This window comes from Pseudomonas sp. RGB, from assembly GCF_007713445.1.
Taxonomy (GTDB): Bacteria; Pseudomonadota; Gammaproteobacteria; order Pseudomonadales; family Pseudomonadaceae; genus Aquipseudomonas.
The window spans coordinates 57672-114935 of record NZ_VMSH01000003.1 but is presented as its reverse complement, the minus strand read 5'-3'; the positions used below and the strand labels follow the sequence as shown (position 1 = coordinate 114935).

The 57264-nt window shown below is 59.8% G+C and carries 48 protein-coding genes, 1 tRNA gene and 1 pseudogene (2 of these 50 running past the window's edge); 18 read left to right on the top strand and 32 right to left on the bottom strand.

What is annotated here, in order from left to right; genetic code table 11:
* A protein-coding gene (locus FPT15_RS29985) for a hypothetical protein (RefSeq protein ID WP_256676391.1) crosses the window boundary here: on the top strand, window positions 1–35 show its end. It extends 94 nt beyond the left edge of the window; only the last 35 of its 129 coding nucleotides appear in the window; its start codon lies off the left edge, out of view; it ends in the stop codon at window positions 33–35.
* Window positions 36–186: 151 nt separating this feature from the next.
* On the opposite strand, the gene FPT15_RS07600 is transcribed toward FPT15_RS29985, so the two are convergent.
* From FPT15_RS07600 to FPT15_RS07570, 7 genes are all read right to left on the bottom strand, one after another.
* Window positions 187–969, bottom strand: a complete 783-nt coding sequence (locus FPT15_RS07600) for a MetQ/NlpA family ABC transporter substrate-binding protein (RefSeq protein WP_145159742.1) — start codon at window positions 967–969, stop codon at window positions 187–189.
* 124 nt (window positions 970–1093) lie between these two features.
* A complete protein-coding gene (locus FPT15_RS07595) occupies window positions 1094–2032 on the bottom strand; it encodes a sigma 54-interacting transcriptional regulator (protein WP_145159740.1) in 939 nt (312 codons plus the stop codon).
* Between the two features lie 49 nt (window positions 2033–2081).
* A complete protein-coding gene (locus FPT15_RS07590; RefSeq protein ID WP_119738240.1) occupies window positions 2082–2663 on the bottom strand; it encodes an alpha/beta hydrolase in 582 nt (193 codons plus the stop codon).
* A 308-nt stretch (window positions 2664–2971) separates the two neighbouring features.
* On the bottom strand, window positions 2972–3373 hold the full coding sequence (locus FPT15_RS07585) for a biopolymer transporter ExbD (RefSeq protein WP_145159738.1): 402 nt from the start codon (window positions 3371–3373) through the stop codon (window positions 2972–2974).
* 1 nt (window position 3374) lies between these two features.
* Complete coding sequence (locus FPT15_RS07580; RefSeq protein WP_145160395.1) at window positions 3375–4097, bottom strand: MotA/TolQ/ExbB proton channel family protein; 723 nt, start codon at window positions 4095–4097, stop codon at window positions 3375–3377.
* 51 nt (window positions 4098–4148) lie between these two features.
* Window positions 4149–4967, bottom strand: coding sequence for an energy transducer TonB (locus FPT15_RS07575; RefSeq protein WP_145159736.1), 819 nt, complete (start codon window positions 4965–4967; stop codon window positions 4149–4151).
* Window positions 4968–5362: 395 nt separating this feature from the next.
* On the bottom strand, window positions 5363–6214 hold the full coding sequence (locus FPT15_RS07570; RefSeq protein WP_145159734.1) for a LysR family transcriptional regulator: 852 nt from the start codon (window positions 6212–6214) through the stop codon (window positions 5363–5365).
* A gap of 110 nt (window positions 6215–6324) precedes the next feature.
* Between FPT15_RS07570 and FPT15_RS07565 the strand changes: the two genes are divergently transcribed.
* Window positions 6325–7524, top strand: a complete 1200-nt coding sequence (locus tag FPT15_RS07565) for a CynX/NimT family MFS transporter (protein WP_145159732.1) — start codon at window positions 6325–6327, stop codon at window positions 7522–7524.
* Here the strand turns inward: FPT15_RS07565 and FPT15_RS07560 are convergent.
* Window positions 7495–9810 (bottom strand): TonB-dependent receptor, encoded by a 2316-nt coding sequence (locus FPT15_RS07560; protein ID WP_145159730.1) that lies wholly within the window; start codon window positions 9808–9810, stop codon window positions 7495–7497. The two genes, FPT15_RS07565 and FPT15_RS07560, sit on opposite strands and share 30 nt — an antisense overlap.
* Window positions 9811–9965: 155 nt before the next feature.
* On the opposite strand from FPT15_RS07560, the gene FPT15_RS07555 reads away from it, so the two are divergent.
* Both FPT15_RS07555 and FPT15_RS07550 read left to right on the top strand, forming a co-directional pair.
* Window positions 9966–10910, top strand: a complete 945-nt coding sequence (locus tag FPT15_RS07555; RefSeq protein WP_145159728.1) for a LysR family transcriptional regulator — start codon at window positions 9966–9968, stop codon at window positions 10908–10910.
* 105 nt (window positions 10911–11015) lie between these two features.
* Window positions 11016–12623 carry an alkaline phosphatase family protein gene (locus FPT15_RS07550; protein WP_145159726.1) on the top strand — a complete coding sequence of 536 codons (1608 nt, stop codon included), beginning with the start codon at window positions 11016–11018 and terminating at the stop codon, window positions 12621–12623.
* Between the two features lie 134 nt (window positions 12624–12757).
* Here FPT15_RS07550 and FPT15_RS07545 read toward each other — a convergent pair whose 3' ends face one another.
* On the bottom strand, window positions 12758–13663 hold the full coding sequence (locus tag FPT15_RS07545; protein WP_145159724.1) for a TauD/TfdA family dioxygenase: 906 nt from the start codon (window positions 13661–13663) through the stop codon (window positions 12758–12760).
* A 182-nt stretch (window positions 13664–13845) separates the two neighbouring features.
* Here FPT15_RS07545 and FPT15_RS07540 point away from each other — a divergent pair, with 182 nt between their 5' ends.
* A complete protein-coding gene (locus tag FPT15_RS07540; protein ID WP_145159722.1) occupies window positions 13846–14766 on the top strand; it encodes a LysR family transcriptional regulator in 921 nt (306 codons plus the stop codon).
* Between the two features lie 97 nt (window positions 14767–14863).
* On the opposite strand, the gene FPT15_RS07535 is transcribed toward FPT15_RS07540, so the two are convergent.
* Window positions 14864–15865, bottom strand: coding sequence for an ABC transporter substrate-binding protein (locus FPT15_RS07535; RefSeq protein WP_145159720.1), 1002 nt, complete (start codon window positions 15863–15865; stop codon window positions 14864–14866).
* A gap of 288 nt (window positions 15866–16153) precedes the next feature.
* Here FPT15_RS07535 and FPT15_RS07530 point away from each other — a divergent pair, with 288 nt between their 5' ends.
* Genes FPT15_RS07530 through FPT15_RS07520 form a run of 3 tightly spaced genes read left to right on the top strand, consistent with a single transcriptional unit; the run spans window position 16154 to window position 20189 of the window.
* Entirely contained in the window at window positions 16154–17752 is a 1599-nt protein-coding gene (locus tag FPT15_RS07530) for an ABC transporter permease (protein WP_145159718.1), read from the top strand.
* Window positions 17749–18564, top strand: a complete 816-nt coding sequence (locus tag FPT15_RS07525; protein ID WP_145159716.1) for an ABC transporter ATP-binding protein — start codon at window positions 17749–17751, stop codon at window positions 18562–18564. The genes FPT15_RS07530 and FPT15_RS07525 overlap by 4 nt, the downstream gene beginning before the upstream one ends.
* Before the next feature lie 14 nt (window positions 18565–18578).
* Window positions 18579–20189: an arylsulfatase gene (locus FPT15_RS07520; RefSeq protein ID WP_145159714.1), complete on the top strand. Its 1611-nt coding sequence runs from the start codon at window positions 18579–18581 to the stop codon at window positions 20187–20189.
* Here FPT15_RS07520 and FPT15_RS07515 read toward each other — a convergent pair.
* Window positions 20161–21240: a fatty acid desaturase gene (locus tag FPT15_RS07515; protein ID WP_145159712.1), complete on the bottom strand. Its 1080-nt coding sequence runs from the start codon at window positions 21238–21240 to the stop codon at window positions 20161–20163. The two genes, FPT15_RS07520 and FPT15_RS07515, sit on opposite strands and share 29 nt — an antisense overlap.
* Before the next feature lie 101 nt (window positions 21241–21341).
* Between FPT15_RS07515 and FPT15_RS07510 the strand changes: the two genes are divergently transcribed.
* Complete coding sequence (locus FPT15_RS07510; RefSeq protein WP_145159709.1) at window positions 21342–22346, top strand: AraC family transcriptional regulator; 1005 nt, start codon at window positions 21342–21344, stop codon at window positions 22344–22346.
* Window positions 22347–23139: 793 nt separating this feature from the next.
* Here the strand turns inward: FPT15_RS07510 and FPT15_RS07505 are convergent.
* Together FPT15_RS07505 and FPT15_RS07500 are read right to left on the bottom strand one after the other, a co-directional pair.
* Window positions 23140–23505: a response regulator gene (locus FPT15_RS07505; RefSeq protein WP_119738264.1), complete on the bottom strand. Its 366-nt coding sequence runs from the start codon at window positions 23503–23505 to the stop codon at window positions 23140–23142.
* 38 nt (window positions 23506–23543) lie between these two features.
* Window positions 23544–24230, bottom strand: a complete 687-nt coding sequence (locus tag FPT15_RS07500; RefSeq protein WP_145159707.1) for a Crp/Fnr family transcriptional regulator — start codon at window positions 24228–24230, stop codon at window positions 23544–23546.
* A gap of 83 nt (window positions 24231–24313) precedes the next feature.
* On the opposite strand from FPT15_RS07500, the gene FPT15_RS07495 reads away from it, so the two are divergent.
* The gene (locus FPT15_RS07495) at window positions 24314–24841 is read left to right on the top strand and encodes a DUF962 domain-containing protein (protein WP_145159705.1); all 528 of its coding nucleotides are present in this window, start codon (window positions 24314–24316) and stop codon (window positions 24839–24841) included.
* A gap of 121 nt (window positions 24842–24962) precedes the next feature.
* Here the strand turns inward: FPT15_RS07495 and FPT15_RS07490 are convergent, their stop codons facing one another.
* The 6 genes from FPT15_RS07490 to dibA all read right to left on the bottom strand — a co-directional run bounded on the left by FPT15_RS07490 (window position 24963) and on the right by dibA (window position 31332).
* On the bottom strand, window positions 24963–25943 hold the full coding sequence (locus tag FPT15_RS07490; protein WP_145159703.1) for a sulfate/molybdate ABC transporter ATP-binding protein: 981 nt from the start codon (window positions 25941–25943) through the stop codon (window positions 24963–24965).
* Between the two features lie 3 nt (window positions 25944–25946).
* Window positions 25947–26819, bottom strand: a complete 873-nt coding sequence (gene cysW, locus FPT15_RS07485) for a sulfate ABC transporter permease subunit CysW (RefSeq protein WP_003218139.1) — start codon at window positions 26817–26819, stop codon at window positions 25947–25949.
* Between the two features lie 13 nt (window positions 26820–26832).
* Window positions 26833–27651: a sulfate ABC transporter permease subunit CysT gene (cysT, locus tag FPT15_RS07480; protein ID WP_003218141.1), complete on the bottom strand. Its 819-nt coding sequence runs from the start codon at window positions 27649–27651 to the stop codon at window positions 26833–26835.
* A gap of 198 nt (window positions 27652–27849) precedes the next feature.
* Window positions 27850–28860 (bottom strand): sulfate ABC transporter substrate-binding protein, encoded by a 1011-nt coding sequence (locus FPT15_RS07470; protein ID WP_106577355.1) that lies wholly within the window; start codon window positions 28858–28860, stop codon window positions 27850–27852.
* Window positions 28861–28935: 75 nt separating this feature from the next.
* Complete coding sequence (oscA, locus tag FPT15_RS07465; protein WP_003170956.1) at window positions 28936–29118, bottom strand: sulfur starvation response protein OscA; 183 nt, start codon at window positions 29116–29118, stop codon at window positions 28936–28938.
* Window positions 29119–29421: 303 nt separating this feature from the next.
* Complete coding sequence (dibA, locus tag FPT15_RS07460; RefSeq protein WP_145159699.1) at window positions 29422–31332, bottom strand: phosphodiesterase DibA; 1911 nt, start codon at window positions 31330–31332, stop codon at window positions 29422–29424.
* 165 nt (window positions 31333–31497) lie between these two features.
* On the opposite strand from dibA, the gene desA reads away from it, so the two are divergent.
* Together desA and FPT15_RS07450 are read left to right on the top strand one after the other, a co-directional pair.
* Window positions 31498–32682 (top strand): delta-9 fatty acid desaturase DesA, encoded by a 1185-nt coding sequence (gene desA / locus FPT15_RS07455; RefSeq protein ID WP_145159697.1) that lies wholly within the window; start codon window positions 31498–31500, stop codon window positions 32680–32682.
* 421 nt (window positions 32683–33103) lie between these two features.
* Entirely contained in the window at window positions 33104–34105 is a 1002-nt protein-coding gene (locus FPT15_RS07450) for a sensor domain-containing diguanylate cyclase (RefSeq protein WP_145159695.1), read from the top strand.
* 52 nt (window positions 34106–34157) lie between these two features.
* Here the strand turns inward: FPT15_RS07450 and FPT15_RS07445 are convergent, their stop codons facing one another.
* From FPT15_RS07445 to gabD, 3 genes are all read right to left on the bottom strand, one after another.
* Complete coding sequence (locus tag FPT15_RS07445; RefSeq protein WP_145159693.1) at window positions 34158–35360, bottom strand: HDOD domain-containing protein; 1203 nt, start codon at window positions 35358–35360, stop codon at window positions 34158–34160.
* 139 nt (window positions 35361–35499) lie between these two features.
* Window positions 35500–36777: a 4-aminobutyrate--2-oxoglutarate transaminase gene (gene gabT / locus FPT15_RS07440; protein ID WP_106577350.1), complete on the bottom strand. Its 1278-nt coding sequence runs from the start codon at window positions 36775–36777 to the stop codon at window positions 35500–35502.
* A 180-nt stretch (window positions 36778–36957) separates the two neighbouring features.
* A complete protein-coding gene (gene gabD / locus FPT15_RS07435; protein ID WP_095186318.1) occupies window positions 36958–38400 on the bottom strand; it encodes an NADP-dependent succinate-semialdehyde dehydrogenase in 1443 nt (480 codons plus the stop codon).
* A 371-nt stretch (window positions 38401–38771) separates the two neighbouring features.
* On the opposite strand from gabD, the gene FPT15_RS07430 reads away from it, so the two are divergent.
* The 5 genes and pseudogenes from FPT15_RS07430 (at window position 38772) to FPT15_RS07410 (ending at window position 43026) form a co-directional block, all read left to right on the top strand.
* A tRNA-Arg gene (locus FPT15_RS07430) sits at window positions 38772–38848 on the top strand.
* A 98-nt stretch (window positions 38849–38946) separates the two neighbouring features.
* Window positions 38947–40258: pseudogene (locus FPT15_RS07425) on the top strand (DUF927 domain-containing protein); the annotation flags it as partial.
* 98 nt (window positions 40259–40356) lie between these two features.
* Window positions 40357–41199: a chromosome segregation protein SMC gene (locus FPT15_RS07420; protein ID WP_145159691.1), complete on the top strand. Its 843-nt coding sequence runs from the start codon at window positions 40357–40359 to the stop codon at window positions 41197–41199.
* A gap of 147 nt (window positions 41200–41346) precedes the next feature.
* Entirely contained in the window at window positions 41347–41472 is a 126-nt protein-coding gene (locus tag FPT15_RS07415) for a hypothetical protein (protein ID WP_256676389.1), read from the top strand.
* 381 nt (window positions 41473–41853) lie between these two features.
* Window positions 41854–43026 carry a RelA/SpoT domain-containing protein gene (locus FPT15_RS07410; RefSeq protein WP_145159687.1) on the top strand — a complete coding sequence of 391 codons (1173 nt, stop codon included), beginning with the start codon at window positions 41854–41856 and terminating at the stop codon, window positions 43024–43026.
* A gap of 152 nt (window positions 43027–43178) precedes the next feature.
* On the opposite strand, the gene FPT15_RS07405 is transcribed toward FPT15_RS07410, so the two are convergent.
* The 3 genes from FPT15_RS07405 to FPT15_RS07395 all read right to left on the bottom strand — a co-directional run bounded on the left by FPT15_RS07405 (window position 43179) and on the right by FPT15_RS07395 (window position 49971).
* Window positions 43179–44750, bottom strand: coding sequence for an RNA-directed DNA polymerase (locus FPT15_RS07405; protein WP_178119668.1), 1572 nt, complete (start codon window positions 44748–44750; stop codon window positions 43179–43181).
* Between the two features lie 890 nt (window positions 44751–45640).
* Complete coding sequence (locus tag FPT15_RS07400) at window positions 45641–47572, bottom strand: UvrD-helicase domain-containing protein (protein ID WP_145159682.1); 1932 nt, start codon at window positions 47570–47572, stop codon at window positions 45641–45643.
* Complete coding sequence (locus tag FPT15_RS07395) at window positions 47569–49971, bottom strand: ATP-dependent endonuclease (RefSeq protein ID WP_060765375.1); 2403 nt, start codon at window positions 49969–49971, stop codon at window positions 47569–47571. Before FPT15_RS07395 ends, FPT15_RS07400 begins: the two co-directional genes overlap by 4 nt.
* Before the next feature lie 1309 nt (window positions 49972–51280).
* Between FPT15_RS07395 and FPT15_RS07385 the strand changes: the two genes are divergently transcribed.
* On the top strand, window positions 51281–51532 hold the full coding sequence (locus tag FPT15_RS07385) for a hypothetical protein (protein ID WP_145159680.1): 252 nt from the start codon (window positions 51281–51283) through the stop codon (window positions 51530–51532).
* A 291-nt stretch (window positions 51533–51823) separates the two neighbouring features.
* Here FPT15_RS07385 and FPT15_RS07380 read toward each other — a convergent pair whose 3' ends face one another.
* The 7 genes from FPT15_RS07380 to FPT15_RS07350 all read right to left on the bottom strand — a co-directional run.
* Window positions 51824–52417, bottom strand: a complete 594-nt coding sequence (locus FPT15_RS07380; protein WP_145159678.1) for a hypothetical protein — start codon at window positions 52415–52417, stop codon at window positions 51824–51826.
* Window positions 52414–52986: an RNA polymerase sigma factor gene (locus FPT15_RS07375; RefSeq protein ID WP_145159676.1), complete on the bottom strand. Its 573-nt coding sequence runs from the start codon at window positions 52984–52986 to the stop codon at window positions 52414–52416. Before FPT15_RS07375 ends, FPT15_RS07380 begins: the two co-directional genes overlap by 4 nt.
* Window positions 52987–53138: 152 nt before the next feature.
* A complete protein-coding gene (locus FPT15_RS07370) occupies window positions 53139–54773 on the bottom strand; it encodes a VWA domain-containing protein (RefSeq protein WP_145159674.1) in 1635 nt (544 codons plus the stop codon).
* 221 nt (window positions 54774–54994) lie between these two features.
* The gene (locus tag FPT15_RS07365) at window positions 54995–55645 is read right to left on the bottom strand and encodes a DUF799 domain-containing protein (protein ID WP_145159672.1); all 651 of its coding nucleotides are present in this window, start codon (window positions 55643–55645) and stop codon (window positions 54995–54997) included.
* On the bottom strand, window positions 55642–56004 hold the full coding sequence (locus FPT15_RS07360; protein ID WP_106577341.1) for a DUF4810 domain-containing protein: 363 nt from the start codon (window positions 56002–56004) through the stop codon (window positions 55642–55644). Before FPT15_RS07360 ends, FPT15_RS07365 begins: the two co-directional genes overlap by 4 nt.
* Window positions 56005–56033: 29 nt before the next feature.
* Window positions 56034–56714, bottom strand: a complete 681-nt coding sequence (locus FPT15_RS07355) for a CsgG/HfaB family protein (RefSeq protein WP_010214228.1) — start codon at window positions 56712–56714, stop codon at window positions 56034–56036.
* A gap of 41 nt (window positions 56715–56755) precedes the next feature.
* Window positions 56756–57264, bottom strand: partial view of a hypothetical protein gene (locus FPT15_RS07350; protein WP_145159670.1) — the 3' portion only. The gene runs 73 nt beyond the window's last position; the window shows 509 of its 582 coding nt (coding positions 74–582); its start codon lies off the right edge, out of view; its stop codon occupies window positions 56756–56758.

Below are 57264 nucleotides of genomic sequence, written 5' to 3'. Positions count from 1 at the left end.
CAAATCAAATGTGGGAGGGGGCTTGCCCCCGATAGCGGTATGTCAGCCACAGATGCATTGACTGAACCACTGCTATCGGGGGCAAGCCCCCTCCCACATTTATTGCATTCCAAATTCCAGGCATAAAAAAACGCCGACGCTATGTGAGCCGTCGGCGTTCAAACCTTGAAGGGGGTTTGGTTTACATCAGAACGCCGGTACGACGGCGCCTTTGTACTTGGAATCGATGAACGCTTTGACTTCAGGGCTGGTCAGGGCCTTGGCCAGCTTCTGGATAGCGTCGCTGTCCTTGTTGTCCGGGCGTGCCACCAGGAAGTTCACGTATGGCGACTTGGCGTCTTCGATGATCAGCGCGTCTTTGGCTGGGTTCAGGCCAGCTTCCAAGGCGTAGTTGGTGTTGATCAAGTCCAGGTCAACCTGGTCCAGCACGCGTGGCAACAGCGCCGATTCCAGCTCTTTGAATTTCAGGTGTTTCGGGTTGCTGGCGATGTCTTTCGGCGTGGCCAGGGCGTTGCTTGGGTCTTTGAGGGTGATCACACCGGCTTTTTGCAGCAGCAACAGGGCGCGGCCGCTGTTGGAGCCTTCGTTCGGGATGGCCACGGTGGCGCCATCTTTGAGCTCGGAAATATTCTTGATCTTCTTCGAGTAACCGCCGAAAGGTTCAACGTGCACGCCGACCACAGTGACCAGGTTGGTGCCCTTGCCCTTGTTGAAGTTTTCCAGGTACGGCAGGGTCTGGAAGTAGTTGGCATCCAGACGCTTCTCGGCCACTTGCACGTTAGGTTGCACGTAGTCGGTGAATACTTTGATCTCCAGGTCTACGCCTTCTTTGGCCAGGGTCGGTTTGACCAGCTCAAGGATCTCGGCGTGCGGGATCGGCGTGGCGGCAACCACCAGTTTCTCGTTGGCCTGGGCGAAGCTTGCAGTCAGGGCAGCCGCCAGTGCGGTAAACAACAGAACCTTTTTCATGCAGTGTCCTTATCGAAATTCCGGGGCGTCTCTGACGACCGTTTTTATGGTGTGCCAGCGAAGTGCTATCGCGGCGTGGAGTGGACAATACCTAGATTTTTTATTCCCGAACAATATCTTTTATTCACTTTGATATTCCATTTTGCTCATGTAGCTGCTGTTCATTTAGAAAGCTGAGCAAGGTTTGCCGCTCGGCGGCGCTGGCACTCGCGAAGATCCGCTGCACCTGTTCCAGTGGCGAGCCCGCCACCGGCAGGTTGAGATGTTCGGGCAAAATCTCATCACCACTGCTCACCAGCAACGCAAAGTGAATAACGTTTTCCAGCTCGCGGGTATTGCCCGGCCAGCTGTGGAGTTCCAACACACGCTGGGCGGCATCACTGATCAGCGGCACCGGCAGGTCCAGGCGCTGGCTGTAGATGCCGAGAAAATATTCAGCCAGCGACAGAATATCGCCCACGCGCTCGCGCAGAGCGGGCAGGTCGAGCTGGCCTTCACTCAAATAATGGAACAGACGCTCGTGAAACTTGCCCGCCGCCACGGCCTGGGCTAGGTCGATGCTGGTCGCCGCAACCAGGCGCACATCCACCGGGCTGGGCTGGTGGGCGCCAACGCGGGTGACTTCGTGATTTTCCAGAGCGGCGAGCAATTTCACCTGGATCGGCAACGGCAAGTCGCCGATCTCATCCAGGTACAAGGTGCCGCCGTTGGCCGACCCGAACCACCCGGCCCGACTGCTCGCCGCGCCGCTGTGGCTGCCGGCCGCGTAGCCAAACAGCTCGGCATCGGCGTAAGTGGGGCTGATCGCGCCGCAGTTGACCGAGACAAACAACCCGGTGCGGTCGCTGCCACGGTGAATATGCCGCGCCAGCAGCTCCTTGCCGCTGCCAGTCTCACCGCGAATCAACACCGGCAAGGCGCGTGGCGCCAGGCTTTCCAGGTCTTCACGCAATTGGCGCGAGCGCGGGTCGACAAACACCAGGGCCTTGGCGCGGATGCTCAGCGGGCTTTTTTCGGCGTCGGGGAAGGTCAGCAGTGGCTGGCCGAAGGTTTCATGACTCATGGCAGGCTCCCGCCCCCAATCCACTCAGGGACGGGGCGTTGAAAAATGTTCAGGCAGTACGCCGGGCGTGGTGCTCGAGGCGGTTTTGCAGGCGATAGAGGTAGGCGAAGCCCTGCTCCCAGCGCTGGTGGCCGGACTTCACATTGATATGGCCGGCGCCGGACAGAATCCCGGCCTCCGCGCCCCAATTGCGCGCCAGTTCCAGAGCACGCGGGGCGCTGACCGCGCTGTCGTTGTCGGAGCTGACCACTTGGCTGGGAAACGGCAGCAGGTCGCTCGGGATCGGAGCGAAGTTGCGCAAGGCCGGTGAACAGGCCGGGCGTTCGACATCCGCCGGAGCCACCAGCAAAGCGCCGCGGACCTGACGCAAAAAGTGCACCGGCGCAGTAGCGGCCCAATGCGCGACGGTGATGCAGCCCAGGCTATGGGCGATCAGGATCACCGGCGTGCTGTCGGCGGCGATGGCCTCGGCGAGTGCGGCCACCCAGTCTTCGCGACGCGGCGTCAGCCAATCGGCCTGCTCCACCCGCGCGCTGTTGGGCAGGCTGTTCTGCCAATGGGTTTGCCAATGATCTTCTGGCGATCCTTGCCAGCCCGGCACGATCAGATAACGAATCGACTCGCTGTGCATGGGTCTGCCCTCCTGCAGCGTTTAACGTTGCTGACCAGTATAGGGACGGGGGTTATATTCGTTAAGGAATAAGAAGCTATTTATTAATAACCAAAATCTCAAACCCATCGCAGATCAAAATGTGGGAGCGGGGTTGCTCGCGAATGCGGTGCATCAGTCGGCGCATCTGCTACTGACCCACCGTATTCGCGAGCAAGCCCGCTCCCACATAGACCTCATTTCACATCGAGCTTCAACGGAATTCCAGGCAAAAAAAAAGGCCGCACCCTGCCAAGGAAACGGCCAAAAAATTGTCGAGGCATTTGAAACTAACGTGCGGTAATCACCGACAACTTGGTAATCCCCGCGCGTTCGATAGACGCCATGGCTCGCGCCACTTCGCCGTAGTTCACTCCGTTGTCAGCCTGCAGTTGCACCCGCACATCGGGGTCCTTGGCCTTGGCCGCCTGCAGGTTGAACTCCAGCAGGTCCGGCTGGATTTCGTCCTTGTTGATAAACAGTTTGCCGGCGCCGTCGATACTCACCACCAGCGGGTCTTTCTGCTCAACCGGCGCCACGGCTTGGGTCTTGGGCAGGTTGATCGGGATCGCGTTGGTCAACAGCGGCGCAGTGACGATAAACACCACCAGCAGCACCAGCATCACGTCCACCAGCGGCGTGACGTTGATCTCGCTCAGCACCTCGTCACTGTCTTGTGTGGAAAAGGCCATCTCAGGACGCCTCCTTCACTTTCTGCGGGTTGCCGGCCGCGCTTTTGGTCAGCGCAGGGTGCAGCAGCACGCGGAAGGCGTTTTTCTGCGCCAGGCTGTAGAAGTCGTGGGCAAAGTCATCCAGGTCAGCAGCCGTCAGCTTCAGGCGGCGCAGGAAATAGTTGTAGACCAGCACCGCCGGCACCGCGACGGCGATCCCCACACCGGTGGCCACCAGCGCCGCACCAATCGGGCCGGCCACAGTTTCCAGGCTGGCGGAGCCGGCGGCGCTGATGCCTTTCAACGCTTCCATGATCCCCCACACGGTGCCGAACAGGCCGATAAACGGCGAGGTGCTGCCGATACTGGCGACCACGGCCAGGCCGGTTTCCAGCGAGCGACGCTCACGCACGATCTGCTGACGCAGGGCGCGTTCGAGGCGGTCCTGATGGTTGATGGCCTGGCTCAGGTCCGCGGCGTGTGGCGCGTCACCGACCTGGATCGCGGCATAACCGGCCTGGGCCACGCGCGCTGCGGCGCCGGGCTGGGTTTCGGCCAGTTCAGCAGCCGAGTCGAGACTCGACGCCGCCCAGAACTGTTTGTGGAATTTGCGATCCTGGGCTTTGAGGCGACCAAACTGCACGCCCTTGAGCAAGGCGAAGCCCCAGGTGGCGACCGAAAAAGCCACCAGCAGCCAGATCACCGCGCTTTCGATGGATTCAACTGGAGATGCTAATGCCATGATGTTTTCCCTCTGTGCAGGTCGCGGCGTGTCCAACACACCGCTGCCGAATAGTTAGTGAATCTTGAAATCGATCGGTACGCTGACCCAGCCGTCCTGGGCCACATCGCCCTGCTTGGCCGGCACGAAGCTCCAACGCTTCACGGCGGTCAGTGCGGCGTCATCGAGTTGCTGGCGACCGCTGCTTTTCTGGACCTGGATCTCGCCCGGCTTGCCGCTGGCTAACACATGCACCCTGAGCAATACCGTGCCTTCCCAACCGCGACGCTGGGCCAGTGACGGGTACTCCGGCGCCGGGTTCTTCAGGTACGCGGCGTTCGCCGAAGCGGGTGTAACCGGGGCCGGCGACGGTGGCGCGGCTGGCGCGGGCGGTGCAGGTGGCGCCGGCGTAGGTGGCGCGGGCGGTTGCTCGACCGGTTTGGGTGCAGGCTTGGGATCGGGCTTGGGCACCGGTTTGGGTTTAGGCTTGGGAATCGGTTTTGGCGGCGCCGGCTTGGCGGCCAACTCATCCACCACCGGCGGCGGTGGCTCGACCACAGGTGGCGGTGGCGGCGGCACGGGCGGTGGCGGTTCAACCACCGGCGGCGCCGGCTGGGAAAATTCGATCGTCATCGGCGGGATTTCCGGCGGCACAATCGGCAATACCGGCGTCGGCTTCTGGCTCACCCAATAGATCACCGCACCGTGCAGCGCCAACACCAGCAAGCCGAGCAGCAGCCCTTCGCGACGGCTCGAGAAGCGCTTCGGGGTTTTCTGCAAACGCAACTGCCCCAACGGCGCGCGATGCGGCCGGCCAAGGTCGACCAACTCGCCACCCGGTGCCTGGCGCCATTGCGCCTCGGGTGCACTGGCGGCGGTCTGGACATTGCCCATTGATTCACTCCCTACGGTCTTCACACAAAAAAACCGACAGGCCTGCCTTGGCGGCCGTCGAGGGCTGAATCATCGGGGCCAGACGCTTATCTCTTAAAGTAATCTTTAAAGTTATACATAGATCTAAATTGAATATGAGAAACATCCTGAAACGCCAAAGCCACGGCCTGCGCGGCCTGTGGCGAAGGTGCTGTTTTTCGATGCTTTTCAGGCATAAAAAATATTCAGTGAAGGCATCGATTGTGGCGGGTGGCTTGCCCCGCGTTGGATTGCGCAGCAGACCCACTGGGAGATAACGCGGTGTCAGATAGATCGGTTTGGCAGGGTTTGGGGCGGCTACGCAGCCCAACGCGGGGCAAGCCCGCTCGCCACGAACGCGGCGCTCGTCGACAGCTTTACGCTGGGCTGTTGGCGCATAACTCGAGCAATTGACGTTGCAACGTCTGCCCGGCTGCGCCCAACCCGCTGCGGCCGTATAACGCCAGGCGCACGCCTTGCACCGTGGGCAACCCACTGTCCTCGCCGAGCACCACGTGCCCAGGCTGCACCACCCGGCGTGGTAACAGGCTGATGCCGAGCCCCGCCGCCACTGCCGAACACACGCTGGCCAGGCCGGCGCTGGAATAGCCGATGCGCCAGCGCCAGCCACCCACTTCCAGGTAATGCAGCATTTCATTGCGATACAACCCACCCACCGGAAACGCCACCAGGGGCAACGGGTCGCGGCCCAGGCACGGCATGCTACGGCTGTCGACCCAGCACAGGGGCTCCGGCCACGACGCCAGGCAGTCGTCGCTGTCACCCATTTGCTTGACCAGCAACACATCGAACTCACCTGCACGGTATTGACGCTGCAGCTCCGGGCCGAGGCCGCTGGTGACTTCCAGGCGCACGCGCGGGTAGGCCACCACGAACGACGACAGCAACGGCATCAGCCGTTCAGCGGCAAAGTCCTCTGGCACCCCCAGGCGCAGCACGCCGTCGCTTTGCTGAGTGATCAGCACGTCGGCAGCCTCTTCATGCAGCGCGAGGATGCGCCGCGCGTACGCCAGCAAGCGCTCACCCTCGGCGGTGGCCACCACGCGGCGCTGATCGCGGTCGAGCAACTGGCACGCCACGGCCTCTTCCAGGCGGCGGATCTGCTGGCTCACGGTGGACTGGGTCACGTGCAGGCGCTCGGCGGCGCGGGTGAAATTGCCGCAATCCACCACGGCGACAAAACTGCGTAACAATACGGGGTCGAACATGGCGCCTCACCATTGCGTTTGCCACTGATTGGCATGGTTATATTTAATTTCAGAATACCTCGCGAGCTGCCCATACTTCCTGCCTCTTTTGCACACCGAAAAGGTCCTGCATGCCGCTCAACCCTTCATTCATGAGCAGACTCGCCGGTTGGGGCCTGCTGGTAGTCCTCGGCCTGAACCTACGGCCGATCCTCAGTTCCATCAGCCCGTTGCTCGGCGAGATTCGCCAGGCCACGGGCCTGAGTTTCCAGAGCAGTGCCCTGCTTACCAGCCTGCCGGTGGTGTGCATGGGCCTGGTGGCGCTGGTCGGCGTGCGCGTAGAGGCGCGACTGGGCGAGCGGCGCGGTATCGCCCTGGGCTTGATGATGATTCTGCTGGCGTGCCTGGCGCGCTGGTTGATGGGCCAGGCGTCGGCATTGCTGGTCACGGCCTTGCTCGGCGGCGCCGGTGTGGCGCTGATTCAGGCGTTGGTGCCGGCGATGATCAAGCGCGAATTCCATCACCGGGTGCCGGTGGCGATGGGCGTGTATTCAGCGTCGTTGATGGCCGGCGGCGGGCTGGCCGCACTGCTCAGCCCGGTGGTGGCCACGCATTTCCAGCAATGGCAGGCGGGGTTGGGCGTGTGGCTGTTGCCGGCGCTGGGGGCGTTGCTGTTGTGGGCCTGGTTGCCGTTGGGTGCGCCGCGCAATCCTCACATGGCGCCCACATTCAAAGGCCTGCGCAATCGTCGCGCGTGGCTGCTGGCGCTGTATTTCGGTTTGGTGAACTGCGGCTACATGAGCCTGGTGGCGTGGCTGCCTGCGTACTATCAGCAACTGGGCTGGGGCGTGTTGCCGAGCGGTTCGTTGCTGGCCTTCATGACCATCTTCCAGGTAATCGCCGCGCTGTTGATGCCGGTGCTGGCGCAACGCGGTGTCGACCGTCGTCCGTTGCTGGGCATCAGCCTGTTGGCGCAAACCATCGGCTATCTGGGCCTGATCATCGCGCCGCTGGACTATCCGCACCTGTGGGTGGCGCTGTGCGGCTTCGGCCTGGGCGCGTGTTTCGCCCTGAGCCTGCTGCTGACCCTCGACCATCACCGCGACCCACGCCAAGCCGGGCAACTGGCCGCCTTCGTGCAAGGCGTGGGCTTTCTGATCAACGCGATTTCACCGTGGCTCACCGGCTGGCTGCGCCAACTCACCGGCGGCTTTGTCAGCGCCTGGGTGGTGCTGACGGTGACCGCGGTGGCGATGCTGCTGGTGACACGGGTGTTCAGCCCGGCCACCTATCGCAGCACATCAGAAGTCGTAGCGCCCGGTCACGCCTAACGTGCGCGGTGTGCCCAGCAGGCCTTCGTAGCCGCCGTTGCCGCCGGTCCACAGGGTGGTGTAGTAGGTTTTGTCGAAGGCGTTTTTCAGCCACAACGACACGTCCCACTGCCCTTGCTGATAGTTGCCGCGCAGGCCGGTAGAGAGGTTGACCACGGCGTAGGCGGGGATCTGCCCGTAGTCGGAATCCTCCACGGTGCCCACCGCTTTGGAGCGGAACGCGTAGCTGGCAGTTACGTAGGGTTCGAAGCCGTTATCCAGGTTCCACTTGTACTCACCGTTGGCGTTGGCGATCCACTTGGATGCGCCGACCACCTGGTGGCCGGTCAGGTCGCAGGACGCCGGCGCGCCCGGACGCAGGCTGACTTCCGGTGGGCACGGCGCATCCTTGTAAGACAGGTAACTCACATCGTTGAACGAGCCGTTGAGGTTCAGCGTCAGGCCCTTGAGCGGCACCAGCGTGCTTTCCACTTCAACCCCGCGCGAGCGCACGGAGCCGGCGTTGGTCAGGTACTGCACGCGGTTGTCCTGGTCGTAGGCGTTGGTCTGGTAGCCGTTGACCTGAGTCCAGAACAGGTTGGCATTGAGCTGCAGGCGGCGGTCCCACAGCGTGCTCTTGAAGCCCAGCTCGGCGTTGTTGGCGCGCTCGGTGCCGATCAACAGTGAGTCGGCACCGGCGGTCGGCGCGGAGCCCACGGCCAGGTTGACCCCACCGGATTTCTCGCCATGAGACAAGGTCGCGTAGCCCAGCAGGTTCTCATTGAAGTGATAACTAAGGTTCAGCAGCCCAGACGGCGTTGCGCTGTACTGGCTGAGGTCGCCCGAGTCGTACACCCCGGCACGCCCGCGCCGCGCCGTGGCTGCCGCGCCGGTCACTGCCGCGCCACCCACTGGCGCATTGCGCGTGACCCAGGCGCTTTTCTCTTCATAGGTGCCGCGCAGGCCGGCGGTGAAATCCAGGCGCTCGGTGAGGTGCCAGGTGCCTTGGGCGAACAGGGCAAAACTGTCGGTGCGGATATGCCCATTGCCAACGCTGCTCACATTGTTCAACGCGCCGGTTGGCGTGCCGTTCCAGATATCCGCCTTGGGCCCGTAATAGGCAAAGGATTTGTTATCCAGCGAATTGCCGAAGTAATAGGCGCCCAACACGTAGTCGAAGAACCCGCCGGTAGGCGAGGCCAGGCGGAATTCCTGGGACCATTGTTTATCTTCCACCGACACCCCGGCGTTATACGCCGCCGGCACGTTGAGGCCGTCATCGTTGCGCGGGGTGAAATTCCACCAGCGATACGAGCTGACCGAGGTCAGGGTGAAGTCGCTGGGCAGGGTCCAGTTGGCCTCCACAGACGTGCCGCCCTGGAACACGGTGACGTGCTGGTCGTTGTCCAGATTGACCTTGCGGTGGGTGCCATCCACCAGTGTCGCTCCCGCCGCCGTTGCCCGCGATTGATACAGGTTGGTGCCATTGATGGTCGGCCCGGTGCTGTACAACACGCGGGTGCCGGCGCTGGAATCTTCCTCGTTGTAGTCGCCGATCCAGCGCAGGTTGAATGTCTCGCTGGGCTTGTACAGCAACTGCCCGCGAAAGCCCTGGCGTGAGCCGCCATTGAGGTCGTGGCCGTTGTATTCGTTCTTGATGTCGCCGTCGCTGCGCGTGCGATAGGCCGAGAAACGCCCGGCGAGGTCATCGGTGAGCGGGCCGGAAATCGTGCCCTTGGTCTGGAAATAACCGTCCTCGCCCAGCGAAGTTTCGATGCTGCGCTCCGGGGTAAAACTTGGCGCGCGGGTGCTGATGTTGATCACGCCGGCGGTGGTGTTTTTGCCGAACAGCGTGCCTTGCGGGCCGCGCAACACTTCCAGCTGTTCGATGTCCATCAAATCAAACACCGCCATGCCCGGCCGGCCCAGGTACACGTTGTCGATGTACAGCCCTACGCTGCCTTCGAGGCCGTCGCTGGCCGGGTTGTTGCCCAAGCCGCGAATCGACACGCTGGACTGGCGCGCATGCATGTAGGCGACGTTGACGCTGGGCACCAGTTGCTGCAAATCCTGAATCCGATAGACCCGCTGACTCTCCAGCGCCTGGCCGCCAATCACGCTCATGGGCGTGGGCACTTCCTGGGCACTTTCGGTGCGCCGCCGCGCCGTCACCGTGACCGTCTCAAGCTGGCCGCTGGCGTTTTCGCCCTTGCTTGCCGGCGCGGGTGTTTCGGCGGCCTGGGTCGGCGACCAACTGGTGCTGCCGGCCAGTAACATGGCCATCGGCAAGGACTTCAACAGACTCATAAGCGGCTCCGGACCTCGGAAATATTCCCTATCGAATATTCCATTAGGTTATTTATTTATGTTTTTACGAACATTTACTGCATAAGAGATAGCCTTTATAAGGAGTCGACCTAATGCATAGCCAATGCATTTCCCGGATATTTTTGATGTGAAAAATGCATATCGATCTGCGCCAACTTCGCCACTTCATCGCCCTCGCTGAACAGCGCAGTTTTGTCGCGGCGGCGTTGGCCGTGAACCTCTCGCAGTCGGCGTTCAGCCGCAGCATCCAGGCGCTGGAACACAGCGCCGGGTGCCAACTCGTGGACCGTGGCCGCAAGGACCTGGCGCCTACCAAGCAGGGCCAGGTGCTGCTCGAACATGCGCGTCGGCTGGTCAGCGGCGCGCAGCAGCTGGCCAACGAGATCAGCCAGTTCAATGGCCTTGAGGCCGGTGAATTGCGCTTCGGCTGCGGCCCGGCACCGGCGGCCGGGTTGATCCCGCGCGCCATCGGCAGTTTTATCGGGCGTTACCCCAAGGCACGTGTGCAGTTCCAGGTGGATGACTGGCAAAGCCTGAGCAAGCGCCTGCTCAGCGAAGAGTTCGAATTTTTCGTCGCCGACACCCGCCATTTCGAGGCCAACCCGGACTATCACACCCACCGCCTGCGCGCGCGGCGCTGGTATTTCTGCTGCCGCGTCGGGCACCCGTTGGCCACGCGCAGCAGCGTGAGCGCCGCCGAGCTGATGAGCTACCCACTGGCCGTGACCATCCGCCCGCCGAACCTGCGCAAGGTCATTGTCGACCTCAGCGGCCGGCCGGATTACCTGCCCAATGTGGAATGCGAAAACGGCTACAGCCTGATGGGCGTGGTGCTGCGTTCGGACGCCATCGGCATCGTCAGCGCCAACAGCGATGTGCTGCACATGGCGCGCGGCGAGTTGGTGTGCTTGACGATTGATGGGCTGGCTGAAGACTTGGAAGAGCGCTATACGCGCTACGGGATTGTCAGCCGCGCGGGGTATCGGTTGTCGCCGCTGGCGGAGGCGATGATTGAGCAGATCAAGCAGATTGATGAGTTGGATGAGGATGTGTGTGCATTGGAGAATGTCGCTGTTTGAGTAGCACCCATGCATTCCCTGCATAAAACCCAGTCCTCAAATGCACTTGCCAGTGCCCCTCCGAACAGCGAAAACCGTCACCTTTGTTCTGTTCGGTGAAGCCCCATGTCCCAACCCAACCCCGTGCGCAATGTGCTGTACATCATGTGCGACCAACTGCGCCGCGATTACCTGTCGTGCTACGGCCATGCGCATTTGCACACACCGAATATCGACCGCCTCGCCGCTGCCGGCGTGCGCTTCAGCCGGGCCTACACCCAGGGCACCATTTGCGGGCCGTCGCGAATGTCGGCCTACACCGGGCGCTATGTCAGCAGCCATCAGGTGGCGTGGAACGCGGTGCCGCTGCCGCTCGAAGAGCTGACCATTGGCGATTACCTGCGCCCCCATGGCATCCGCACCGCACTGGTCGGCAAGACCCACGCCACGCCGAATCTGGACGAACTGCAGCGCCTGAAGATCGACCCCGACAGCGCGCAGGCCGAGCCGCTGAATGAGGTCGGGTTTGACGCGTACATGCGCCACGACGGCATTTACCCCGACAGCCCGCTGTTCGACGACAAACGCGAGTCCGCGCCTTACACCCATTACCTGCGTGAACAGGGCTACGACGGCCGCAACCCGTGGCATGAATGGGCCAATGCCGCCGCCGGTGAAAACGGTGAAATCCTCAGCGGCTGGCACATGCGTCACTCAGGCAAGCCTGCACGCGTGGCCCAGGAGCATTCGGAAACCGTCTACACCACCGACCGCGCCATCGACTTTATCGCCGAACACGGCGAGCAGCCGTGGTGCCTGCACCTGTCCTACATCAAGCCGCACTGGCCCTATATCGCCCCGGCGCCGTACCACGCGCTGTATGGCGCCGAGCATATCCAGGCGCCCATTCAACCTGAACACACGAGCGATCACCCGGTTTACCACGCCTTCCGCCAGCACCAGGAGAGCCTGAATTTCTCCCGTGATGAGGTGCGGCTGACGGTGATTCCGACCTACATGGGCCTGATCAAACAGGTCGACGATCAACTCGGGCGGCTGTTCGATTTTCTGCAAAGTAACGGCCGTTGGGACGACACGCTGATCGTGTTCACCAGCGACCACGGCGACTTCCTCGGCGATCACTTCCTCGGTGAAAAGGAGTTCTTGCTGGAGCCTGCGGTGGGTGTTCCGCTGATCGTGCGCGACCCGCGCGCCGGCGCCGACATCAGCCGTGGTTCAGTGGACGCACGCCTGGTGGAAACCATCGACGCCCTGCCGACCTTCCTCGACGCCCTGGGACTGCCAGCGGCTGACCACCGCCTGGAGGGCCGTTCGCTGATCCCGCTGCTGCACGGCAAGGACATCACTTGGCGCAACTACGCCATCGCCGAATACGACTATGCGTTCCAGGCCCCGGCCCGCGAGCGTCTGGAGCAGCCCATCGACCGCTGCCGCATGACCATGGTGCGCAGCGAGCGCTGGAAGTACCTCGCGTATGACGGCTTTCGCCCACAGCTGTTTGATCTGGAAAATGATCCACAGGAGTTGCACGACCTGGGCGCCGACCCGGCCTATGCGGCGGTGCGCGAGACGCACGTGGGTTATTTGTTTGAGTGGCTGCGCGGGTTGAAGCGGCGCACCACTATCAGCCATGCAGAGATCGCGCTGCGTGGCCAACGCTTTCGGTATGGTGAGCCAGAGGCAGAAAAGGTCGTGCAGATAGGCGTCTGGTAAACACCAAAAACCCATGTGGGAGCTGGCTTGCCTGCGATGCCGGCACCTGGGTGTATCAGACACACCCCGGCGATGCTATCGCAGGCAAGCCAGATCCCACACAGACCTGCTCCGACATTTGGAACTGGGTTCGCTTAGAGACCTTTGGTGGTTTTGCTGGATTGCCCTTGCACACCCACCGGCACGTCACCCTTGAGCGTCACCCGGCGCACGATGCGTTCCTGGGTGCCGTAGTCATCCACCGCGTAATGCTGGGTGGCGCGGTTGTCCCAGATCGCCACGTCGCCGGCATTCCAGCGCCAGCGCACGGTGTTTTCAAGGCGCGTGACGTGGCTTTGCAGCAGGTTGAACAGCTGCGTCGAGTCCGCCTGGGAATAACCTTTGAGGCGCTTGACGAAGTGCCCCAGCAGCAAGGTTTTCTCGCCGCTGACCGGGTGCACACGCACCACTGGATGTTCGGTTTCGTACACCGTAGAGGTGAAAATTTTGCGGTACTCCTCAAGCTTTTCCACCGATACGTCCGGCTTGCGCCCGGCGTAATCGTATTCGTTGCTGTGTATCGCCCACAGGTTGTCGGCCAGGGCGCGCAGCTCGACGCTGAGGTCGTTGTAGGCACTGGCGGTGTTGGCCCATACCGTATCGCCACCGGATTTTGGCGCCAGCACCGAACGCAGGATCGAGGCTTTCGGGTAGGCGTCGACGAAGGTCACGTCGGTGTGCCAGGAGTTGGCGCGCTGGCCGCGCGTGCCGTCCAGTTCCAGCAGGAACCGCGTGCCGTCGCGCACCGGCACGGTCGGGTGGGCAATCGGCTCACCGAGCAGGTGAGCGAAGGCTTCCTGGCTCTGGTCATCAAGGTGGGTCTGCTCGCGAAAGAAGATCACTTTGTACTGCACCAGCGCTTGCTGGATGGCGTCGACGGTGGCGGCATCCAGGCCACCGGACAGTTTGATGCCACGGATTTCGGCGCCGATGCGGCCAGCAACCGGGTGGATGTCCAGCGCCTGGGCGACGGGTTGAACGGCTAATGCGGCGTTGCTCATGGTGAAGACCCTCATGTGCCTGCTGATGGTGGGGATGCTTTCCGGCAACGCTCTATTGATATGCATTTTAGATCTAGCAAATGAACCAATGCTTCGTTGACGGAATAAGAGCTTGCATTTAAAACCTCAGCTCCCTGGGTCGCAAATGCCTTCGACCTATTTTTCAAATGCCGGGAAAGCATATGGATCTTCGCCAACTGCGCTACTTCATCGCCCTCAACGAACACCGCAGTTTCGTGCGCGCAGCGGACGCCATGGGTATCACCCAACCCGCCTTCAGCCGCAGCATTCAAGGGCTGGAGCAAGAGTTCGGCTGTGTGCTGGTCGATCGCGGCAACAAGGATTTGCGCCCCACGCCCGAGGGCCAGGTGGTGCTGCAACACGCCTTGAGCCTGGTGCATGGCGCCGCCCTGCTGAGCAGTGAAGTAACGCGCATGACCAAACTCGACGCCGGTGACCTGCGCTTTGGCACCGGCCCGGCGCCGGCCGTGAAACTGGTGCCGGATGCGGTGGCACGGTTTATCGGTGCACACCCGAAAATCCGTACCAGTTTCCAGGTGGACAACTGGGAGAAACTCAGCCGCGCCTTGAGCCGTGAAGAGATCGAATTTTTTATCGCCGACATTCGCCAGTTCGAAGCCGACCCGAACTTCCAGACCCGCGCACTGACGCCCAAGCGCGGGGTGTTTTTTTGCCGACCGGGGCACCCGCTATTGGCCAAGGACAGCTTGTCGACCAACGACATGTTCGACTACCCGCTGGCCTCACCGTTGATCTCCCAGGGCATTCGCAAACTGCTGGCGAACCTGAGTGGGCGCATGGACTTTTCACCGAGCATTCAGACCGAGCATTTCCCGGCGCTGGTGAAGATCGTGCTGCAGTCCGATGCGATTGGCGTGGGCACTGAAGAGGCGTTTGCCGAAGACATCGCCCAGGGCTCGCTGGTGCTGCTGCACTGGCGCAACCTGCCGCAAAACCTGGAGACCATGAGCGCGCGTTGCGGGATTGTCAGCCGCACCGGGTCGCGGTTGTCGCCGGCGGCCAAGGCGATGATTGAGACGTTGGTGGCGGTGGACAGGCAGGAGGTGAGTGTGGCGGTTTGAAGGCCTCATCGCGGGCAAGCCCACTCCCACAGTTGGAATGCGATCCCCTGTGGGGGCGGGCTTGCCCGCGATAGCCATGGCCCAGCCACCACCAGCCTCAGAGCCCCGCCGCCGCCAGGTTCGGCGCCACCCAATCACTCACCTGAAACGACTTGCGGATCAGCCGCTCTTTGGACGCCAAGTCCACCGCGTCCTGCAATTTGCCAAGGAACACCGGGTCCAGGGTCGAGGGGAAAATCTCGCTGAGTTTCTGGTCTTTCAGATCGTTGGTCAGGATCACCGGCGGGTAACTGGCCAGCCCCGACACCAGGTCGATGTAAGCCTGCTTGTTGTTGTCATCGGTCAACCACTGCACCGCCTGCTGCTGGGCCTTGAGCAACGTGGCCACGGCTTGCGGGTGCTGATCCACAAACTTGGCACTGCCCACCAGCACCGCCTGCACGCTGCCGGCGCCACCGATGTCCTTGGTGGTCAGCGGTATTTCGGCCAGGCCCTTGGCTTGCAGCGCCGTGAGGCCTGAACCGCCCCAGGTGGCGTCAATCTGCTTGGCGGCCAGGGCGGCAATGGCGGCACTGAAGTCCAGGTTGATGACTTTCAGATCCTTCTCACTCAAACCCTGGCTGGCCAGCGCGGTGTCGAATGACAACTGGCTGGCCGTGCCGCGGAACACGGCGACGCGCTTGCCCTTGAGGTCTTGCAAGGTCTTGATGCCGGAGCCTGGCACCACGGCGAGGTAATGCTTGACGCCACGCGCCGAGGCGCTGAGCAAGCGCGTGTCCAGGCCATTGGAGCGACCGATGATCGCCGCCAGGTCGCCCAGGTAAGCCAGGTCCACCTGGCCGTTGGCAAAGGCCTCATTGATCACCGGGCCTGCGCCCTTGAAGTAATTCCATTGAATCTTGATGCCTTGGTCGGCAAAGGCCTTTTCGAAGATCTGCTGGCTTTGCAGTACATCGGTCACCCCACCGCCGCTGTGCTGGCTGCCCGCACTGAGGTCGGGCACGGCGATGCGAATTTCCGTGAGATCGGCAGCGTGCACCAACCCGGCCAGGGCGGTGCCGGCGAACAGGCTGATCAGACGTTTGAAGGGCAGTTTCATAAGCGCAGCTCCTGGTGGGCGACGGTCGCCTGGGGAGCAGAAAGTAGGCACAGGCCGATCAAAACTTTAAATACTATAAATTCACAATTTAATAGCTTTTTGGACTATGCGAGCTAAAACGCAGGCTCCAGAGGGATATGCATAAACAGCATCGAAAATATTCTTCGAATGCATTGGATGCGTGTCGGACAGAGGCTTTAAATGATTTTTCTTATCCCACAATCATCTTGATTGCATTTTTCTAAGGTCGAAATCACATAGCGCCCACGGCGACAACGGAGGTCCTCCATGGCCCGAATTTCACTTCTGAGCCTACCTCTGGCGGCCACCGGCAAAGACGCCGCGCCGCGCTGGCCGACGTTGAGCGAACGCCTCATACCCTGGCTGCTGCCGCTGGGACTGTTTGCGCTGTGGTGGCTGGCCAGCCGCAATCACTGGATGAGCGAGCAGATTCTGCCGCCGCCCTCGCTGGTCTGGAGCAGCGCCGTGGAACTGGCCGGCGGCGAGTTGTGGAGCCATCTGGCGATCAGCGTGCAGCGTTTGTTTTGGGGGCTGCTGGCCGGTGTCGGCGCAGGCGCCCTTTTGGGCGCGCTGTTGGGGTTCAGCGCCCGTGCGGAGCGCCTGATATTTCCAACCTTCAGCGCGCTGTCGCAAGTGCCGACCCTGGCGTGGATTCCGCTGTTCATGGTGTTTTTCGGCATCGGCGAAACCCTGAAACTGGTGGTGCTGGTCAAAGCAATCGTAGTGCCCGTCACCCTGCATACCCTAGTCGGCGTGCGTGATGCCCAGCCCAACCTGCGTGAAGCCGCCCGCGTGCTGCGCCTGCCCCCGCACCTGTTGATCCGCCGCCTGATCCTGCCCGCCGCGCTGCCGGCATTCATGGCCGGGGTACGCCTGGCCTTGGCGGCCGGCTGGACGTCGTTGCTGGCGGTGGAGTTGCTGGCGTCCAGTGAAGGCATCGGCTACCTGATGGTCTGGGCGCGCCAGTTGTTCATGCTCGACATCGTGTTCGTGTGCATCGTGGTCATCGGCGTGCTGGGCGTGGTGATGGATCGCGGCATCGGCTGGCTGGATCGCAAATGGGTGCACTGGCCGCACCCGGCCACCGCGCAGATTCGTCGCGGGCCGCGCTATCAAGGCTGGCAGCGCCTGCAACCGTGGTTACTGCCGCTACTGTTGGTAGCGTTGTGGCAGGCGGCGACGCAGCAGGGCTGGGTGGACGCCAATATTCTGGTCAGCCCATGGGCGGTGCTGCAAACCACAGGCGCCGGCGTGCGGGATGGCAGCTTGTCCAGCGCCCTGGGCAAAAGCCTGGGCCGCACACTGGGCGGCTTGCTGTTGGGTGGCGGCCTGGGCTTTGCCATGGGCCTGTGGCTGGGGTTGTCGCGACGCAGTGAGCGCGTACTCGGCCCGACCTTGGCCGCACTGCGCCAGATCGCCATTTTTGCCTGGGTGCCGTTGCTCACCGCGTGGTTCGGCCTGGGCGAGTTGGCCAAGTCAGTATTTATCGCACTCGCCGCGTTTTTCCCGCTGTTTATCGCCACCCAACGCAGCGTGCTCAACCTGTCGCCGCAACTGCGCGAGGCAGCGCAAGTGCTGCGCCTGAGCCTGTTGCAACGCCTGCGCCGTCTGGTGTTGCCGGGCGCGGCGGCGGGGATTTTCGCCGGCCTGCGCCTGAGCCTGATCTACGCCTGGCTCGGCACCATCGGCGCGGAATACTTCATGCCGTCCAATGGCGGCATCGGCAGCCTGATGATCGGCGCGCAACAACTGCTGCGCATGGACGTGATCATGGGCGGCATGCTGCTGGTCGGCCTTACCGGCGCCACGCTCAATGTTATCGGCCAACGCATCGAAACCCGCGCCACCCGCTGGAGACACGCATGAACGCACCTATCGTCCGCTTCAACCATGTGGGCAAGTCCTTCGACGTCGACGGCTTCGCGTTGGAAGCCATTCGTGAATTCAACCTGGAGATTGCCGAGGGCGAATTCGTCGCAATTGTCGGCTCCAGCGGCTGCGGCAAATCCACCCTACTGCGCCTGTTGGTGGGGCTCGATACGCAGTTTCGCGGCGACATCCAGGTCGACGGTAAGGCCGTAAACGGCATCGGCGGCGAGCGCGGCATTGTGTTCCAGGAGCACCGCCTGTTCCCCTGGCTGACCGTGGCGCAAAACATCGGCCTGGGCCTGGTCAACGAGCCGCTGAGCGAAGCCGAGCGCAACCGCCGCATCAGCGACTTTATCGAGCTGGTGGGCCTGAGCGACTTCACCCGCGCCTATCCCCATCAGCTGTCCGGCGGCATGGCGCAACGGGTGGCGATCGCCCGTGGCCTGGTCGCCAGCCCGCGCATCCTGCTGCTAGACGAGCCGTTCGGCGCCCTGGACGCACTGACCCGCCAACAAATGCAGGAAGAGCTGTTGGCGATCCGCGCGCGCGCCAGGATCACCACGGTGTTGGTGACCCACGACGTGGAAGAGGCGATTTTCCTCGCCGATCGCGTGGTGGTGATGGAGCCCCGGCCTGGGCGGATCAAGCAAATCGTCGATATCGCCCTGCCCCATCCGCGCCAGCGCAGCAGCTTCGAATTCCACCAGCTGCGCGAAGAACTGCTGCATGAACTGATCAGCGATGACCACTATCAGCCGCCCGTGCGCGAACAGATTCGCGACCTGCCGCTGGCCTTTATTGCCTGCTGAAGAGGAGTGCCGTGATGCCGCAACGTCCCAATTTTCTCGTGATCCTGGCCGATGACATGGGCTTTTCCGACCTCGGCGCGTTCGGCGGGGAAATCTCTACGCCGCACCTGGATGCCCTGGCGCTCAAGGGTCTGCGCCTGACCGACTTCCACACCGCGCCGACCTGCTCTCCCACGCGCTCGATGCTGCTGACCGGCACCGACCATCACATCGCTGGCATCGGCACCATGGCCGAGGCGCTCACGCCGGAGCTGATCGGCAAACCGGGTTACGAGGGCTACCTCAACGACAACGTCGTGGCGCTGCCGGAGCTGCTGCGCGAGGCCGGTTACCAGACCTTGATGAGCGGCAAATGGCACCTGGGCCTCACCGCCGAACTCGCGCCGCATGCGCGGGGGTTCGAGCGGTCGTTTTCACTGTTGCCCGGCGCCGCCAACCACTATGGCTTTGAGCCGACCTATGACGACGACACGCCAGGCTTGCTCAAATCCACCCCGGCGCTGTACATCGAGGACGACACCTTCGTCGAGCAACTGCCCGAGGGGTTCTATTCCTCCGATGCGTTTGGCGACAAGCTGCTGCAGTACCTCAAGGAGCGCGACCAGGCGCGGCCGTTCTTCGCTTACCTGCCGTTTTCGGCGCCGCATTGGCCATTGCAGGCGCCGGCGGACATTGTCGAAAAATACCGTGGCCGCTACGACGCCGGCCCCGAAGTGCTGCGCCTGGAACGCCTGGAAAAGCTCAAGTCGCTGGGGTTGATCGACGCCCATGTCGAGCCTCACCCGCTGATTGAGCTGAACACCCAATGGGCGGCCTTTAGCGATGAACAGCGCCAGCTCTCGGCCCGCGCGATGGAAGTGTATGCGGCGATGGTCGAGCGCATGGACTGGAACATCGGCCGGGTGGTGGAGTACCTGCGCCGCCAGGGGCAACTGGACAACACCTTCATCGTGTTCATGTCCGATAACGGCGCCGAGGGCGCGCTGCTGGAAGCCTTCCCCACGTTCGGGCCGCAGCTGTTGACCTATCTCAACCAGCATTACGACAACAGCCTGGAAAACATCGGCCGTGCCAACTCGTACGTCTGGTACGGGCCGTCATGGGCGCAGGTGGCGACCGCGCCCTCGCGGCTGTTCAAGGCGTTTACCACCGAGGGTGGCATTCGGGTGCCGGCGCTGGTGCACTACCCGCCACTGGCGCTCAACGGGCGGATCAGCCATGGGTTCGGCACGGTGATGGATATTACGCCGACGATTCTGGACCTGGCCGGTGTACGCCACCCCGGCAAGCACTGGCGCGGCAAGCCGGTGGCGCCGTTGCGGGGCAAGTCGTGGCTGGGCTTTTTGTCCGGCGAGACCAATCAGGTGCACGACGAACATACCGTCACCGGCTGGGAGCTGTTCGGCCGCCGCGCGATTCGCCAGGGCCAGTGGAAAGCCGTGTACATCCCAGGCCCGGCAGGGCCGGCGACGTGGCAACTGTATGACCTGGGCCAGGACCCCGGAGAAATCCATGATCTGGCCTTGAGTCACCCGGACAAACTCGAGACCCTGATCGGCCACTGGCAGCAGTACGTGGACGAGACCGGCGTAGTGCTCAGCGCGTCGCCGTTTCAGCCGGATTGAGCCCGACCTGTGTGCGGGCCTGCGGTTCCAGGCGGTTGGCCCGCGCAAACGTGCCGAAATCATTGAAGCGCACGCCCATCTCGCGCATCACCCTGTGCGCCACCTTGGCGGTCATCTGGCGGATGTAAAACGGCTCTTTCACCACAAAATGGTGGATGCCATGGGTGCTGCCGAAGTTGAAGCAAAACGCTTGCAGCGGCCACATCCACCAGGGGTTGAGCACCTGGGTTTGCTGGATCACGTTGCCCAGCTCCACATCACCGTAGTAGTGCATGTTGGAGCTGACAAAGTGCAGGCAGAAGGTGCGCAGCACGTTGGGGCCAATGATCACCACGGCGGCGATGTCGATCACCAGCATCACCTGCAAGGTGCCAGCTGACCAGGCGATCGGCGCGCCCATCAGGCTGGCGACACCATTGGCCGCATGAAAGCCCAAAAACACATACCACGCGCCCCAATGCAGCAGCGCCAAGGGTGCGTACACCAACAGCGAGCGCTTGAGGATGTTGAATTTGTGCTTCCAGGACTTGGCGCGCAGCATGCGGATGAACGCCGACATGAGGTTGTCACCCACCATCAGCAACCGCGCCAGGCCCCACGGCTCGCCATTGGTGATGGCGCGTTCTTCCATATCGGTCTCGGTGCCGGACACCTTATGGTGATTGAGGTGCAGATGCCGGCGTATCCACGGGTTGATGGTGCTCGGCCGCGCCAGCCATACCAGGCCCATCATCAGGTTGTGGGGCAGGCGTTGCTTGCGAAAGTACATGCTGTGGATCAGGTCGTGTTCCAGCTCGTGGGTCAGCGAGGCGAGGAAGGCATTGAGCAGCAGGCAAACCCACCACGCCATGTGGCCGGTGATGTAGAGCGCCGCCGAGCCGAGCATGCCCAGCAAGGCAAACGCCAGAATGCCCGCGCCCAGGGCGTCCTGGTGCCGCAGCCAGGGGTGCTGCTGGCGTAATCTGGCCCCTTCGGCGAGCACCACGTCACGGATATGCGCTGAACGCTGTTGTGCGTTCATCTGCTGGGGACTTGCAGAAGTACCGTCCATGCTTCCATCCTCTTGGTTATTGATTGATGCATCCTGGCCCAAGCGGTGCGCCAGGGCATCAGCCCCACACGCCAACCTGTTGACCGCAAGCGCCAATCGTCATGCCCGAAGCCACTTCCCTCGCCAGCTGGACCCGCGCCCTGCGCAAGCAGCTCGACGCCCTGGACCTCGACAGCGCCGCCCTGTGCGCGCAAGCCGGGCTCGACCCGCAGCAGATGGACGACCCCAACGCGCGCTATCCGTTGTCGGCCACCACGCGGTTATGGGCACTGGCCGTGCAGGCCAGCGGCGACCCGGCCATCGGCTTGCGGGTGTCGCGGTTTGTCAGCCCGACCACCTTTCATGCGCTGGGTTATGCGTTGGTGGCCAGCGGCAGCCTGCGCGAGGTGTTCGAGCGGATCGTGCGTTATCACCAAGTGGTCAGCGATGCGCTGACGCTGGAGCTTAGCCGAGAGGGCGAGCGCTATTGCTTTCGCCTGCTGCAACCCGTCGGCAGCCCGGCACCGGCGCTGGAAGCGATTGATGCGTTTGCAGCGATCTATGTGCGCACCTGCCGAAATCGGCTCGGCCGTGAGTACGCGCCGCTGGCGGTGTACCTGCAGCGCCCGGAGCCGGCCGACCCCACGCCGTGGCACACGGTGTTTCGCGCACCGGTGTTCTTTGGCGCCGAGGAAGACCGCCTGGAGTTTGCCGCGCGGGACTTCGACAGCCACCTGGATGACGCCAACCCGGAGTTGGCCGAACACAATGAAACCGTGCTCAAACGCACCCTCGCCCAGCTGCAACCGCTGACATGGGAGCGCAAGGTGCGCGCGGCCATCGAGGCGCAATTGCCGGAGGGTGAGCCGAGTGCCGAACGGATCGCCCAGGCGTTGCATTTGAGTTTGCGCAGCTTGCAACGGCATCTGGCCGATGAAGGCTGCCGGTTTGACGCGTTGCTCAATGAATGTCGGGAAAACCTGGCGCTGCTGCACTTGCGGGATCCGCAGTGCTCATTGGCCGAGATCAGCCACTTGCTTGGGTTTGCCGATACCAGCAGTTTTAATCGGGCGTTTAAGCGCTGGACGGGGATGACGCCGGGGCAGTTTCGAGATGGGTTGCGCTAGGTAGGACCCCTTCGGGGGCAAGCCCCCTCCCACATTTTGATGTGTGAATGCAGTCAAAGGTGGGAGCGGGCTTGCTCGCGAAGGCGGTGGATCAGCCCCTGCAAATCCTGGATCAATCAGCGCCTTCGGGGGCAAGCCCCCTCCCACATCTTGATGTGTGAATGCAGTCAAAGGTGGGAGCGAGCTTGCTCGCGAAGGCGGTGGATCAGGCCATGCAAGTCTTGGATCAATCAGCGCCTTCGGGGGAAAGCCCCCTCCCATATTTTGATGTGTGAATGCAGTCAAAGGTGGGAGCGGGCTTGCTCGCGAAGGCGGTTTGATGTGTGAATGCAGTCAAAGGTGGGAGCGGGCTTGCTCGCGAAGGCGGTGGATCAGACCCTGCAAATCCTGGATCAATCAGCGCTTTCGGGGGCAAGCCCCCTCCCACATTTTGATGTGTGAATGCAGTCAAAGGTGGAGCGGGCTTGCTCGCGAAGGCGGTGGATCAGGCAATGCAAGTCCTGGATCAATTAGCGCCTTCGGGGGCAAGCCCCCTCCCACATTTTGATGTGTGAATGCAGTCAACGGTGGGAGCGGGCTTGCTCGCGAAGACGGTGGATCAGGCCATGCAAGTCCTGGATCAATTAGCGCCTTCGGGGGCAAGCCCCCTCCCACATTTTGCCATGCAAGTCCTGGATCAATTAGCGCCTTCGGGGGCAAGCCCCCTCCCACATTTTGATGTGTGAATGCAGTCAACGGTGGGAGCGGGCTTGCTCGCGAAGGCGGTGGATCAGGCCATGCAAGTCCTGATCAATCAGCGCCCACGATCGCGGCGCAGTAACTTTCTTGCCCGCGCCGCCAGCGCCTTGGCATCAAAGGGCTTGAGCAAATAATCATCTTCATGCAATTCCAACCCGCGCAGCCGGTCTTCAATCCCGCCCGGCGTGGTCAGGAACAACACCGGCGTCTCGCCCTTCAACCGAATAGCCTGCTGCAACTTCCAGGCGTTCAAGCCCGGCAACATCACATCCAGAATCACCAGCTCGTACTCGGTACTCTCCACGAAGCGCAACGCTGCCATGCCATTGGCTGCGACCTCCACGGTGTAGCCGGCCTCGTTCAAACCCCGGGCCATCCGCTGTGCCTCTTCGGTTTCATGTTCCACTAACAGCACGCGCATAACACACCTCGATTGATCAGGTTTGCAGGCTATCACCCTCAGGTCTGCGCCGCCTCACGCAAGCGATGAGCATCGAGGATTTCAATTTCCCCATAGCCCAGGCGCACGACGCCCTGGGCTTGCAGGTCCTTGAGCAAGGCGTTGGTGGTCTGGCGTGACAGGCTCAACATCGCCGCCAAATCTTCCTGGGGCAGTTGCAGCATACGTTTTGAGTGCTCGGTATCGCCGTAACCTTCAACGATCATCAGTAAACGGTGCGCCAGCCGCACCGAGGCCGGCATCAGGCTCAGGTGCTCGATATTGATAAAGCTCAGGCGCAGTTTCTGGCTCATCAGCAAGGCCAGGTCGCGCCAGTATTGCGGGGAGTCATCAAGGATGTTCAGCAACGCCTGCTGCGGCACCTGCAACAGCGTGCACGGCCCCACGGCGCAGGCGTCGTGGGTGCGCGGCAAGCTGTCGAACAGGCAGATTTCGCCGAACCAATACGGCCGCTCTACCAGGCTCAATAGCGCTTCCTTACCGTGTTCGTTCACCGCGCTGATGCGCAGCGTGCCGTCGAGCACCGCATACAGGCCACAGGGCGGGTCGCCGCGCTTGAACAGGTATTGCCCCGCCGCCAGCTGGCGCTGCCGGGCACTGGCCAGCAGGCTATGCTGAAAAGAGGCAGGCAAGTGGCTGAACCAATGACCGCTGGCCAGCTGCGAGCGCCATTTCTCTGTGTCCATGCGAACTCCGAAGATTGTCGCCCAGCTGACAGTCAGTCACAGGCTGGCAGGGCATGATCAAGCATCCTACAGGAGGAACAACAATGAAAAGCCTCGTCGAGCACCTCAGTCAATACGCCGCCTACCACCGCGACCCGCGCAATATCGCCAGCCACTTTGTCGGCATCCCGTTAATCGTGGTCGCCGTGGCGGTGCTGTTGTCGCGCCCCGAATGGGCCGTCGGTAGCCTGTGGATATCTCCGGCAGTGCTACTCGCGCTGTTTTCGGCATGGTTTTACTTGCGCCTGGAACTGGCGCTGGGCGTGCTGATGACGGTGTTGATGGGCCTGTCGGTGTGGGCCGGGCATGCGCTGGCGGCGCAGAGCACAGCGGTGTGGCTGGGCAGCGGCATAGGGATGTTTGTGGTGGGCTGGGCGATTCAGTTTGTCGGGCACTACTACGAAGGCAGGAAGCCGGCGTTTGTGGATGACGTGTCGGGATTGATTGTGGGGCCGTTGTTTGTGGTGGCGGAGTTGGCGTTTGTGCTGGGGTTGCGGCATGACCTCAAGGAGCAGATTGAGGCGCGATCCGGCCCGGTAGAACGCCGCGATCTAAAGCCGAGCAAGGTCTGAATGTGGGAGCTGGCTTGCCTGCGATGCAGGCACCTCGGTGTATCAGTTACACCGCAGTGATGCTATCGCAGGCAAGCCAGCTCCCACACAAGCCCGCTCCCACAGGGGTCTTGCGGTGTTTTTAAGCTTTTTGCCAGACCTTGGGTTTGAAGAACAAGGTCTCGCCACGCGCCAGACCGGTCAGGCTGTCGTGGTCTTTGACCACTTCGGCCTCGATCAACTCGCTTTGGCCTTCGACCTTGAGCGTCACCCGTGTGGTAGCGCCCAACGGCCGAATATCCCGCACTTCAGCCGCGTGGTGGTCTTCCAGTTCATGGCGCGACAACGACACTTCATGCGGGCGGAACAGCACGTGCTGGTCCTCACCCAAATGCAGCCGGTTGGAATCCCCCAGGAAGTGGTACACAAAATCACTGGCCGGGTTCTCGTAGACTTCGCCCGGTGAACCAATCTGTTCGATCACGCCCTTGTTCATCACCACAATGCGGTCGGCGACTTCCATGGCCTCTTCCTGGTCGTGGGTCACGAACACCGAGGTCAGGTTGATGTCTTCGTGCAGACGCGCCAGCCAGCGGCGCAGCTCTTTACGCACCTTGGCGTCGAGGGCGCCGAACGGCTCATCCAGCAGCAACACTTTAGGCTCGACCGCCAGGGCGCGGGCCAGGGCGATACGCTGGCGCTGGCCACCGGAGAGTTGTTCCGGGTAGCGATCCGACAGCCAATCCAGCTGCACCATGTTCAGCAACTCGTGAACCTTGACCGCGATCTGGCTTTCGTTCGGGCGCTGGTTTTTCGGCTTCATGCGCAGGCCGAACGCGACGTTGTCGAACACGGTCATGTGGCGGAACAGCGCGTAGTGCTGAAACACAAAACCGACGTTGCGATCACGCACGTCGTGACCGGACACGTCTTCGCCGTGGAACACGATGCTGCCGGCATCCGGGGTTTCCAGGCCGGCAATGATGCGCAGCAAGGTGGTCTTGCCGCAGCCGGACGGGCCCAGCAACGCCACCAGCTCGCCACTCTGGATGTCCAGATTGATGCTGTTCAGGGCCTTGAAGGCGTTGAAATTCTTGCTGACATTACGGACTTCAATCGACATGACTTATTCCTCACCGGCGCTTTTGCGCAGGCGGTTGATACGGTTCTCGCTCCACTGCTTGAGCAGCAGGATGAAGAGCGCCAGGATCAGCAACAGGCTCGCGACGGCAAACGCGGCAACGTGGTTGTATTCGTTGTAGAGGATCTCAACGTGCAGCGGCAAGGTGTTGGTCACGCCGCGAATGTGGCCGGACACCACCGATACCGCGCCGAACTCACCCATCGCCCGTGCGGTACACAGCACCACGCCGTAGATCAGGCCCCACTTGATGTTCGGCACGGTCACATGCCAGAACATCTGCCAGCCATTGGCACCGAGCAGGCGCGCGGCCTCTTCTTCCTGAGTGCCCTGCTCCTGCATCAGCGGGATCAGTTCACGGGCCACGAACGGCACCGTCACGAAGATGGTCGCCAGCACAATGCCCGGCAAGGCGAAGACGATCTGGATGTCGTGGTCTTGCAGCCACGGGCCGAAGAAGCCCTGGGCGCCGAACATCAACACGTAGACCAGACCGGCGATCACCGGCGACACCGAGAACGGCAGGTCGATCAGCGTGACCAGGATGCTCTTGCCACGGAACGAGTACTTGCTCACGCACCAGGCGGCGCTGACGCCGAACACCACGTTGAGCGGCACCGAAATCACCACGGCGATCACCGTCAGCTTCAGTGCCGACAGCGCGTCGGGTTCCAGGATCGCGGTGAAGAACGCGCCGAGGCCGTTCTTCAAACCCTGGGACACCACGATAAACAGCGGCAGCAGCAGGAACAGGAAGAACACCAGCCAGCCGAGGCTGATCAGGATGCGTCGCGACACCGCGCTGCCACGACGGGCAGCGTTGGCCGAAGACGCGGCGGAAATAGACGATTGGGACATGTTCCGCGCCTCCTTATGGGTGTTCGATGCGCCGCTGCAGCAAGTTGATCAGCAGCAGCAAAACAAAGGAAACCACCAGCATCAGCACACCGATGGAGGTGGCGCCGTGGTAGTCGTACTGGTCGAGCTTGACCATGATCAGCAGCGGCAGGATCTCGGTTTTCATCGGCATGTTGCCCGCGATGAAAATCACCGAGCCGTACTCACCGACGCCACGGGCGAAGGCCAGCGCGAAGCCGGTCAGCCAGGCGGGCAGCAACGCAGGCACGAGGATGTAGCGGAACACCTGCAAGGGCTTGGCGCCGAGACACGCGGCGGCTTCTTCGATTTCCCGAGGGATATCGGCCAACACCGGCTGCACCGTGCGCACCACGAATGGCAGCGTGACGAAGGTCAGCGCCAGGGTGATGCCCAGCGGGGTGTAGGCGATCTTGAAGCCCAGGTCAGCAGCGAACTGGCCGACCAGGCCGGTGGGGGTGTAGAGCGCAGTCAGTGCGATGCCGGCAACGGCGGTGGGCAGGGCGAAGGGCAGGTCGATCATCGCATCGATGATTTTGCGGCCGGGGAAGGTGTAGCGCACCAGCACCCAGGCCAGCAGCGTACCGATCACGCCGTTGATAATGGCGGCATACAGTGCCGTGCCGAAGCTCAGTTTCAACGCCGCCAGCACACGCGGTGCAGAGATGATGTTCCAGAACTGATCCCAAGTGAGTTGAGCGGCATGTACAAACATCGCCGCCAGGGGGATGAGTACGATCAGGCTGAGGTACACCACGGTGTAGCCCAGCGTCAGCCCGAAGCCGGGTATGACGGGGGAAATACGACGCGACATAAGAGTCCTTGGTTAGCGGGTAGATACCACTATAGGAGCGAGCTTGTGTGGGAGCTGGCTCTTCTGCGGGAGCCGGGCTTGCCCGCGATGCAGGCACCTCGGTGTGTCAGTCACACCGGGGTGATGCTATCGCAGGCAAGCCAGCTCTCACACAAGCCCGGCTCCCACAGAAAGCTGGCTCCTACAGTTTAATTTGGCTTACTGCGCCGAGTAGATCTGGTCGAACACGCCACCGTCATTGAAGAATTTCGGTTGGGCAGTTTTCCAGCCGCCGAAGTCTTTGTCGATAGTCACCAGGTCCAGTTTCGGGAACTGCTGGGCGTATTTGGCGGCGACTTTCTCATCGCGTGGGCGGTAGAAGTTCTTCGCCGCAATCTCCTGGCCAGCCGGGCTGTACAGGTGCTTGAGGTATTCGGTGGCGATTTCGGTGTTGCCCTTTTTCTCGGCGTTCTTGTCGACCACGGCCACTGGCGGCTCGGCGAGGATCGACAGCGAAGGTACAACGATGTCGAACTTGTCGGCGCCGCCGTCTTCTTTCAGCGCCAGGAAGGCTTCGTTTTCCCAGGCCAGCAACACGTCACCCTGACCGTTGTTGACGAAGGTGATGGTCGAACCGCGCGCGCCGGTGTCGAGGATCGGCACGTGCTTGAACAGCTCTTTCACGTATTCCTGGGCCTTGGCTTCGCTGCCACCGGCTTTCAGGCCATAGGCCCAGGCGGCGAGGAAGTTCCAGCGGGCGCCGCCGGAGGTTTTCGGGTTCGGGGTGATCACGGACACGTCTTTCTTGATCAGGTCGCCCCAATCCTTGATGCCTTTAGGGTTGCCTTTGCGCACCAGGAACACGATGGTCGAGGTGTACGGGGTGCTGGCGTCCGGCAGGCGGGTTTGCCAGTTTTCCGGCAGGGTCTTGCCCAGTTTGGCGATTTCGTCGATGTCACCGGCCAGGGCCAGGGTCACTACGTCGGCGCGCAGGCCGTCGATCACCGCACGGCCTTGCTTGCCCGAGCCGCCGTGGGACTGCTGGATCTTGACGTTGTCGCCGGGGTGGGACTGTTTCCAGAAGGTGGTGAACTCAGCGTTGTAGTCCTGGTACAGCTCACGGGTCGGGTCATACGAGACGTTGAGCAACTCGTAGTCCTTGGCAACAGCGGAACCGGCAAACACGGCACTGGCCAGTGCGGCCAGGGCGTAACGGCGAATCGACGACATAGAAGGCTCCTGAAATTCTGGGGTGTTGGCTTTTTCTTATAGTTGCGGGTCTAGCATGCGAATCGCCGTTGGTGCTCAGCTCGGTTTGTTACCCGGGTTCTGCAAACGGAATTTTTCCTTGCGTTCGATCTGTACCACTTGGGCGTTATGCACAGTGATTTCCACCGCGCCAAACCGCAGGTCGCGCAAGGCGCTCTGGATCTCACGCAAAATGGCTGCTTCGTCCTGGCCGTCGACGCTACGTAGAGATGCGCTCATGGTCTCGCTCCTGAAATGAATAGTGCCTGGCAGTGGCGGCACTGCTTGCGGCGTGAGGGCGATAGTAGATAAGCGCGGATATTCTTAAAAATACTATTTAAGAATGTTTATATAACCAGAAAGAATTTTCTGGCAGGACGTGGGGTTGCGCGGGTTTTAGCACTGAAAATACCGTTAGCCAGGCGCTGCGTAACCCTGTGGGAGCCGGGCTTGCCCGCGATAGCGGTGTGTCAGGCACAGAACATTTCGCCTGAAAGTCCCTCATCGCGGGCAAGCCCGGCTCCCACATTGACCGAGTTGTGCCTAGCGGATAGCAGGTGCCCGATGCCAATCAATCTCCTGTGCCGGCATCGGCCGCCCGAACCAATACCCCTGCCCCATATCGCATTCCTGCTCCAACAAGAACCGCGCCTGTTCCACTTGCTCGATGCCTTCGGCGTGCACCTGCATGCCCATGCTTTTCGCCAGGGCGATTACCACGCGCACAATCGCCGCATCGTCCTCATCCCATGGCAGCCCGGCGACAAAGCCCTGGTCGATCTTGAGCTTCTGCACCGGCAGGCGCTTGAGGCGCAGCAGTGACGAATAGCCGGTACCAAAGTCGTCGATGGCCAGGCGCAAGCCCAGTTCACGCAGGCGGTGCAGTTGCTCAAGGGCCACTTCCGGATCATCCATCACCGCGCTTTCGGTGACCTCCAACTCAAGAAACGCCGGATCGAGGCCGGTGGCGTGCAGCACCTGGGCGACTTGCTCGTACAGCTCGCGCCGGGCAAACAGCCGACTGGAGACATTCACCGCGATAAAACTCAGCGGCGCGCCATCGGCCAGCCATTGGCACATCTGGCGGCAGGCCTGGTCCATGACCCAGGCGTCGATGTCGGCAATCAGCCCGGTACGTTCGGCGATGGGGATGAAATCGCCCGGTGGCACCAGACCGCGCTCCGGGTGTTGCCAGCGCACCAGCGCTTCGACGCCGATCAGGCGGCTGCCCTGCAGGTTGTGCACCGGCTGGTAATACACGCGCAGCTCCTGCTGGTCGAGGGCGCGGCGCAGTTCGCTGGCGATTTCCACGCGGTTCTGCGCATGGGCGGTCAGCTCTTCGGTGTACAGCGCGTAGCTTTCGCGCCCGGCACTCTTGGCCTTGAACAGCGCGGAATCGGCATTGCGCAGCAACTGCTGGGCGCTCAGTGCATCGCTGGGGAACAAGCTGATACCGATACTGGCGCTGATAAACAGTTGGTGGCCGTCAAAGATGAACGGCTGCTTCATCGCATCGAGCATCCGCTGGGCCAGGGCGGCGGCCTGCACCACCTGTGGACAACTTTCGGCGAGCACGGCGAACTCGTCGCCGCCCAGGCGCGCCAGGGTCACGCCGGGGCCGAACAGCCCCTTGAGCCGCTCGCCGACCGCTTTGAGCAACTGGTCGCCGACGTTATGGCCGAGGCTGTCGTTGATGATCTTGAAATGATCCAGGTCTAGCAACAGCAAGGCACAGCCGCGTTTGTGCACTTGCGCCGAGGCCAGCGCCTGCTCGGCGCGGTCGGTGAACAGCAGGCGATTGGGCAGGTCGGTGAGCGGGTCGTGATGGGCGAGGTGCGCCAGTTCGTGCTCGGAATCCTTGATCGCGCTGATATCGGAAAACACCGCGACGTAATGGCTGACCTTGCCTTGGTCATCCTGGATGACGCGGATGGTTTGCCACTGTGGATAAATTTCACCGCTTTTGCGCCGATTCCAGATTTCGCCGCTCCATTCGCCGGTGCGTTCCAGGGTCTGGAACATCTGTTGATAAAAATTCGACGAATGGCGCCCGGACTTGAACAAGCTTGGTCGCTCGCCCATGACGTCTTCGCGACGATAGCCGGTGATCTCGATAAACGCCCGATTGACGTGCACGATCAAACCTTGGGCGTCGGTGACCAGCACGCCTTCGCGGGTGCAATCGAACACGGCAGCCGCCTGGCGCAGGCGCTCGCGGTTTTCTTTCAGGGGCTGCTGCAGCTGGTGAGCATGGGCAAAACGGGCGCAAATCAGAAACAGGGTCAGCGCGCTGAGCCCCACCCAGACATAGCCGCGCACCTGCAGCCAGCGTTCCAGTTCCCAAGGGTCATCGAGAAAGTCGATCAATAGATAATGGCTGAGCTGGAGCCACGCAATGGAAACCAGCAGGTATACCAGCCCCACACGCAGGGCACCTCGGTATGAAAACAGCATATGGTCAGTAATCCTTACCAAAAAACAAAATCGCCCTACAAAGGCTGCGGATTATAGAATAAGAAACATCCAGTCACTTCTATCTGAAAGGGCGGCTGGTTTTCTCTGTAGGCTTAGTGATAATGCGTGAGCTGCTTTTTTCTTTATCTGAGGGCCATACAGCCTATGTGGTACAACGGTTTTCTTGACTTGTCAGCCTGGCAACTGGTGGCAGTCACTCTGTTGATGACCCACGTGACCATCGTTGGGGTCACGGTTTATCTGCACCGCTATTCAGCCCATCGCTCCCTGGAGCTCAATGCCGGCCTGAAACACTTCTTCCGCTTCTGGCTGTGGCTGACCACGGCGCAGAACACCCGCGAGTGGACCGCCATCCACCGCAAACACCACGCCAAATGCGAAACCGTCGACGACCCGCACAGCCCGGTCGTCAAAGGCCTGTCCACCGTATTGCGCAAAGGCGCCGAGCTGTACCGTGCTGAAGCCGAAAACCCAGAGACCCTGCGCATCTACGGCAAGAACTGCCCGGACGACTGGATCGAGCGCAAGATCTATACGCCTTACCCGCTGCTGGGCGTGGCGATCATGGGCATCATCGACTTGATGCTGTTCGGCACCATCGGCATCACCATCTGGGCGATCCAGATGATGTGGATTCCGTTCTGGGCTGCCGGCGTGATCAACGGCCTGGGGCATGCCGTGGGCTATCGCAACTTCGAATGCCGTGACGCGGCGACCAACCTGGTGCCGTGGGGCATCATCGTCGGCGGCGAAGAGCTGCATAACAATCACCACACCTATCCCAATTCGGCCAAGCTGTCGGTGAAGAAATGGGAGTTCGACCTGGGTTGGGCGTGGATCAAAGTCTTCAGCTTCCTGCGCCTGGCCAAGGTGCAGCGCGTTGCCCCCATCGCCCACCGTGTCGAAGGCAAAGGCCATCTGGACATGGACACCGCCATGGCGATCCTCAACAACCGCTTCCAGATCATGGCCCAGTACCGCAAGTTGGTGATCGGCCCGCTGGTCAAGCAGGAGCTGGAGAAGGTCGATCACTCGGTGCGTCATCAGTTCCACCGTGCCAAACGTCTGCTGTCGCGTGAAACCAGCTTGCTGGATGACCGCCACCACGTGCGTATCCAGAGCCTGCTGGAACACAGCCATGCGCTCACCGTGATCTACGAGAAGCGCCTGGCGCTGCAGCAGATCTGGCTGAAAACCAGCTCCAATGGCCACGACATGCTGGCTGCGATCAAGGAATGGGTGCACGAGGCCGAGGCCAGCGGCATTCAGTCCCTGCGCGATTTTGCCCACCAGCTGAAGACCTATTCGCTGCGTCCTGCAGCGGCCTGATCGAGCATTCACAGCCCGCTCGTGTGAGCGGGCTTGCTGTGATAGGCAGGTTGGCCTTGGCAGGCGGGCTCCCTGTGGCGAGCGGGCTTGCCCCGCGTTGGGCTGCGAAGCAGCCCCAATAAAAGCCATCGCATTTCTGCTGATAAACCGCAGTGCCAGGTTTCAGGGCCGCTTCGCAGCCCAACGCGGGGCAAGCCCGCTCGCCACAACAAGCACCCTCACCACCGTAAAACTAATCACCAAAACCAGCCTATTCACCGCGAAAATCGGCCTACAACCGGTTTCTGACGTCATTTCTTAGTCAGCCTGTTCACGGAACTTCACCGCAATTCCCCTCTCTCAAAGAACACTTCGCCATCATGGTGACCCCTTGTAGTGACCGCTGCTCCATCCTGCGGCGCGCCCAGAGAGAGTTGTACCGATGGTTCACGAAAAGCCTTACTTGCCCGATGCCCCCACAGCTGAGCCTGCCCGCCCGGCTGCGGCGGCAACCTTGTTGGCGCTCATGCACGCCCAGGGTGAAGTCGAGCGGCTGAGTGAGCGCGAGCAACTGCTCAGCTCACTGCTGGTCAGCGTGAATGCCGTGCTGTGGGCCATCGACTGGGAAACGCGCCAAGTGCTGTACGTGAGCCCGGCCTACGAGCGAGTGTTTGGCCGTCCGGCCGGTCTGCTATTGGCCGACCACCGCGAATGGCGCAACAGCGTTCACCCCGAAGACCTCGATTACGCTGAATACAGCCTCGCTCGCGTGCTGGAGCAAGGCGCCGTGGAGGACCGCGAGTACCGCATCATTACCGCCGACGGGCAGATTCGCTGGCTGAGCGACAAATGCTATATCAACCAGCAGGTCGAGCCCGGCAGGCCGGTGATCGTGGTCGGCATGGCCGAAGACATCACCGAAAAGAAACAGATGGAGTTGGAACTGCACCGACTCGCCACCACCGACGTACTGACCCAGAGCAGCAATCGCAGGCACTTTTTCGAATGCGCCAACCTGGCCTTCGACAGCGCCTGCGCCCAAGGTACAACGCTGGCGTTCCTGTTGCTGGACATTGATAACTTCAAAGAGGTCAACGACAGTTACGGCCACCTGGAGGGCGATCAGGTGTTGCGGCGTATCGCCGAGAGCGGTCGCAGCGTACTGCGCCGTGGCGACCTGTTCGGGCGCATCGGTGGCGAAGAATTCGCCGCCGTGCTGCCCGGTTGTGCGCCGCACATGGCATTGCAAGTGGCCGAGCGGTTGGGCAAGGAAATCCAGGCGCTGAGTTTCAGCTACGAAGGGCGGCAATTTACCGTCACCGTCAGCCAGGGCCTGGCTACGCTGCGCGAAGAAGATGCGTCTCTGGACAGCCTGTTTGCGCGCGCGGATGCGGCGATGTACGAGGCCAAACGCCAAGGCAAGAACCGCGTCATAGCAAGTTAACGCCACTCAACGATGGGAGCGGGCCGGCTCCCACACGTGACCTCGTTGCTGGCTAGGCTTTGCGTACCCGAGTCAACTCCGACAACCCGACCCTCAGCAAGCGCGCCGTTTTGCTGCCGGCGAGCTCTTCCAACCCTTCACGCTCGGTCAGCCGCGCCATCTGCGCCGCGAGGTTCATCACCAGCGATTCTCGCGAATACACCCCGCCTTCGAGTGAATAGATCGACGCAATCAACTGGCGTAGCTCCAACGGCAAACGCCAACGCGCGCGCAATGCCGAACCATAGGCCGCACCGTAGGTAGCCAGAGACTCGCCAATCGCTTCGTCATCCAACGCCCCGCCGCCCTGGCGCCAGTCTTCCAGGCAGCGCAACAACGCCAAGTCGCCCAACCGATGCAGGATGCCGGCGCTGTAGCAGCGCTCGTGGTCCAGCTCCAGCATGCGCGCCAGGTGGCGAGCATAGTCGGCAGTGTCTTGGGACAGTTGCCAGTGGCGCTCGGCATAGGCCACCAGCGCCGGGTCGCCCAGCACCACGTTGTGCTTGAGGGCCAGGCCCAGAATCAGGTTCATGCTCTGCCCGGCCGCCAGTGTGTGCAGCGCGGCGGACAGGGTTTGCACCGGCGTGCCGTGATGGCCGGCACTGTTGGCGGCGGCGATCAATACGGCCGTTATTTGCGGGTCCATGCGCACCTGGTCTTCCAGGCATCCGAGGTCCAGGCCATCCGGCGTGAGGCTGTGCTCTACGACGTCTTTTACATCCACCCGCAACGGCGCGCCGTCAGAGGCTTCGCGACGGCGCTCCAGGAACATCGGCAGCGTCATGCCCGGCGCCAGCGGCGCAATTTCGCAGTACACGCTTTCGCCTTCGTTGAGCAGCAGGTCTTGCAGGCGCTGGGTCAGGCCTTCCATGTTCAGTGGTTTGGTCAGGTACGCCGTCGGCGCCAGGGGCAGGGCTTCGCGCACGCTGGCGCTGTCATTGCGACTGCTCAACAGAATAAAGGGCAGCGAACGGCGCTTCTGGCGCACGCTGCGCAGCAGGCTCAGGCCATCGACGCCCGGCAACTCCCAATCCGCAAGAATCAGGTCGTAGTTTTTTTCTCGCAACAGCGTGGCTGCTTGCTGCCCATCAGCACACACATCCAGCCGTGCGTCGCAGCGCACATTCAACAGCACTTGCTTGAGCAGATCCCGCGACCAAGGGTCCGCCTCGGCAATCAACACTCGGGGTACAGCCGGTAAATCAACAGCAGTCATCCAGCACGCTCCATCGGCAATGCTGCAACCTTAGACAATCACGCTGCCTACGTACAATGAACACGGCCTGAATGTGCTGCATCGGGCACAAAAAAACCCGCCGAAGCGGGTTTTTTCTGTCGGTCAAATCAGGTTCCGCTTACAGCTCGGAGAAACACTCTTCGATGATCGCCAAGCCTTTGTCCAACTGCTCGTCCGGCGAGGTCAGCGGGACCAGTACGCGCAACACGTTGCCATAGGTGCCGCAGGACAGCAGGATCAGGCCCTTGTCACGCGCCTTGGCCACCACGGAGGCGACGGCTGCAGCGTTCGGCTTGTGGCTGTCGCCACCCTCGAACAGCTCGACCGCAATCATCGCGCCCAGCGCACGCACTTCGCCGATTACCGGGTACTTGGCTTGAATGGCTTTGAGGCCAGTCACCAGGCGCTCGCCGACAGCCTTGCAGCGGTCCAGCAAGTGCTCTTCTTCAAACACTTCCATCACCGCCAATGCAGCGGCGCACGCGATCGGGCTACCGGCGTAGGTGCCGCCCAGGCCGCCTGGGGCGATGGCGTCCATGTATTCAGCCTTGCCGCACACACCGGCCAACGGGAAGCCGCCAGCGATGGATTTGGCGAAGGTGGTCAGGTCGGCGGCGACGCCCATCTGCTCCATGGCGAAGAAGGTACCGGTACGGCCGGCACCGGTTTGCACTTCGTCGGCGATCAGCAGGATGCCGTGCTTGTCGCACAGTTCGCGCAGGCGCTTCATGAAGGATTTAGGCGCGACGTAGAAACCGCCTTCGCCCTGCACCGGCTCGATGATGATGGCTGCGATATCACGCGGCTCGGCATCGTTTTTGAAGATGCGTTCAATGCTGGCGATGGCGTCGTCATCGCTCACACCGTGCAGTTCGTTCGGGAACAGCGCGCGGAACACGCCGCCTGGCATCAGGCCCATGCCGGCCGAGTACGGCACGACTTTGCCGGTCAGGCCCAGGGTCATCATGGTGCGGCCGTGGTAGGCGCCGGTGAAGGCGATCACGCCGGCGCGGCCAGTGGCGGCACGTGCGATCTTCACGGCGTTTTCAACCGCTTCGGAACCGGTGGTGACCAGCAGGGTTTTCTTGGCGAAATCGCCTGGCACCTTGGCGTTGATTTTTTCGCACAGTTCCACGTAAGGCTCGTAGGCCAGAACCTGGAAGCAGGTGTGGGTCAGCTTGTTCAGTTGCTCGGTCACGGCGGCGATGATTTTGGGGTGCACGTGGCCGGTGTTCAGCACAGCGATACCGCCGGCGAAGTCGATGAACTCGCGACCTTCAACGTCGGTCACGGTGGCGTTCTTCGCGGATTCAGCGAAGATCGGGTGAATCTGGCCAACACCGCGCGGTACAGCGGCTTCGCGGCGTTTCATCAGGGATGCGTTGGTCTTGCTCATAAAGTCCTCATTCGCCACTCATCGGGTGGCGTGGTCCAAGGAATACGTGGCGGGGAGGCAACTACGGCAGCATGCGATGATCGACTGCCACAGCTTTCCCGGCCACTACGAATAACGGTGTGAAACACGCAAAGGGTCAGCGCTCTCGTGCCCTCTGCGTTTGCTGCAAGCTCTTGCCGGTCAGATGCCCAGGCAGAGGTATTTGATTTCCAGGTAATCCTCGATCCCATACTTGGAGCCTTCACGGCCCAGGCCCGACGCCTTGATGCCGCCGAACGGCGCCACTTCGTTGGAGATCAACCCGGTGTTGACGCCGACCATGCCGTATTCCAGGGCTTCAGCCACACGGAACACACGGCCCAGGTCGCGGGCGTAGAAATAGGAAGCCAGGCCGAACTCGGTGTCGTTGGACATCGCGATCACTTCGGCTTCGTCTTTGAAGCGGAACAATGGCGCCAGCGGGCCGAAGGTTTCTTCCTTCGCCACGGCGGCATTTTTCGGCACGTCGACCAGAATGGTCGGCTCGAAGAAGTTGCCTTCCATCACCTTGCCACCGGCCAACAGCTTGGCGCCTTTGCTCAGGGCATCAGCGATGTGCTCCTGAACCTTGGCCACGGCTTTTTCGTCGATCAGCGGGCCAGTCGTGGTGCCGTCTTCCAGACCGTTGCCGATCTTGAGTTTGGCCACGGCCACTTTGAGTTTTTCGGCGAACGCGTCGTACACCGAATCCTGGATGTACAGGCGGTTGGCGCAGACGCAGGTCTGGCCGTTGTTGCGGTATTTGGAAATGATCGCGCCTTCGACGGCCTTATCCAGGTCCGCGTCGTCGAACACAATAAACGGCGCGTTGCCGCCCAGTTCCAGCGAGACCTTCTTGATGTCCTTGGCGCATTCGGCCATCAGCTGGCGACCGATTTCGGTGGAGCCGGTGAAGGACAACTTACGCACGATCGGGTTGCTGGTCAGCTCGCCGCCGATGTCGCCGGCACTGCCGGTGACCACGCTGAGCACGCCTTTAGGGATACCGGCGCGGTGCGCCAGCTCAACCAGGGCCAGGGCCGAGAACGGCGTTTGCGAAGCCGGCTTGATCACCATGGTACAACCGGCGGCCAGGGCCGGGCCGGCTTTACGGGTGATCATCGCGGCCGGGAAGTTCCACGGGGTAATTGCAGCGGTCACGCCGATGGGCTGCTTGATCACGATCAGGCGCTTGTCGGGCTGGTGGCCGGGAATTACATCACCGTAGATGCGCTTGGCTTCTTCGGCGAACCACTCGATAAAGGAAGCGGCGTAGACGATTTCGCCCTTGGCCTCGGCCAGCGGCTTGCCTTGTTCCAGGGTCATCAGGCGACCGAGGTCGTCCTGGTTTTCGATCAGCAGCTCGAACCAACGGCGCAGCTTGTTCGCGCGCTCCTTGGCGGTCAGCGCACGCCAGGCCGGCAGCGCCTTGTCGGCGGCTTCGATAGCGCGGCGGGTTTCGGCGGCGCCCATCTTCGGCACGGTGCCGAGAATCTCGCCCGTGGCCGGGTTGTTGACCTTGATGGTTTGACCGTTGTCCGCATCGACCCAAGCGCCATCGATAAAGGCTTGTTGGCGGAACAACTGGGTATCTTTGAGCTGCATGTCGGCTTTCCTTAACAGCACCGCGCGCGCGCGGAGCGAATTAGAGTTGTTGAAAGGCGCCTTGTGGGCTGCCGTCAGGGAAATCAGCCCCAGCGCGCGGCAAGAGTGAAAGAGCGCACGGGAGACAGAGCGTTTGAAATCTCAAACGAATCCTAGGATCAATGGGGGTACAGGGCAATAGTCTGTTCGAAAAAAAGAACGAAAACGGCGCATTTGCCGAATCTTTCTGATCAGCGCGATTCGGCCGCGTTCCACCCCATCGACCACCGGCGCCCGGCGCAGGGCCTCTGTGCAGCCAATTCCTACCCACAAACGGCCAAAGACCGGCATGGACGCCCAAGGACGACATGGGTATGATGTCGCCCGCACAAGCATCCGTAGCTCAGCTGGATAGAGTACTGCCCTCCGAAGGCAGGGGTCGTGGGTTCGAATCCCGCCGGGTGCACCAGATACAGACGAAAAAGCCCCAGGTCGAAAGACCTGGGGCTTTTTTGTGGGCGACCGGTAGCACGTTTGGTAACGCGCCTGGGCTGGCAAGACTGTGAGCAGCTCACACCCATCAGCGAAACGCGCTCTGCAGCAATGGCAGCAGCAACTCGGCGCACTGTGCGTTGGTAACCATCGCTTGGCGTTTGTCGTCTCCGTAGCCTTTGCAGGTCCGATGCTGAACCTGCTCGGACATGAGTCGGGCGGCTTCCACCTCGAAGGCGACAGCTCCGGCGGCAAGACCACACACTTGCAAGTCGCCGCCTCGGTCTATGGCGGGCCGCTTGTGGTGCGCTCGTGGCGCTCCACGGATAACGCCCTAGAGTCCATCGCCGCAGCACACTCAGACGGTCTCCTGGTGCTGGATGAAATCGGCATGTGCGACCCGCGCATTATTGGCGAGACGGTCTACATGCTCGGCAACGGCACCGGTAAGGCCCGAGCGAATGATCGAGGACAAGCGGGCCGACAGGTGCAGGAGTGGCGCTTGCTGTTTCTCTCGACCGGTGAGAAGACATTGGCGCAGCACATGGCGGATGCAAACAAGGAGCTGAAAGCCGGTATGGAGGTGCGCATGCTCTCCGTGCCTGCGGATGCCAGCAAAGGCCCCGGCATGTTCGATGTGCTGAATGGTTCTGAGGACGCTGCCGCCCTCTCCGATGCGCTCAAGGCCCGAGTAGCCAAATATTACGGCACGCCCCTCACCGCTTTCCTGCACGCACTGTGCGCGCCTGGGGAAATGCTCAGGTGGACAGTGATCGTGCGCCGCACGGTGGAACAGTTCATCACCCAAAACCTACCAGCCTCGGCCAGTGGTCAGGCGCAGCGTGCCGCCCTTCGCTTCGGCCTCGCCGCCGCCGCCGGAGAGTTGGCTACCGCCTTTGGTGTTACCGGCTGGCCGGATGGCACAGCCACGACCGCCGCTCGGGTGTGTCTGCATGCGTGGCTGGCCGAACGCGGCGGCGCCGGAAACTTCGAGGGCGATGCGATCTTGGCGCGGCTGCGCCAGGTCATCGAGCGGTTTGGAGAAAGCCGCTTTACCCGCTGGGAATCCGCCGCCGCCAAGCTCGATGAGCACGGACCGCGCACGATTGATCGGTTGGGCTTTCGCAAGACGATGGAACACGGCATGGGCGACGCCCTGCACACCACCAACACCTATTACGTACTGCCTGAAGCCTGGAGGACCGAGATCTTCAAAGGCATGAACATCAGTGCGGTGAACAAGGAGTTGCTGCAACGCGGCGTGCTTGAGCCGGGTAGTGACGGCAAGGCCTACAGCTTGATCCGTCTGCCAGGGTTAGGGCCCCAGCGCTGCTACGTGGTGAAGACCGCTCCAGGAACGGACGAAGGCGAGGCCAAGGCCGCCTGACGGAGAGCCTGCTGATCGAGGTAGCGCCGGCTCATTACCGGCCTTGCCAGCCATTCGACAACCATCCCTATTAACCGCAGTACCCAGAGACAATACAGATGAACACTATCCAAGAATTGAAAGACCGCCGCGACCAACTGGCCCTCGAAGTGGAGAGCATTCAGGGTGACCTAGCTCCCTTCGAAGAGGCGCTGGAAAGCCCGGAGGTTATCCAGCAGGGCCGTCAACGAGCCGTGCAGGATGAAATCAACGATCACAAAAAACGTATCGACTCGCGAAATCTGGAGATCAGCAACCTGAATCAAAAGATTCTTCGCCTTGAGAGATTGGCAAACCGTGAGAGCTTGGCTGCGGGATATCTCAGCGATATGGCGAACTGGAAAGCCGACGAGATGGAACTCAACGAAAAGCGCAGCAGCATCGAGACCCGGTTGCAGCAGGTCCGCCAGAGCGATCAGGAAGACATGGCAAAAGCTCGACAAGCTGAAACGGACGCGGCCACCGCTTATGCACAGGCTGTCGCCTGGGGCGATGTAGAGGGCGAAAAAGCGGCTAACGCAGAAGCTCAAAAGGCAGCAAAAAACCTCACGGCTGCGGCTGAGCATCACCGCCGCCAACAACTGCTCATCACCGCACTGGAGCAGGAGCTGGTGACGATTGATCTGCATATCACAGAGGCACAAAAGGAACGCACCGAGATCGAGAATAAAGCGGCTCACCTGGCGAACACTGTGCTGGAAGAACAGTGGAATGAGGCCGCCAAAACACTGCTGGAGACCGGCGGCAAGCTGTGGGCCGCACGCAACCTGATTAGTCGTGACCCGGTTGCACTGATGAAGCTGGATATCCCTGAACTGGGCAAGCACTTTGGAAGCTGGACCTGGCGAGAACTAGCGGCTCGCTCACACCAACACAGCCTGCTTGACCTGTTGGCGGCCTAACTCAAACCTTCCCCGAAGCAACCGGCGAGGGCCGGTTGATTCGGGCCTACCATCGGTCTAACAATGAACAAAACACTACAGAACAGTGCTCAGTTGCCGGATTACCTAAAGTCCCGAAAGCTGCATTTGAACGGGATAATTGTCGGTATGGCTGGCCTGAAAAAACTCACCGCAACGGCAAACACTGACACTAAAGTTGAGACGCTCACGATTGATGTAATCAAGGCAGAGCTTGATTTCATTAACCTTCAACTCAAAAGAAAAAGCGGATGATGAAAAAGCGGAAGCTTAGGAAGTTTCCGCTTCGCTTGATCCTCCCATTACAAACAAGGCTTAAGATTTTTCGGCTTTCGGCTTTCGGTCTGTGGCGGCTGTGGGCATATGAATGTTTTCGGCCAAAAGATACCATGAGGCACTAGGAGATCAGGGGCGATTCAGGGTGACGTCGTTCGCGTCTGAGCCGCCCGATGGTATAGATTTACCAGAGCTTCTCTACCACCTATATATTCAGAGCAACGAGCAACTCGATTCAAGCATTGACATCAATATCATATTGCACGACTTTACCCAATCAACAGTACGGTGCCTTATGGTTTGATTTGAGATGGCACTGCGCGACCTACGCATTTCAACTCGATTACAAAAGGATTCGATATGATCGATGATTTAACCTTGGAAAGCTTTCTTCTCCGGAATCGTATTAGTCAAGATACTTGGAAGGAAGCGTCTATTGAATGGGAAAGTCTTATAGCAATAGGCCTAGATTACCAACGCTACGGCCCGCAGTTACGAGAGTACGCGGCCATGCTTGCAAGAGTAGTACAACAGTATGATGGGGTGCACTCTGTTCGATGGCGTATCAAAGACTCTGAACATATGCTAGAAAAGATCGTAAGAAAGCGCGCCGCAAATGCAGACAAGTATCTGGCAATTAACGTTCACAACTACTATTCAATTATTACTGACCTGATCGGCATAAGGGCCTTACACCTTTTTAAAAATGAAGCCCTAGATATTGATACCGCCATACGCGAGCACCAACAATTAATTGACACAGAACAGCCATTGGTTTACACCCGAAAGGGAGATACAGATCCCGAAGATACTTTTCCCAAAGATCGGTTTGAGCATCGCGAGCACCCCGCAGGATATCGCTCGGTACATTACATTATTCAAGCACAACCTCAAAAACGCCAAGTTTATGCAGAGGTACAAGTTCGAACAATATTTGAAGAGGGCTGGAGTGAAATAGATCATCGAATAAGATATCCAAACTTTAATTCAGACAAAATGGTCAATATTTTTTTAGCAATATTTAATAGACTAGCTGGACAAGCAGATGAAATGGGCAGCTTCGTGCAAGGGTTAGCTCAAGCCTCAACTTCTACCCAATTGGAATTGGCGGCTGCTCATGATGAGAAAAGAAAATCTTTAGAGGCAATGGATGCACTCGTCGCCGAACTGGAGCAAAAAACAGAACAACATGCACTATCCCAGAGCGCGGTTGCAAAGTTGAAAGAGGAACTCTCTCGAATGAGATCCGCTGCAGAAGCAGCTGAATCGCGCGCTGGTATATTTTCAAACGATTGGTTTGAAAATATTAAGCGAAGCAGTGAAATAGCACGCAATTTCGCGGGTAATGACATCGCATCACAGGCAATATCTATATTAGGAAGCTCCTTTAACTCATCTAAAGCCATAGAAAATATTGAGTCACTTAACTCAATATTTAACGCTGCAAATATCTTTTCTCATCCGGCATCAATCGAAAAACTCTCAAACGTGAAAAAAACAGATCGAAAGAAAAAACCAGATGATGAAAACTAGCAAATATTTGCAGAAAACCCTTCTAACCTGAAAACTAAACTCCTTCAAGCCTTATGAAAATTTAAACTGCTTTCAGAGGTTTTTGGCAAAATAAATTGCTCAAGGTGCAAGAAAATCTAACACCTTGAGCCAGCCCAACCAATCTGCATCAATCATATTAACTTTTCAATTGCACCACTCACTCCATTAGAGAGCTTCCAGTGTTTTCTCTCATCTATACCAAGCTGTTTACTCGCATACAATATAGCCATTTTCAGAAGTGGAGATGCATTGGTGTAATCATCTTTAATTGCAAGCGCGTGAGCCCGAGTCCCTGATGTAAAAACAACTAGCGCTGCCAACCGCTTTATGATTTCCGACGTTGTTTCGGAATATAGTTGGAATATTTCTTCGGAGTGATTCCAAAGCGGCGAGGAAGCGAAAATATGCAAAACCCACATTGCATAATATGGTGGCGGCGGATTTCTCTTGCTCTTCAGGGGTTTTAAAAGCTTCTTTGCGATGCCTTTTCTTTCTCTCGCGGACAAATTATCAAATGATAATACGTATTTCGATATTTGCTCCGCTACCGGGTATAGCAATTCGGCGTTATCGATAACCAATTCAAGGACTTGACGTTTAAGATCATCATTGAGCCCGGGAATCCTAGGGATTTTTGTTAAAACATAGACGACAGCTTCATAATCAACAAGAGTGGTATCGCTTAAAGACTTTTCCAGCATAGCCTGCAAGTCAATACCATGAAAAAACTCTAAAATTACCTGAATTTCTTCTTCACTCGGTTCTTCCTCATCAGCAGCATCTTCATAGCCAAACCGGAAGTCTCTTAATATATTCACAGCCGAGTCCCGATCAGTGAGTACTGCGTCATGCTTAAGAAGTATTTCCTTCTTATATCTGGCTACTGGTAAAATCTTAGTCTTAGCTGTTTGTAGTGTTAGACCGTGATTGGTATAAAGCCACTCTCCGAGATGAAATAGTACCGACTGCGCTTCATATTCTGAGGAACAAAATATATTGTAGTCGTCAACCCACCTAACGAAATTTACATTTTTGCTTTGAAGAGTTGAGTCAACATCGATCAAAAGCGCTTCCGCCAGAACCCTAGATGCATAGGGACCAACAGGTATTCCATAACTATTTCTTCCCATAAGATTGCTGACTAACTTCTTGATTAAAACCCGCGCAACATCTCTAACTCTTTGAGAAGTAGCAACACTCTCAATAACGTTCTCTAACCTGTGCTGATAAATCCTAGGAAAAAAATCGGCTATATCGGCCATAGCGACATACTTTACAGAGAGTGCATCTGATTTAGCCTCTAACTGCTTACGATAATTTTCGTGAGAACTTTTTACCTCGTAAAGCACTGAATCATTATTTGAATCGACTCGATATGAGAATACTTTTTTCGACTTTACACCTATACGACTTTGCTCAATATCATTTTTAGCGACCATAACTAGAGCAGTATAGATAATCAAGTCTTGCGGATGAAGAAGATGCACTACGCGTATATTTGCACGATTTTTCGGAGCAAATACTTTTGTTAACTTAAAGGGCTCATAGTTATCGAGATCTATTTTCTCTAAAGTCGCACGTATTGAAAGCCAATTATTTTTAACAATTTCCCACTCAGGAGGTGTCGGCAACATAGTGCTGAAACCATGGTGATCAATCGCCTCTCTGGCGTTATCGAGCTCTACATCCGTCAGGTTAAACATTTCGCATCCTTTCCCTTCCAAGAAATCAAATGGGCTCCATAGCTGAACTGACGCCCCCCTGACAGTACCTGCCATGATTTTGATCAGATCGCTTTGGTAGCGACAGCTTTTGGCCTATAAATTATATGCCTGGAGAGCGATCAAAAAGCCACCTTTTGTTTTTTGATACAGGGCTCATTTGCCATATTCTAATTCCATACTTGGTTGCCAGAACCTAGCAATGAAAGGACCGCCAGACTAAAGCCGAAAACTGCTAAGGGAAAGGTAACAAGACTCGACTTCTTTTGGCAAAATTCGAAGTTGTTAAGTTTTGCAGAAACCATGCGAACGAGCGCATACTGATTTACCCATAGGATCTCCTAAGTGGTCCTATTAGGAGTTTGAGAACGTAGAACCCGAACTAAGGATGGTATGTTTATGCGTCAGCTAGAGATCCAACCCAACTAGGTCACGCCATCTTTCATTGTATATTCCAACTTGTGGCCGCTAGCTGCGCTCATATTACGCAGAACTGTCGCAGTACTCCTAAGTTATGCGACGATTCGCTAGCACCGCGGGGTAAAGCTTTGCGGTGTCGCGTGAGTCTGTCGCAGGTGTTCAATTTTCTGCGACATGAAAGGCGATAGCTGCGGCTCTGCGACGGATTCGGCACAACTCCGATACGCTCGCCATTTCTCAGGGCTGGGATCAGCAACGGAAGCCAGTCAAACTGGCGCTTTTAGCCAGCCACGAATGTCCGGACATGCCCGAAAGCGGTCGCCTTTGAGCGGCATAGCATCGGCCAATTGCAGTCGATCACATACTCAGAGTTACCACCAGGTAGCTAACACTTGCCACCACGGGAGCCTGCCGCTCGCCTCTTGCTTCAAATAGGTCAGGCAATCGTTCGTCTATGGCCATCCAGCTAACACTTCCTGCGTAAAGACTGCGCTTCGCGGCAAGATCCCGCTCGCCACGACGTTTTCCAAGGTGGTCGTCGGATCGGCGACAAAGAACGTTAGTACCAGCCCCCGCTGGGCGCGAGTGCAGCAGACGTAAAGCAGTCGCAGCGTTCGGCTCCAAGTGTTTTCATCACCGCCTTGTGCTCGTGCACGATCTGCAGCACGGGCCTCAGCGCTCGCGAAGACACGTTCGTAGTTGTACGTTCGGTAGTCGCTTTCTTCCTCGTCCATCACCACCATGACGCGTTCGAACTGCGCTCCCTTCACACCGTGCTGTGTAGCATAGGGAGACCCTTCTGAGACATAGCGCTCATAGGGCCAAAGCTCTTGTGCAGAGCACTTGAAGAACTTGGCCATTGCCGCATCTGAGGATAGTCCTTCGGCCGGAACTGCATCAGCAGCCTCGGGCTCCTGGGCAGCGTCTGCAACATCCCTGACAAATCCGAGAACACGCGCATAGCGATCGTCGAACTCGAAAAGACCCGTGTCACAGAGATGGAGTGCTATGTCACCAATGGTGGTCCCTGCCTCGTCCAGCATGGCGACAAGTCTAGACATAGCAGCGTGCAGTTCTCGCAATACAGCCGCGGCACGTCGGCCGGTAAGAGCCCCTGGCGCCAGACGCGGGCTGAACTTCCGGAGCAGGTTCATCGCCGCGAACTCGTTGCCGGCCTTCACGGCGGCAACGATCGGTAGCGCAAAACTTAGGAACGGTCGAACGGGCCAGCCGGTGCCATCCTGCATCCCCTGCTTCATGCCCTCCGATGTCTTATCGTTCAGCGCCGAGTAGATGCCACCGAAGCCGAGCCGGTTTGCGGCCATGCGGTGCACGATGACAAGAATCTTGAGCGCGATGTCTGGGGTCGTCCAACCCTCGTCGTTGTTCGTCGCCGCACTCCACGCCCGGACTCTCGCCAGGGCCTCAATTCGGTTCAGCGTGTTCGGCAGGATGAACATCCGGGCCGAGCCCTCCACCGGCTTGAGTCCTCCATCAACCCTTTCGTGCAGCCCGCGGACTTGCTCCATGCCGTCGCCCTGCGCACGCACGGCGTTGGCAACGTCAAGGATCTGCTTGGCACAGCGAAAATTCTCTGGTTTCGTGATGGCCCGCCAATGGTCCTCAAGCGGGATGTCCCCCGCCCCTCTCATGAAAATCGCCTGCATCGGGTCGCCAAAAAAACCGAGACAGAACTTGCGCCGCATCTGGGCTTCCACTTCCTTGAAGGACTTCACTACGCTCAGGAACGTGTCCTGACTCTCGTCAATGAACACAAACGGGAAGTTCAGCGCTACGACCCGTCGGAACAGCGGGCGATTTTGCAGCAGGAAATCGGCGAGCTGAAGGATGTCCTCGTGGCCGAGGACGCCCTTCGCGTAGTCACTGCCCACGCCGTAGTTGAAAGTATTGACGCCAGCAATAGCCTCCAGGCTTCGGGCATAACGCTCTTGGTCAGCCTTGTTCCTGTCGCGTGTAGTCTGCCGGACACGCGAGCTGTAGTTCTTGAATTCTTCTTCCAGTTCGGTGATCCGCCTGCGGATGTCGTTCTGTAGCCAAACCTTAATGTCCGCCTGAAACGTCTTGGTAATAGACCAGTAGAAGCTGTGGATGGTCGAGACATGAACCAGCGGGTCGTCGTTGACATCCGCCAAGATTTCTTTGGCGGCGAGGTCCGTATATGTGATGCAGGCGACCTTCTGCTTCTTCGCCCGCATGCTGGCGCCGTGCTCTGAGATCACCCAGTCCAGCGCCTTGATAAGGGAGGTGGTCTTGCCGGAACCTGCGCCGGCGCGGACCACGAACGGCTGCGGGGGGGTCTCGGTAATACACGCGTGGATCTCGCGGTCGGCGTCGGTGTCTGGGCTATCAATTCGTCTGCTCATGTGGTCTGCCCCGCGCCTGCAATAACGGCGACAACACCGGCTGCAGTCGGCTCAATTGTCGCGACCTCGTTGGCAATAGCCGCGTCCGCCTCAATCTCGTGGGCCACTTTGGTTTCGAGCCAGGCTAAGCCCTCGGCGATGTACGTGGGGACTTTCCAGCAGTTGAGCGGCCCGCTTGCGAGGACCTCCAGCGCAAAGCGAGTCTTGTCGAAGTTCTTGCCGATCACCCTTTCGTGCAACTTCTCAGCCAGTTCTTCAGGGCTGTTTGGTGCGCGCTTCAGCTTGAGTCCGACCGCCCGGTTAGCCTCAGCCTGACACCAGTCGGAGTTCTCAAGACCGAAGGCCTCCTCAAGCGTGCGGCCGCAGAGCTGCGAGGTCGTGGCGCCCACCGTCACCAAAACCTTGGTTTGATAGGCCACCCGAACCTCAGCGCTGGTCCCCTCGGCAAGCGACAGCGTTTTTTGCTCCGCCGTGACTTCCCAGAGTTCGGCAACCAACCGCTTCTTAGGGATCCAACTGATAAGGGTTTGGTTGGACGTGAACGCACCCTCCACGTGAGCATGGCAGGTGCTGCCACGCTTCTTGGACTTCTTCTTGCCGCCCGGTGCTGCTTCGTCGTCGTCTTCGAGCTCGAAGGGCTTCAGGTCGTCTTCCTCGTTATCTCCGTCGACGGCACCGGCTCCTGTGTCTTGCTCGGCGGCATTCTCGGCATCCGTCTTGACCGCTACGCTGTCCAGATCCGTGATGACCAGCGTAGTAAGTCCAACGAAGGCAATCAATTCCTGGAACCGATGCGCGAACGCGCCACCGACTTCAAGGATGGTTAGGGCGGAGGAACGCAGGCGCTTGGCCGCCGTCTCGATCATGGCTGGCAAGAGCAGGCGCTCGACATTGCCCTCCACCAGGATAACAGCATCGGAAAAGAAGAGATCGCAGTGTGTCAGTTTCAGATACCGCTGCAAGAATTCGCGCGCTGGAGCGTCGGCCGCGCCCGTCTTGAAGAGCGAAAGATTCCTTACCTCGGTGTTATGGTCCAACTGGTCGCTAACACGGCGAAAGTACCTGATGGGAGAGAACCCGCGCTCATAGAGAATGTGCGGGGAGTGCGTGGTGACAACGAGCTGCGTGTGGAAAAACGTTGCGTGATCGTTGGCATCCTCAAGGAGGCGCAAAACATTCCTGATAAAGACCTGCTGGATCTGAGCGTGCAGATGCGCCTCAGGCTCCTCGATGAAGACCAGATGCAGTGGCGCCCGCTTGTCTTCCTCGGCTTTCCACTGCTCGTGCAGGTCGAGGAGTTCAACCACCATATAGACTAGGTTCTTGAACCCCAGACCGTTGTAGCTGTCGGGCAGTTGCGCGGTGATCGCACCAGGAACCACGTAGTGAACCTTGGAATCCTGCCCCAGGACGGTGGTCGGATCCAAGGCCGCCCGAATCACGATCTCGGGGTTGTTGACGCCTGGATAGCCGAGTTTGGCGAGGCGCTTGAGAGTGTCGCTGAAGACTTCCTTCAGGTGGAAGTTCAGTTCTTTCTCCGAGGTATCGAGCGCTTTGAGCGCTGCATGGTCGTCGCCACGCTTCTCCAGATTGCGATGATAGAAACGGCTCAGACGCCGCGACAAGCTCTCGGCGCGGTCGGAGCTGCCAGCATCCGGGTCATCGAGGTGCCGCTGCGCGCGCAGGAAGTCCACCCTCACCAGAGACTTGAGAATCGCCGCGCCACCCGGCTCCTTGCCTAGGGGCAGCGGCGCATAATCGACTTCCTTTGGCTGATAGCCGACAAATGCGCGCTCATCAAGCACGTAGTAGCGGAACGTATATTCTTTGCTCAGCTCCTTGGTGAGGTACTTCGTCAGACTTTCCGGCCAGGGCTTGTACTCGCCGGGATCCGCTACCACCGCCGCCGCATTTTCCGCACCTGCCTCCGCGCCTACACTGCGTCTGGCCACCAGTGCGTTCGCAGCGTTGTTGGCCTTTTCATGCAGTTCGTGGAACTTCCGGACGAGTGCATGGGCGTCCTGAGGCTCGAACGCCACCCGGATCCCGACGCACTTACCGTCCCACTCCGTGCTCGGAAGAAGCGACATTGCAGTGGCGAGGTCGTCTTCACCGACCCGGAACCAGAGATCCAAAAGAATGGACGGCAACTGCTTGGGCGCGTCCTCATCGCCTGGAGGCGTCCTGCCGATGGCGTCGATCTCGGCCCACAAGGCCGCGCTGAAGTCGAAGAGTTCGAACTTCTTCGCTTCGCCACGGAGCATCGAGTACAGGCCTTGTACGGCAGACGTCTTGCCGCTGTTGTTGGCGCCAACGAAGATGGAAATCTCATCGTCAAGCTCAATGACGACGTCGCGCAGTCGGCGATAGTTCTGCAGCCGATATGCCTGTAGCTTCATGATCACCTCTTCCTAAGTGTGGCCGGGACAACTTAGTGCTGAGCACGCAGGCCGGCTGCTTTCCTTTGAGCGTTCGCGCTTTTTCCCACTTGTTGAATCTAACAGCATTTATGTGCGGATGCCGAGATGAGACTTATATAGCGCACGCCATGCTAAACCTCCAGTCAGCACACCCTCGCCGAAATAGCGACGACCTTACCTATACACACATGCATCACGGATCGCAGTCCTTAGAATCACTGGATCGAATGCAAGTGAGTGATGCGCAGCTATGCAAGCGGATGCTCAGATCGAGTGCAATTTCGCACATGTACTCAACTGGTTCCCTTGAGGCAAGTAAAAGTACCATCGCTTCGCATTCGCTAGGCGGCCTGGGATCAATTGGTCAACGGCATGGCCGCATTGGACTGGATGATGGAGCGCCAAACGGTGCGTACTGACAAAGCCAGCGGAATTCGTCAATGAGGCCAACGATTGAGCCGTGGAACCCATGGGCAACCTAAGTTACCTCTGAATCTGTTGAACAGCGCCTGCAAGCCTCCTATGTGATCTGCATCGATATGCGTGCAACCCACCAGCTTGAGGGAATCTCTCCGCACCGCGGCTCAGCCAACTCCTACGCAATATAAGTAGCGTACGTAGAGGAATATCCCCCGGAATTGTTCCTGCTTTCGGAGATGCTTTTGAGCGTCTGCTTTTGGGCAGGTAGCGGCCTGACACACGCCGTAACCATCACAAACAGCGCCTCCCAAAGCATTCATTGATGTAACACCTATTAAGCATGTAACACGCATATCGACAAACCACCCACAGCCGTGTAACGCCATATAACCTTTTAAAATCATATACTTATTTAACAATGTAACACGCGTAACACCCGTAACACGGTTTTATTAGAGCCCCCCTAGCCCCATTAGTCTTGCTCCTCCAGCGACGTGATGTGGTTCATGCTCTTAGCTTTGGTTCGATAGTGGGGACCCTGGCACACTCTTGAAAGTACGGGGCAGGAAACTCGCGCGTTCGTGTTAGCGGCTGGATTTTTCAAGTTGGTTGACAGGTTGACGTGGTTGACACCCATCACCATGGTTGACGCCACCCATGTGTTCGCTATCAGCAACAGATACAGCCACCTTTACCGAAGCTGTAACGATGGCCCTTTTTCTTTAAGATCCTTTCAATTTCAACGATTGAAATTTCAGTAACTTCTAGCACCTCCCACTAACTCGATCCCGCGGGTTTCATGCCCCGTGTACTCAGGATATCGTCAGGGTCCCCAGTACCTTTTTCTGCAACCCACCCGAGATCTCAGATGAGTAACCTCCAGAACCTAATCGTAAATGCCCGATCCGGCTTAGCTCTCGGCGAAAAAATCTCTGATGGCAGTTGGCAGGCAATCGCTAAGCAATGCGGTGCTGCTGAGATCGAAGAAATCGAACAGCGTATCGTCAGCTTACGAGCCGAGTTAGAAACGGTTGAGGAGTGGGACGGAGATACCCAAGATGACATCCACCTAGCAATTAATACCTTCACCCAATTACTGAAGGCCGCGAAAGCACGGTAGTTGTGTTGGTGGCGAAAGGACCACAGGGTTCAACGTGGAGAGGCCATTGAAGACAGCGAGTCACTCATCGGGATCTAGGTCACGAGGAGCTTCGATGGAGCCTTCACAAAGAGCGTTAACGGCGTCAGCACACTGCGCCCTGTATGCCCACGTGTATGCCTAACCGACGAACCACCAAAGAAACCCAATAAATACGGGAATCTTACCGCCCAGTTCAAACGACGCCGGGGCACCAGATACAGACGAAAAAGCCCCAGGTCGAAAGACCTGGGGCTTTTTTGTGGGTGTCGATTAACGCTTCTGCAAAGCCTCCAACCGCGCCGGCAAGTCCTCCTTGGGGAAGCGCTTATGCAGCGCCAGCAGCTGTTCATCGGCCGCTTTGGTTTCTCCAGCCCGGCGCAGCTCCACGATCTGCTGCAACCCCTCCTCCAATGATGGCAACGCCACCGCACGTTTGCTGAGTTTCGCGGCCGGCTCATCCGCCATTGCGCCGGCCACCTCAGCCTGAACCGGCGGTGCGGCAGCCATGCGGGCCATGGGCGCCGGTGCCGGCGCCGAATACGCTTGGACAAGTGGGCGCGCGGCTTCCTGATGAGGCGCGGAGAAGGTCGCGGTGGAGATCTCCGGTTGCGGCACGGGTGAGCGCATTACCACGCCGATCATCAGCGCCACGCCGGCGACGGTGGCGAAAGCCATCTGCCAGCGCGGTTGGCGGCAGGCGTTCAGCCAGCGCTGCCATAGGCTCGGCGGCGGCGTTGGAGCTTCGCGGCGGGCGGTGTTGAGGATGAAGGCGTCGAGGGACGCAGGCGGTTCGCCTGTGCTGTGTTGACGAAAGTGTTGGAGCAACACATCGTCGGGGTCCTGGGTGTGTCGGGGGTCGGTCATGCGGGTATCTCCTCGGCCAGCAGGCGGCGCAGTTTCTGCTGGGCGTAGCGCAGGCGGCTTTTGACGGTTTCCAGCGGGGCACCGGTGAGGGCGGCGATTTGCGGCACTTCGAGGTCGCCGTGCAGGCGCAGCAGGAAGACTTCGCGCTGGTCTTCGGGCAAGTCTTGCAACGCTGCGTCGAGGCGCGCCTGGTCGCGGCTCAGGCTCAGTTGCTGCTCGGGGCCGGCGCTGTCGTCGGGCTGGGCGTGCAGTTGCTCATCGTAGCTGTCGTGCAGCGGGTTGTGGATACCGTGCTTGCGCCAGTGATCGATCAGGCGGTTGCGGGCAATCTGGAACAACCACGTCCGAAAGCTCGCCCGACCTTGTGGCTGAGTGGTGCTGCGGATCAGGCTGAGCCAGGTTTCCTGGTACACCTCTTCGGCCAGTTCGACCTTGTTGCTCAGGGACACCAGAAACCGGTACAAGCCTTGGCGATGGCGCGCGTACAAGACCTCGAACGCGGCGCCGTCACCGGCTCGGTAGCGGGCCAGCAGCGCTTCGTCGCTGGGTGAATCATCGGGTACGGCCATGTAGGTGGCGAACTCCTTTCGATGGATCAATGCAGATTACCTGTGGGAGCCGGGCTTGCCCGCGATGCAGACGCTTCGGTGTTTCAGTCACACCGCAGTGATGCTATCGCAGGCAAGCCAGCTCCCACATTGGATCGGCGCTGCAGGCAAAATCAGTGCTTAAGACTCTGCGCCAACTCCACCAGTTGCACGAACTCGTTGCGCAGCCCGAACGGGTCATCGCCTCGGGCCGAGCGGGCCAGTGCGGCGGTGTCCTGCAAACTCATGCTGCCAGTGTAGCGGCCATCGCCCTTGAGCTGTTGGGCGAAGGCTGCCACGGCTGCCGAGAAGCGCAGGTCGTCGCTGGCCTTGGTCGCTTGGTTGCTGATGGGCCGCTCAATCAATTGGCTATCGCCGCCCGCTGCCGGTTTATAGCGCACGCGCAGCATCGCCAACTCTTTGGATGTGTGTTCAGCCGCCGGCGCAGCGGCGTAGCGCAACGGCTCCAGCCTGCCTTTCTGGCCCGTCGGGACAATTTCGTACAACGCCGTCACGGTATGCCCTGCGCCGATCTCGCCAGCATCCACCTTGTCGTTGTTGAAATCCTCACGCTTCAAGGCGCGGTTTTCATAGCCCAGCAGTCGGTACTCGCTGACCTGGGCCGGGTTGAATTCCACTTGCAGTTTCACATCCCGCGCCACGACGGCCAGGGTTGAACTGAGCTGGTCGACGAGTACTTTTCGCGCTTCGCGCAGGTTGTCGATGTAGGCGTAGTTACCATCGCCCGCGTCGGCCAATTGCTCCATCAGGTGTTCGTTGTAGTTATCCACACCAAAGCCCAGGGTGGTCAGCGACACGCCGCTTTTACGCTGCTCGGCCGCCATCTGCTTGAGGCTGTCGAAATCGCTGATGCCCACGTTGAAGTCACCGTCAGTGGCCAACAGGATGCGGTTGATGCCTTTGTCGATAAAGCCTGCGCGGGCCATCTGGTAGGCCAGTTCGATGCCGGATGCGCCGGCCGTGGAGCCGCCCGCCGTGAGTTGGTCGATGGCATTGCGGATCTTGGTTTTGTCGCGGCCGGAGGTGGGTTCGAGCACTACGCGAGATTCACCGGCGTAGACCACCAGCGACACACGGTCTTGGTCGCGGAGCTGGTCCACCAACAATTTCAGGGTGCTTTTCACCAGTGGCAAGCCTTCGCGGCGGTCCATGGAACCGGACACATCCACCAAAAAAACCAGGTTGGCCAGCTCCGCGACGGTGCGGTCGGACGCCTTGATGCCGATGCGCAGCAGCCGAGTGTGCGAGTTCCACGGTGTGGCGGCGATCTCTGTGGTCACGCCAAACGGCGAGCCGTCGGTGGGGCGTGCGTAGTCGTAGGGGAAGTAATTGACCATTTCCTCCAATCGCACAGCACCTTCAGGCGGTAGACGGCCTTGGTTGAGGAAGCGTCTTACGTTGGCATAGCTGCCGGTGTCGACATCGACACTGAAGGTCGAGACGGGGGTTTCGGCCACGCGGTGCACCGGGTCGTCCGGCAGGTTTGCGTAGTGCTCACGAGGCTCGCTGCGGTAGGCCATCGCCGCTGAATCCTGACTGACCACGCGCATGGCCATTGGCGCCGCCATCGGCATGCGTTTGCTCAGCGCACCCTGTACCGGCGCGCGTTGCAGTTCGGCGACAGGTGCAGCCTGCTCAGGCTTGGCGGCATCACGGGAAGAAGACAACCCACAACCGGCCAACGCGACCAGCAACGTAACGGTAAAGCCGTGGGCAGCAGGGCGCAGGAAACGCAGCGGACGGGACATGGGCTGAACCTCGTGAATGAATGATCCGTTCACAAGGTCAGACGCAAGGTGTGGAGGGTTCGGGTTAAACCGGAGTCGGATAACACCTCGATCACTGTGCAAGTGTGTAGACGCTGGCTTGCCTGCGAAGCAAACGCCTCGGTTTTTCAGTTAAACCGAGGTGATGCTATCGCAGGCAAGCCAGCTCCCACATTGGATCTGCAGTGTTTTCCGTACCCGGATCAGTCGGTGCCGTACTTCGGGTTACGCGGACCGTACAGAATCCCGGTGCGTTGCCCCGCCGACAGCAGGCGCGCACTGGTGATGCCGGCAATCGGGTGCGCGGCATCAGTGGAGCTGTTGATCACCTGCTTGACCGCCGCCGTGATCAGCATGCCCACCAGGCCGCCGCCATTGTTGTTGCCTTCCTCGCTCGACGCCCGTGCCGAACCGGTCCACAGCGTGGTGCCGGTGCGCAGGTCGACCAGTTTGGCCGACGCCGTCACGGAGGTGTCGCTGGAGATCAGCATGTACTTGGTGCCGTACTCGCTGACGGTGATGTACAGCGCCGCATCCGCACCAAAGATGTCATGCAGCTTGGCCGGTGCCACACCCTGGATGTCGTTGGCGGTGGTCAGGCCGTTCTGGCGGAAGGTTTCGTCCACCAGGGCAATCGGCAACACGTAGTAGCCCGCTTCGGCCAGCGGGTACGTCACCTGCGACACCAGGCTGTAGGACGCTTGCACTTCCGGCGACTCATTGATCGGCGGCAGTACCAGGATCGACTTCGGCCGCGCCTGTTTGTATGCGGTGTAATCGATGGTCTTGGGCGCTGCGCAACCGCCGAGCAAGGCCAGGGCCAGCAAGGCGCCCGTGAGTTTTAACAGGCTCATTTAGTGGCGACTCCGGTCTTGGCGTTTTTCAGCAGAAAGTCCATGTAGGAAGCAGACTCGGGGAACAGGGCCTTCTCGGTGCGAAACTCCTGCACCATCTGATCATCCTTGCCCATGGTCATGTACAGCATGCCCAGGTGGGCGTGGTAACCCGGCGGCGCCTTGCGGCCACTGGCGTTGATCTTTTGCAGATCGCGCTCCAGCGCCTCAACCTGCGCTTCCTTGGGCTCGCCCTTGAAGTACTCGTAAACCTGCGGCTGGTAGCTTTCCCACTGATACAGGGGTTGGGGCGCCGTTTGGCACCCGGCGACCGTCGCGATTGTTGTCAGCATCAGCGCCAACTTCACTGCCTTGCTCATCCGTGTACTGCTCCTTGAGGTGCTGCTGATCAGTTGCGCGGGTTCCAGGCGCCGGCGTTGATGCCGTCGACGAGGCGGTTGATGGCTTCGCGCATGGCCAGGTCCAGGACCTTGCCATTGAGGGTGGAGTCGTAGCTGGCGGTGCCGCCAAAGCCGATGACTTCACGGTTGGACAGGGCGTATTCACCGGCGCCCTGGGTGGAATACACCACTTCGGAGGTGCTGATGTTGACGATGTTCAGCGCGACTTTGGCGTAAGCCACTTGGGTTTTGCCACGGCCGAGAATGCCGAACAGCTGGCGGTCGCCGGTCTCTTTGCGGCCGAACTCGGTGACGTCACCGGTCACTACGTAGTCCGCGCCTTTAAGCTTCTGTACGGTGCCTTTGATCGCGGCTTCCTGGGAAATTTCGCCCATGTTGTCGCGGTCCAGCACGCTGAAGCGGTTGGTCTGCTGCAGGTGGGTGATCAGGATGGTCTTGGCCTGGCCACCGAGGCGGTCGACGCCGTCGGAGAAGATGCCGCGCATGTAGCTGGAGCGGTTATCGAATTTGCCCACGGCAATCGGCACGCGCACGCCGGAGTAGGCGACGTTGGCGCTGGCGACTTGTTCCACCGGCATCGCGCGGTTGCTCTCCGTGGCGCAACCGGCCACGGTCAGCAGCGCTGCGGCGGTGAGGCCAGACAGCAGGATTTTGGACAGTGTTTTCACAGGGTGCTCCTAGGGTGAGAAATCGAGTGCAGCAGGTAACGCTAGCGGGACGGAATATCGCGCAGATCATCAAGGATGTAGTCGCTCAGCCCGCCAGTGAAATATCGCTCGACACTGGAATTACCGGTGTTGGTAATAATGCCGCCAATGGTCTTCCATTGCTGTGGCTGGCCCCGCCAGTTGTTGGGTACCAGGCCGGGCCGGTTCTGGGCGAAGTGAAGCACCTCGGCATCCGCTTTCTTGACCTTGACCTTGTAGCCAAAATCGATGCTTTGCAGGATGGTGCCGTCGCTGACCACCAGGTTGGACAGCCCACCGTTGGAGTCGATGATATGGCGCACGTAGACGATATCCACGTCCAGCAAGTAATCGGCGGTTTGCTTACTGGTGGCGTAACGCTTGGCGTTAAGCAGGCGATTGACCAGATCGACGCCGAGTTCCTGGCGGACCTTGTCATCAGGCATGAAGTGCTTACTCTCGCCCCTCACCTCAACGTTGAACGTATCGAGCCAATACGTAGCCGTCTTGGGAATGGTGACCGGCGCCGGCG

What these genes read in the sequence shown, in the direction of transcription:
- FPT15_RS07530 (WP_145159718.1), top strand. Translation starts at nt 16,154, where the DNA reads ATGGCCCGAATTTCACTTCTGAGCCTACCTCTGGCGGCCACCGGCAAA.
- FPT15_RS07560 (WP_145159730.1), bottom strand. Translation starts at nt 9,810, where the DNA reads ATGAGTCTGTTGAAGTCCTTGCCGATGGCCATGTTACTGGCCGGCAGC.
- FPT15_RS07570 (WP_145159734.1), bottom strand. Translation starts at nt 6,214, where the DNA reads ATGTTCGACCCCGTATTGTTACGCAGTTTTGTCGCCGTGGTGGATTGC.
- cysW (WP_003218139.1), bottom strand. Translation starts at nt 26,819, where the DNA reads ATGTCCCAATCGTCTATTTCCGCCGCGTCTTCGGCCAACGCTGCCCGT.
- FPT15_RS07470 (WP_106577355.1), bottom strand. Translation starts at nt 28,860, where the DNA reads ATGTCGTCGATTCGCCGTTACGCCCTGGCCGCACTGGCCAGTGCCGTG.
- dibA (WP_145159699.1), bottom strand. Translation starts at nt 31,332, where the DNA reads ATGCTGTTTTCATACCGAGGTGCCCTGCGTGTGGGGCTGGTATACCTG.
- FPT15_RS07590 (WP_119738240.1), bottom strand. Translation starts at nt 2,663, where the DNA reads ATGCACAGCGAGTCGATTCGTTATCTGATCGTGCCGGGCTGGCAAGGA.
- gabT (WP_106577350.1), bottom strand. Translation starts at nt 36,777, where the DNA reads ATGAGCAAGACCAACGCATCCCTGATGAAACGCCGCGAAGCCGCTGTA.
- gabD (WP_095186318.1), bottom strand. Translation starts at nt 38,400, where the DNA reads ATGCAGCTCAAAGATACCCAGTTGTTCCGCCAACAAGCCTTTATCGAT.
- FPT15_RS07365 (WP_145159672.1), bottom strand. Translation starts at nt 55,645, where the DNA reads ATGAGCCTGTTAAAACTCACGGGCGCCTTGCTGGCCCTGGCCTTGCTC.
- FPT15_RS07565 (WP_145159732.1), top strand. Translation starts at nt 6,325, where the DNA reads ATGCCGCTCAACCCTTCATTCATGAGCAGACTCGCCGGTTGGGGCCTG.
- desA (WP_145159697.1), top strand. Translation starts at nt 31,498, where the DNA reads ATGTGGTACAACGGTTTTCTTGACTTGTCAGCCTGGCAACTGGTGGCA.
- FPT15_RS07505 (WP_119738264.1), bottom strand. Translation starts at nt 23,505, where the DNA reads ATGCGCGTGCTGTTAGTGGAACATGAAACCGAAGAGGCACAGCGGATG.
- FPT15_RS07400 (WP_145159682.1), bottom strand. Translation starts at nt 47,572, where the DNA reads ATGAGCAGACGAATTGATAGCCCAGACACCGACGCCGACCGCGAGATC.
- FPT15_RS07550 (WP_145159726.1), top strand. Translation starts at nt 11,016, where the DNA reads ATGTCCCAACCCAACCCCGTGCGCAATGTGCTGTACATCATGTGCGAC.
- FPT15_RS07600 (WP_145159742.1), bottom strand. Translation starts at nt 969, where the DNA reads ATGAAAAAGGTTCTGTTGTTTACCGCACTGGCGGCTGCCCTGACTGCA.
- FPT15_RS07445 (WP_145159693.1), bottom strand. Translation starts at nt 35,360, where the DNA reads ATGACTGCTGTTGATTTACCGGCTGTACCCCGAGTGTTGATTGCCGAG.
- FPT15_RS07450 (WP_145159695.1), top strand. Translation starts at nt 33,104, where the DNA reads ATGGTTCACGAAAAGCCTTACTTGCCCGATGCCCCCACAGCTGAGCCT.
- FPT15_RS07415 (WP_256676389.1), top strand. Translation starts at nt 41,347, where the DNA reads ATGGCTGGCCTGAAAAAACTCACCGCAACGGCAAACACTGACACTAAA.
- FPT15_RS07360 (WP_106577341.1), bottom strand. Translation starts at nt 56,004, where the DNA reads ATGAGCAAGGCAGTGAAGTTGGCGCTGATGCTGACAACAATCGCGACG.
- FPT15_RS07500 (WP_145159707.1), bottom strand. Translation starts at nt 24,230, where the DNA reads ATGGACACAGAGAAATGGCGCTCGCAGCTGGCCAGCGGTCATTGGTTC.
- FPT15_RS07405 (WP_178119668.1), bottom strand. Translation starts at nt 44,750, where the DNA reads ATGTTTAACCTGACGGATGTAGAGCTCGATAACGCCAGAGAGGCGATT.
- FPT15_RS07490 (WP_145159703.1), bottom strand. Translation starts at nt 25,943, where the DNA reads ATGTCGATTGAAGTCCGTAATGTCAGCAAGAATTTCAACGCCTTCAAG.
- FPT15_RS07540 (WP_145159722.1), top strand. Translation starts at nt 13,846, where the DNA reads ATGGATCTTCGCCAACTGCGCTACTTCATCGCCCTCAACGAACACCGC.
- FPT15_RS07555 (WP_145159728.1), top strand. Translation starts at nt 9,966, where the DNA reads ATGCATATCGATCTGCGCCAACTTCGCCACTTCATCGCCCTCGCTGAA.
- FPT15_RS07515 (WP_145159712.1), bottom strand. Translation starts at nt 21,240, where the DNA reads ATGGACGGTACTTCTGCAAGTCCCCAGCAGATGAACGCACAACAGCGT.
- FPT15_RS07370 (WP_145159674.1), bottom strand. Translation starts at nt 54,773, where the DNA reads ATGTCCCGTCCGCTGCGTTTCCTGCGCCCTGCTGCCCACGGCTTTACC.
- FPT15_RS07520 (WP_145159714.1), top strand. Translation starts at nt 18,579, where the DNA reads ATGCCGCAACGTCCCAATTTTCTCGTGATCCTGGCCGATGACATGGGC.
- FPT15_RS07410 (WP_145159687.1), top strand. Translation starts at nt 41,854, where the DNA reads ATGATCGATGATTTAACCTTGGAAAGCTTTCTTCTCCGGAATCGTATT.
- FPT15_RS07375 (WP_145159676.1), bottom strand. Translation starts at nt 52,986, where the DNA reads ATGGCCGTACCCGATGATTCACCCAGCGACGAAGCGCTGCTGGCCCGC.
- FPT15_RS07380 (WP_145159678.1), bottom strand. Translation starts at nt 52,417, where the DNA reads ATGACCGACCCCCGACACACCCAGGACCCCGACGATGTGTTGCTCCAA.
- FPT15_RS07385 (WP_145159680.1), top strand. Translation starts at nt 51,281, where the DNA reads ATGAGTAACCTCCAGAACCTAATCGTAAATGCCCGATCCGGCTTAGCT.
- FPT15_RS07595 (WP_145159740.1), bottom strand. Translation starts at nt 2,032, where the DNA reads ATGAGTCATGAAACCTTCGGCCAGCCACTGCTGACCTTCCCCGACGCC.
- FPT15_RS07510 (WP_145159709.1), top strand. Translation starts at nt 21,342, where the DNA reads ATGCCCGAAGCCACTTCCCTCGCCAGCTGGACCCGCGCCCTGCGCAAG.
- FPT15_RS07535 (WP_145159720.1), bottom strand. Translation starts at nt 15,865, where the DNA reads ATGAAACTGCCCTTCAAACGTCTGATCAGCCTGTTCGCCGGCACCGCC.
- cysT (WP_003218141.1), bottom strand. Translation starts at nt 27,651, where the DNA reads ATGTCGCGTCGTATTTCCCCCGTCATACCCGGCTTCGGGCTGACGCTG.
- FPT15_RS07585 (WP_145159738.1), bottom strand. Translation starts at nt 3,373, where the DNA reads ATGGCCTTTTCCACACAAGACAGTGACGAGGTGCTGAGCGAGATCAAC.
- oscA (WP_003170956.1), bottom strand. Translation starts at nt 29,118, where the DNA reads ATGAGCGCATCTCTACGTAGCGTCGACGGCCAGGACGAAGCAGCCATT.
- FPT15_RS07525 (WP_145159716.1), top strand. Translation starts at nt 17,749, where the DNA reads ATGAACGCACCTATCGTCCGCTTCAACCATGTGGGCAAGTCCTTCGAC.
- FPT15_RS07545 (WP_145159724.1), bottom strand. Translation starts at nt 13,663, where the DNA reads ATGAGCAACGCCGCATTAGCCGTTCAACCCGTCGCCCAGGCGCTGGAC.
- FPT15_RS07420 (WP_145159691.1), top strand. Translation starts at nt 40,357, where the DNA reads ATGAACACTATCCAAGAATTGAAAGACCGCCGCGACCAACTGGCCCTC.
- FPT15_RS07395 (WP_060765375.1), bottom strand. Translation starts at nt 49,971, where the DNA reads ATGAAGCTACAGGCATATCGGCTGCAGAACTATCGCCGACTGCGCGAC.
- FPT15_RS07575 (WP_145159736.1), bottom strand. Translation starts at nt 4,967, where the DNA reads ATGGGCAATGTCCAGACCGCCGCCAGTGCACCCGAGGCGCAATGGCGC.
- FPT15_RS07495 (WP_145159705.1), top strand. Translation starts at nt 24,314, where the DNA reads ATGAAAAGCCTCGTCGAGCACCTCAGTCAATACGCCGCCTACCACCGC.